The organism is Mesorhizobium sp. BR1-1-2, from assembly GCF_020165435.1.
Classification (GTDB): Bacteria; Pseudomonadota; Alphaproteobacteria; order Rhizobiales; family Rhizobiaceae; genus Mesorhizobium.
Map to the genome: position 1 here is coordinate 1 of NZ_JAIUID010000007.1, position 57,671 is coordinate 57,671.

Below are 57,671 nucleotides of genomic sequence, written 5' to 3' on the forward strand. Positions count from 1 at the left end.
CGGCGGGCAAGCACCGCCTGGACGGGATCGGCGGCATGGCTTGCCGACATGTCGAGCGCGGCGAAGCTGCCCTCGCCTGCCGCCTTGTCGTCCTCGGCATAAGCCGCGGCGGCGCTCGCCGCGCCCTCCGTGCCGACAGGCTGGAGCCCGCCCTCGCCCTGCCCGTCGAGCACGCCCAGGAACCGATCGGCGCTGTCGATGCCGGCAATGATGGCACCCGCCGCGATCTCGCCGGAGAGTGCCTGCAGGGCCAGTGACCCCTGCGCTATTGGCAGGCCCGACAGCGCCCCGACGATGCCACCGAAATTACCGCCGGCTGCAGTGGCATCGAGCACACCGCCGATCGCCCGCTGGTTCGACGTCTGGCCGGCCGAGCGGAAGGCATCTGGCGCCAGGATCAGGGAGAGATAGAGGTTGGTGGGATCGAAGCTGAGCACGGGGCGCAGGAACGCGAAATCGGCGGTCACATCGTTAAATGTGGCAATGCCGCCGGCCGGCGCCGAGGCGATCGTGTACGTCGTGTTAGGCACGTAAATGCCGGGCAACGGGACAACGTCGAGGGTGCCGGCATGTACCGTCGCCTTGTGGCCGGCGCCAACGATGGTGATGCGGTCGCTGGCACTGGGGCTGATTTCAACCTCGAAGGTGCCGCTGTTCCAGGTGAGATTGCCGTCGATCGTGATGTTGCCGATGGAGTTGCCCGGTTCGATCGTGCCGCCGTTGTTTGTAATATTGCCGGTGATGTTGCCGACGCCACTCAGGATACCGCCCTTGTTGAGCGTTACATTGCTGGTCAGGTGAACGTTGACGGCTAAGCCGCCGGTATTGATGGTCGTGCCGCCGCCGACAGTGCTGGTGCCGGTAAGGGTGAGCTTACCGGTGCCGTTCTTGGTGAGCGTGCCGGTGCCGGTCATTGCGCCGGCATAGGTGCCGTTGACGCCCTGGTCGAAGATGACGGCGGCATCGTTCAGGATACGGCCCTGCAGGGTGTTGGCTGCGCCCTGCAGGATGCCGGCCGACACCGTCGTGCCGTCGGTATAAGTGTTGTTGCCGCCCAAGGTCAGCGCGCCGGCGCCGGTCTTGGTCAGGCTGCCGAGGCCGGTGATGTTGCCCGCGAAAGTGCCGTTGGTCGCCTGGTCGAAGGTGATCGACCTGGCGATCGGATTGTTCGCGTTGGGGTCGAAGACGATGTTGCCGCGCAGGCTCGTTGTGTTGCCCTGCACCGCGCCGCCGTTGTTGAAGATGTTGCCGGCGTAGCTGTTGGCACCGGTGATAATAAGCGTGCCGTCGCCGACCTTGGTGAGATTGCCCGAACCGCCGACTATCCCATTCAGGGTCAGGGTCTTGCCGGGGTCGACCAGGAATACGCCACCGGCGCCCTCCAGTAAGACGTTGCGCGTGCTGGTGAAGGTCTCGGATGCGCGCAGGCCGCCGTTGTTTTCCAGCGTGATGCCTGTACCCGTGGCGCCGAGCTTGTCGTCGGAAGTGACCCGTAGCGTTCCGCGCTGCACCAGCGTGCCGCCGGAATAGGTGTTGGTGCCCGTGAGCTCGAACTCGCCGTCGCCGCTCTTGATGAGGCGACCGCCGCCGCTGATGCTGCCGCTCCAGATGAAGGGATGCAGCGCCACGTCGATGCCGCCGTTACCGGCGAGCATGATCTTGCGGTCGATCGAGGTGACCGCAGGGGTGTCCTTTGTGGTTCCGACCGCGCCGCCATTCAACGTGATCGCCGTACCCACCGCGCCCAGGTTGACGTCATTCGTGAAGCGCAGGACGCCGCCGGTCACGGTCGTCCCGCCGCCGTAGGTGTTGGCCCCTGAAAGGATCAGGTCGCCGTCGCCGGACTTGGTCAACTGGCCGCTTCCGCTGATCACGCCGCTCCAGGTGAGTGGAGCCGATGCAACGGAGAAGCCGCCCTTGTCCGTGATCGTGACGGGGCGATTGCTTGTCGGCCCCGGATGGACCGTGGCCACGCTTCCGATCGTGCCGTTGTTCAGGTTGATGCCGATGCCCGCGGCACCCAGGCTGGCGTCGCTGGTGAACAACAGCGCTCCGCCCTTGACGGTCGTGCCGCCAGCGTAGGTGTTGGTGCCTGAGAGCGTGAGATCGCCAGTGCCGGTCTTGGTGAAGCTGCCGCCGCCGGAAATGTTGCCGGTATAGGTCCCGTTGATTGTTTGGGCGAAGACGAGTGAGGCCTTGTTTGTGATATTGCCCGCCAGGCGCAGAGCGTTGATCTCCAGGACGCCTTCATTGACGGAGCCGCCGCCGGAGAGCGAAGTCGCACCGTCGAGAATGGTCGTGCCGGCCCCGTTCTTGACGATAGCCCAATTGCCGCCGCTGCCGGCGCCCCCGGTCTGATCTGCAATGGTGTCGCTTATCAACTGGGTCTGCCCGGCGCCAGGGGCCACGGTGAATGACCCGTTGCCGTGAAAGAGAATGCCCGATCCGATGCCTTGGCCGGCGGTGGCCCTTCCTCCTCCGCCGTTGCCGCCTGCGACGCTGTTTCTAAAAATGTCGAGATGGTCGGCCACAGTGAGCTCGCCGCCATGCTGAACGAAAATCGCGCCGCCCAGGCCGCCGCCGCCACCGCCGGGGCCGCCTTTGGCCCTGGTTCCGTCGTATATGTCGCCGCTTCCGAACATACCGCCGCCGCCGCCGCCGGCGCCTGCAAAGTTGCTGTCAGCCGAAACGCCGGCACCGCCGTCGCCACCCTGCGCCAGGTTGTGCAGCAAGGTGAGGTTGCTCACTGTCACGCGGGCGCCGCTGGCGACGAACAGGGCCCCTCCAAGTCCGGCGCCGCCGCCGCCGCCGCCGGCATCACCCGTGTTGGGGCTCACGCCGTTGCCGCCGTTGCCGCCCTGTGCCTTGGCATTTTCGATGACGAGATCATTGATTGCGACCTTGCCCGACTGGACGAACAAGCCGCGATGCTGCTTGTTGCCGGAGAGCGTATGATTGGCGCCGTTGATGGTCACGTCGCGCTGCACCTGTGGCAGGTTGGCGCTCAAGGCGACGTTCGCGGTGAAGGTGATGGTGTCGCCGTTCTGCGCGCCACCACTCGGATTGAGCGCGGCCTGGAGCTGTGCCTCGCTGCCGACATCGAAGTTCCTGGCGTTTGCCGGAAGTGCTGTCGACAGCAGACCTGCAAGGAGGAAAATGGCCAATGCCAGGCACGAGATCCGCGTCGGCGGCCAAATTTGCCTGAGCCGGCCGGCCGTAAGGCGCGACCGCCTGATGACATCGACTTTTCTACCCACCTGCCTGGCCCCTCGAACTTTCCCGAAATAGGAAATCTTAAAATTAGAATGCACCCATGACTGCCGATTGAGGCAGCAAATCAACAGCATTTCTGCCGCCTGCCGGGTGACGAAGGTTTCACCGCAGACGCTCTAAATCGAAAAGAGATCCTCTCAGATAAACGGGAGCGGTGTTATAGAATTCTTTGCCTTTTCCAGGAAAACTGACCCTGGAAATTCAGGGCGCTTCTGCGGGTGGGTGGGACAACAACAAAGGAGAACGCGTGACGCAGGATATTGGTCAGAAATTGCGGGTGACGATGGCACTCCTCGGCGCCGTGACACGCAAGGACCTCGCGGCGGCGTTCCGTCGTGTCAACCCGGCGACGTCGTTCGATGTCGAGCGCGCGCACAAATGGATGCAGGGTCGTGCCCACCCGCGCGAGCTTCGGCTTTACGAGGACTGGGCGAAGGTTGTGGATGTCGGGCGTCCCGGAGCCTGGATCGCCGACTGCGAGCTCGACGACTTCATCCAGGCTATTTGTACTCGACACAATTGCGAGCGCGACGTGCTGGAGCGGCGAAGCGAACCGTCGCGCCGGTCGGTCGCCGGGCGGCGACAGGATTCAAGCCGGTCGCTCGCCGGCACCTACGCCTGCTACTCCCATGCCTGGTCGCCCTATTTTCGCGCCCAGCTCATCCGGGCAGAACTGTCAATCCAATCGAATGGCCCGCAGGGCGTTCTCGCGCACTATTCGGAGCGGCTGCCGACGAGCCGGTTTCAACTTGAAGGTCCGCTCGCGATGGCGGGGCGGGCCATGCACCTCGACCTGGTCGAACCCGGCGGCGATGGCCGCATGTTCTTCTGCCTTTCCTTGCCGACACCACCGGCTAGCGTCCTTGCGGGCCTGATGTGCGGTGCCACGATCATCGGCCCCGACGCGCAGCCATCGGTGACCCGAATTGTGATGATCCGACTTCCAGCGCCGAGCATGCGGCTGCGCTCCGCGGTTGCGTACCTGCCGTCCGAAACGTCGGTTGCCGGCGACTTGGCCTCGCTGGGTCTGCGGATTCCAGATCCAGCCGCGGTCGACGAAGGCATCGGCGCGTTTCTGACGGGCGGCCACGAAGCGGGACTCGATCAAATTCAATCGCATTGCCACAGGGCGTTGGTCGACCTGTTCGATCCGATCTGGCTTGCTAGCGCAATGGCGCAGCAACGTTTCGGAGAGGCTTAGCTGCTCTGCGGGCGATTAGAATACGATGCTCCGCGTGCCGGGCCACATCGCGCCTACCATAGCCGAGATGTATTTGTCACTAAACCGACGCTGTTAGCATCTTGCGCAAGAAGAACCGACCTGAGCCCCGAGCGTGATCTGGAAGTTGCCCGAACACCTCGTAACCCAAGGTCTGATAGAAAGCTGGCGCCTGGAATCCATAGGTTTCCAGCCAGACCCCCACACACTTCCGCTCCCGAGCGAGCTGTCCAGCGGCATTCATGAGCCGGGTCCCGAGCTTCTGTCGTCTGAGGGGTTCCGGAACAAACAACAGTTCGACGAACAACCAATCGTAAGACACCTTCCCCCACAGGCCGCCGATGGTCTCATCGCGGTCATGATCACGAAGGAGGATGGCAACCGCCTCATAGCCAGAGGGTTCGCCCGCCGCATCATTGTAGCTGACCAAGGCCCTCAAAATCGTTTTATAGTCGGCATCTTCGGGTTTTTCGGATACAATAACGATCGGTCGCATAGATCAGCCTACCCAGGATAGTTGCATCGATGAATTATCGAGCCGCATACATTCAAAAAGCCGAGGAATTTGTCTCAGAAACACTGCGACGGAGATATAGAATTCTTTGCCTTTTCCAGGAAAAACGGTCCTGGAAACCGGACCGGTTCGCGGGCGAGGCAACAAGAGCAAGGGAGCAGGCATCGAGATTCGCGACGGAGTAATCCCGGCACGCGGCGGCGAGCTGAGATTAGCCACACGAGGGTAGCGAGATCAGTCTCGATTCAAGGCGTTGGGCTGTAGCGAAGCAATTTGAAGCAATCCCCGCTTCCCGACGTCAATTGCGTCAGGAAATGCTTCGACCGATCGATCCACTCCTGGTGCGACCTGGCGTCCGCTTCAATCTCATCGACCGGTCTAAGTTTGACGAAGCCGCGCCCGTTGCTGAAAAGCCAGCACGCACGGCCGAGAAGTCTCCTGCTGCGCAGGCGCAACAGGTCGGCATCATAAAAGATATCCAGCACCTCCTGTTTGATCTTCCGCTCCTTTTCAGGATTAGCGATCGCGGCATCAAGTGGCTCACCGCCGATCGCATCGTGCAAATCCGTGTAGTCCAGCGGGAGCTGAGTGGTGGCATATTTGATCTCGCTCTCATCGCTGACGATATTGAACCACAGCGTCGGATCGAGTTCGTTGACGACGAACGACGATTCGAAGTCGCGCGATAAGTTCAGGATCTCGAACGCCTGAACGTCGACGTCGCGCTCGACCAAAAGAAGCTCGGCGACCTGCTTGGCGAGCTCCGCTCCGTGCGCGCCGATGGCGTTGTTCTTTCCACCGAGTTTCGGATCGATGTAGGGCCCGCCTTCATCGAGCAGCGTATCGAATTCACCAAGGGATTCGACGACGGCAGCGCCGCGAGCAATGCGTGCCGCCAGTTTGGCAAGGACCTGCTGGAGTTCGGTTTCGCGTTTGCGCTGGTCCTGGTAATTCTGCTGAAAAAAGAAGATGAACAGGGATACTCCAATTCCGATCAGGATCACCCCCAGCTGCGAAAAGGTGTTGCGATAGTATTCCAACAGCTTTTCACGATGGCGTGCGTCCTGCCGCACACTGTGCGCCACTCCAAGATTGACGATAAGCGAAATGGTCAGGAGTCCGGCGCCAACGAGGATGAGGCCGCCGATGAGGAGGTATCCGTAGCCTGAGAACGTCGTGAAATCCATATCATTTACCGAGTTGCTGAGGCGTTAGACGCAACCTAATACCATGGGGCAACACCTAGATCTTCTTGGCGCGGCAACATCCGCGGGCGGGAAGATTCTCGGGTGCCGGATGATGTGTATAGTCAAAACTCCCGCTCTCTGGATCACGGCTTGCGTAGGTCTCGAAGAAAAGTGCCCTGGCCATGGAGGTTCAAATTCTCGATCGTGACGGCTGTCGTCCGGTCGGCCTCGACAGTGAACGTAACGGCGCTTGGTCCAAAGGCGTTTTCGCCTATCGGTTGGTATGTGAACGTATCGCGGCTGATGTGCTGAAGTTGAAAGGATTCCGTGCGGGGCCCGAGGCTCATGACCAGGCTACCGCTCTTCTCTGTGACCGTCAGTCCGCCATAAAAGTCGTTGCCGTAAGTGCCGACATAGCTCGCTGCAGGCAGGGCCGGCGAAGGCTGCGAACGAGCCCGTGTGGCATCGATGGCGCCGCCATAGTCGGGCTTCATGGCATCCGCCATGAACTGGCCGTAGGCGTCGATCCAGTCTCGTTCAACCTTGCCGGCAAATACGAGATCGAGAAAGCTCTTGCTCGCGGCCTCTGCGAGACCGACAGGATGGCCGTTCGTCACCACGACTATGCCGAGCCGTTCTGCCGGAACGAGATGCACATTCGTGCCGACACCAAGATTGAACGCTCCCGAGTGGCTGAGATGGATGCGACCCTGCGGGTCGAGATCGACGTTCCAGCCGAGTCCGTAAGACGGGGGAAAAGCGCCGGACGGAACCGGCGCGGATCCCCGCGCGATCACTGGTTGGTGGGTCTCGGCAAGAGCAGCCGAGGTGACGATCTCCTTGCCATCGAGCTTGCCGCCGCCAAGCTGGAGCCTCAGCCACTGCGCGAGGTCGCGTGCCGTGGAGCTGACACCGCCAGCCGGAGACTGGGCGTCAGGATCGCGTGGCGGGCCGGGAAGCCATTTGCCGTCAATGCGGACGGAATTCACGGCGCGATTTTCGGCGGCGAGGAAATCGGAATGTCGCGAGCTCGTCCGGGTCATGCCCGCGGGTCGATACAGCCGCTCTTCCGACAGTATTTCCCAAGGCTTCCCGGCAGCCTTGGCTGCGGCGAGCGCCGCTTCCGTCAATCCGAAATTGGTGTAGGCGTAGCTTGCCCGGAAGGGACCGGCCGGGTTGACGTGGCGTAGCCGGAACAGGATTTCTTCGCGGCTGTATCCCAGGTCCTCGAGGAGATCGCCGATATGTCCGGGGAGACCGCTTCGGTGAGAGAACATGTCACGAAGCGTGACCTCGCGCGTGACCCAGGGATCCTTCAGTTCAAATCCGGGGTCGTGCTTTACGATCGGATCGTCCCAAGCCACGAGACCTTCGCCGACGAGAGTGGCGACCACCGTGGACGCAATCGGCTTCGACATCGAGGCGAGCTGAAACGCAGTGTCCGGGTCCACAGGCTCAGGCTTGCCCACCTCGCGAACGCCGTAGCCGCGGAGAAACACGACCGTATCGTCGTGAACGATGGCGATCGCCAAGCCAGGCACCCCGGTTCGCGACATGCCATCACGGATAATGGCATCGAGCTTTGGGAGAACCTCGGTGACATGGTCAGTCGTCACCGGGGCAGTCGTAACGGGCTCGGCGAAGGCCAGTTTCGGCAAGAGGCAGGCAACGATCGCGGCTCCCGCCCAAAAGGCCAATTTCGAATTCATCATCTGCTCCGGCGGTTGGAACGTGCCCCACGGCACCCAATGGGAAATCTCGGGGCCATCAGTTGAGTTCGTACAAAATCGCAGATATCGCTCCCTCGTCTGCGAACACCTTGATGACGTCTGCGATGCTGCCGATTGGCGTGACATTGTTTACGTAGACAACATAGGCGAGCAGTTTTCCTGCCTTCGATCTGATGTATCCCGCAAAGACCTGCGCTTTGAGCGTGCCGTCCGCGATTGTTGTCCCGGTCTTCGCAAACACGTGTCCCACGGCCGGCGCAATGACGGGGTTTGGCGGATCGATGCCGACGGTGGCTAGCGAACCATCGACCCCGAGAGCAGGAAGGGCATCGAAATAAGCTTCCGACGCTTTCGTCTTGCGCATTGCTGCAAGCAGGCCCGTGACGGCACCAGGGGTGGCGCGGCTATCGGGGCTGCCGCTGCCATTTGTCGGAAAATCGAAGCCATCGGGAGAAAGTCCATACTCACCTATCAGCGTATTCCGCTCGGCTGCGAGGGCCGTCTCGACGGTTCTTGCTCCCTGTGTGAGGCCAAATAGGGCAAGGCTCAGATTGGCCCCGAGATTGTGGCTGACCTTGAGGATCAGCTTCGCGTATTCCGCATATGGCGGGGAGACGAGGCGAGCGACTTCCGCAGATTGTAAGTACGAGCTGTTCGAGGGAAGCTTCGCGACTGGGTTCGGGCCTGTCGCCGATGCCGTAACCGAGACTCCCGCCCTGCCCAGCGCCTCGATTAACGCCGTGCGGGCAAAGGAAGACGGCTCGACGATCGGAAACGTTTGGACCAACGTCGCCACGCCGGGCAGGCTCGGCCTGTAGCCAATAGGGATCTGGCCCTTGACGATCCCGACCTTAGGGTCGGCGGGCGATATCTCGAGGGAAATTTCCATCGGTTTGCTGGCGGCCACGGTTTTCACCTGTGAACTGATGGTGAAAGCCGCTGTCTTAGGTCGCCAGTCCACCTCGGCCGGTTGCCCGGCTTCAGCTGGCAGGATGGTCACGTCGATAAGATTGTCGTTCACGATGATCGGTGTGATCAGAACATTCCCGTTTGGCACGCGGAAATGATCGAAAAGGCGATCGTCGATGATGACATCGCCCGTAACGGCCTTGATCCCGGATTGGGCGACCTGCCTCGCAATGGAATTCAGCCCGGACAGCGGATCGGTTTCCGTAAGGATCGCGCTGCCGAGCGAGTTGGCCTCGGTGTGGTCGAAATTGGTGAAAGCGATCTTGCCGCCAGCCGTGGTCCGTCCGCCAAGGGTCAGATCCCCGCTTGCGAGCAAGACAAGATTTCCTTGGAGCGTGCCGTCTGCCCCCACCTCGCCGAGGCGATAGGCCTTCGTCTCGAAGCGATGATCGACACCGAGCGCGTTCAGCGCGAGACCGACCGAGAACAGCTTTCGTACCGAACCCGTGAAGAAAAGCGAGTCCGAGCCGTAAGCCGTCGTCGTGGCTCCCGAGGGGAGATCGACTGCCCGGAGGCCCCAGACCGCCCCGGAATAGCGGGGCGCGTCCATAATCGCGCGGATAGCGGGCGGAAGTTCGGCTGCGGCCGCACCGGTTCCGGCACCCCAAAGTGACGCCACGACGCCCATGGCAACCATCAAGCCGCTTCGCGTGCCCTTGAACAGCGTTCGTTCCATCTCTTCCTCCAATGCGGCTGCGGCTCGACTGCCGCGACGTACCGACGTACCAATGAGAATGCCAATCCGAAGAGAACGCGCATCAAGGCACTGCCCCTGAAGATAGCAGAGCTGGGAGTGCTGTAGTGCGTTGCCATGCCTGCCTCGCAAGCGTCGCGGCCTAGTAGGCCTGCTGAATCGCGGCGGCGATCGCAGCAATATCGTGATCGGCGGCGATGAAATCCTCGACCGAGCCAAAAGGAGCGCTGTTGAGGAAGATCGCAAAAGCAAGCTCGCGGCCGCTTTTCGCCTCGATATAGCCGACTTGGGTCTTGGCGATGATGATGCCTTGATAATCTCCCGGCGCCGAGGTGACCCGTGTACCATCCTTGATGTGAATATGCCCGACCGCCGGGGTTCCAAGGCCGTTTGTAGCTTGTGTTCCATCCACGCCCAGGATGGCCATTCCGTCCCGGATGGCCGATCCCCACGGCTCCTTGACGATCCGCGTGAGCACCGTTGTCTGGTCCGCGGGCGCTGTCTTGGCGTGGTCATCTGAGCCAGCGCCGTCGAAGACGTAAGTGCTTTGCCGCGACACGCCCAGGCGATCGAGAAGTTCAAGCTCCTTGCCGATTCCGGCCTCGCAGTCCCGGCTTCCGCCTTTCACGGCTGCAAGGCACAGCATCAAATGGGCGCCACGGTTGTAGCTGACCTTGAGAACGACCTTGACGAACTCTGAAAGCGGAGGCGAGACGTGCTCGGCCACTTTGTTGCCGGGGGAATAGGCCGCCGCGTCCGGCAGTTCGTCAACTGGATTTGGCCCAAGCGCGTTCGCGTCGACCTTCACTCCGGCGCGCTGCAACGCCTCCATGAACGCTGTTCGAGCGAAGGCGGCCGGGTCGGGCACATGCCAGATGTTCAAGGTGGGCGCGACTCCGGCGGCGATTTCGCCGCTGACCCGTATCTCTCCAGGGGCAGGCGACTCGATCGTGATGGGCTTCGGATTCTCTGCGACGGTCATCACGGCGCCCACCACCTTGACGGACGCGGTCTTGGGTCGCCAATCGATCTTGGCCGGCTGCCCTGCGCTGGCCGCCGTCGTCATGATGTCGATGACGTTTTCGTTCAGCCAGATCGGAGAAATGATCCCGTCCGTGGGGTCGCGATGGGTTTCGAAAAGCCGCGCATCGATGATAACGTCGCCTCCGACCTCGGCAATGCCGGATCCACGAACGGCCTTAGCCAAGCTGTCCAACGCCGCCAGCGGATCGCTGCCCTTCACCAAAGCGCCTCCGGCAAAACCGGTGTCGGCATAATTGTGGTCGATCTCGGGAAAATTGTTGTAGCCGAGAGTGCCGTCAGGCTGCTCTCGCAGGCCGAAGCTGAAATCTCCAGAAGCGACCAGGGTCAGATTGCCGTCGAGCCTGCTTTCCGACACCGACCCAGTCTTGTAGACCGGGGTATGGAACCGGTAGTCCGCCCCATACAGATCGAGCGCAGTGGCCGTGCTGTAGACCTTCATGATCGACCCGGGGGTGAGCGACCGGTCGGCCGCCTGGTCGACAAGCACGGTCCCGGTGTCGCGGTCGACCACGCGCATGCCCCAGCTTGTGTGTGCGTACGCGGCTTTCGATTGGATCTTTGCTATGACAGCAGAAACGCTTGCCGGCATGTCGCCTTCGACCCGGGGAAGGGTGTCGGCGCGCGCCCCCATGCCACATGAGACACCAAGGTTTACTAGCGCCACGAGAGTGGTCATGGACATCGAACGGATCGTGATCATGGGCAATTCCTTTTCATGAGCGTGAGATCCACGCGCCGGGCGAGAGCTGAGCGTAGAGGCCGCATGGTTAGAACCGCACCCCGGCAGCAACGCGGAACAGGGCGCCCTCGACGCCGAGCTTGGCTTCATCTTTATACGGTGTAGCGACGTAGGCCAGGAGGTTGAGGTGGTTTCCAATCCCGGCGCGGATGCCGATACCGACGGAACCGAGCGAAGCGTACTCATAATCCCTGCCCGGCGGGTTCCAGACCGCTCCATAGTCGACGAATCCGAACAGGCTGGGATTGGCCAGCCAGGGTATGCCGGCGTCGATCCCTTTCCGAAGCTCGAACGCGGCCGCGACGCCATCGTCGCCGGTGATCGAGGAGCTGTCGAAGGCTCGGCTATAGGGGTCGCCTCCCAAGTCGAAGCGGACCGCCGAAGGGAGCTCGGTGAAGCCGTACTGGCCGGTGAACTGCAGTTGCGCCGAGAGGGTATTCGTAATGTCGCGCGAGAGCGTGCCCTCACCGAACACGTAACTGAAATCGGCGTTCTCGGTGTTTGAGCCGAGACCGCTCAAACCCTGGCCCACCCCGGCCTCGGCGACCACGGCGACACCGCCTATGGTCGTGTCAAACGTGGCTGCCGCCGTCAGCCACCGATTGCTATTCCGCGCCGCCGGATCGCCGTTGACGTCAACTGCGACATCCTTGGTGTTGATCGCGAATTTGGCGAAGAGGTTGCGGTCGATCGTGCGCACAACCGCATAGTTCAAAAAGGCCTTTCCAAACGTGCTCCCGACGTGAATGTCGTTGTCGTCCAGCGGATTCGACCAGACTTGGCCGAATTCATACCCGGCAACGAACCCGGACGGCCCGAGCGGAAAGGCCTGCCCGAACCGGAGAAACACGAGTTCGTCCGGGTCGGCGGGATTGGTCACCGCGAGCGCCTCGGTGCCCTCGAACAATCCGAGAGCATCGTTCACGCGCGCGATACCGGAAAGCTGCAACGGCCCGGTTGATGGCGTGCCCAGATTGTCGAGGCGGGCATCGAGCCCGCTCCTCTTGAAGTCGACCTTCAACACAAGCCTTCCCGCAGCCGGATCGTCCTCGACCTTGGAAAGCTTGGCCTCCACCGTGAAGCCGGGGATATCGGCGACGAGCAGGGCGTAACGCTCAAGGTGAGAGACGCGGACTGGTCGCTCCGCCACCATGCGGGCAATATAGGGCTTCAGCCGTTCCTCGAGACCGGGCTGATCCGAATCCACGACAACGTCGCGGAGATAGGATTCGTAGACGACGATGCGTATCCGGCCGCTGCTGAAATCCTGCTGCGGGACCAGAGCCGCCGCATAGTAATCGTGTTCACGGTAGATGCGTTCTATTCCGTCGATGACCTCCTTCATATCGAGGAGTGAAATCTCTCGACCAATCAGTTTCTCCCAAAGCGTAGAGAAGATCGCCGGATCGAGCGTCACCGCTCCTTCGAGATCGATTTTGCGGAGCCGGAAGCGGATGCTTTTGAGCTGCTCGGGGGGTAGACCGGCGACCGGCGCGGCGTGGGTAACGGTGATACTCGGAGGCCGCCGAGGCGGCGGCTCGAACTGCTCAATGACAGTTGTCTGATCTCTGATGGCGCGGTCCGCGTCCTGGGCCTCCCCGCGAGAGACCAGCACCGCTAGAAAGCTGGACGCGATCAGCACCAGTCTGGTGGCCAGACAAAGCCGGTCGTGGTGAACCACTCTTTGCTCCAAAACTGCCCACGAAGTTCTCAAGCCGCAGACATTCTAAACCGAGAGGAATTGTCTCAGATAAAAAGAAGTTGTCTCAGATAAATGGCGACGCGTGCATAGAATTCTCTGCCTTTTCCAGGAAAAATGATCCTGGAAATTCGGAGCAGTTCCGCAGCTAGGCAACAAGAACAAGGGAGAAGTGATGGCGCGGGAGATTGATGAGAACTGCAGCGCCTTATGGACGACAAGGATGCGGCAGAGGCGAAGAGGAAAAAAGAGCGACCAGAATGGTGGGAGCGCTATGAAAGACAAGAGGATGGCCTCACGATCCTGCAGGGCCTTTGACAGTTCCGACAACTGATCGAGCACGCTCCCCAGCCGCATTCCGGCGACCCCTTCTTCGAGCTAGGTGCCCCTGAGCGTTTCCCTGACCTCGGCATGCCATGCGCCCTCTCGGCGCTCGGCAATTTCAACAGCGAGCCGCCTGGCGGCCAGCTCCTCTTCCTTCGCCGCGACACTCTTCAGCGTTTCCGCGCGTTCCGCGTCGACCTTCGCCTGCCTATCGAGAAAGCGGTCGGCGGCGACCACCATTGCCTCCAGGGTCTCACCAGCTCCGGCTGAATTCCAACGCTTTGAAGAGCCGAGGCCAATCCGAGATGGATCCGCTCGCCTTCGGTTCTTGCGCGTTCAATCCTTGCGCGTGCGAGCCGCATCTCGTCCCAAGCGGCAAGTGCGTCAGCGTGCGCAGAGAGGCGCTCCTGGAGAAGTCGATCAGCATATCTAGCGACTGAGCCTGGCAATCCTCAAGCAAGGCGCTGGGCTATTGCGGAAGCTACCGTGAGGCGTCAGCTTCAGGGATCCGCCGAACGTGAGCGGCCAGACCGCGGGATGAAGGTCTTGGTCGAGGTACCAAATGTCACGACCGCCAGGCTAGGGGGCTGTTCCCCAGATTCTAAACGTTCAGCAGGCGACCCCCAACTCGGCGTTAAGCGTTGGGATCGCTCCGCCCGCATAGAGGATGGTGTACCCGCACAAGCCAATGCGTTTGCGGTAGCACTAAGGAGTTAAGCCTGAATCGCAAAAAGGGCTTTCCAACTGGGCTACATCCAATTTGCTAATCGCGCCCTTCAGGTCTACTCTACGATATATCGGCCGCCAGTGTTTCGGATGCAGCAGACAGTGAGAGGTACGTGCTCTTGCCCGTCAGGGAGCGCGCCGTGCCCCAATCCCTTCTTCGCAATCATGTATTGAAAGCCCTCTCGCCTGAGGATTTCGCGCTGCTGCAGCCGTCAATGCATCACGTCGAACTGGGCCTCAAAGCCCGGCTCGAGAGTTCGTATCAGCCAATTGAGCATGTGTATTTTCCAGAGGCGGGTATCGCTTCGGTGGTCGCCACCATGACCGGAGGGCGGCAAAGCGAAGTCGGCATCATCGGCCATGACGGCATGACAGGGGTGGCGGTTATTCTCGGTCAGGACAGTTCCCCCAACGAAACCTACATCCAGGTCGCCGGCAATGGTTGGCTGCTCCCGGTTGAAAGCCTTCGCCCTGCGATTGAAGAAAGCCAGCCCCTTCGCGAGTCGTTGCTTCGCTATGCGCACGCGTTCCTTGTCCAGTCGTCCCGTACGGCACTGGTCAACGGTCATTCCAAAATCGAGGAGCGGCTGGCCCGGTGGTTGCTTATGGTCGATGATCGTATGGAGGGCAACAGAATCTACCTGACGCACGAGTTTCTGGCCACCATGCTTGGCGCCCGGCGCCCTGGCGTCACCATAGCCCTGCAAATGCTTGAATATCGGGGGCTGATCCACGCCGAACGCGGTGAGATCACCATTGTAGACCGGCCCGGAATGATAAAGCTGACGCACGGCGCCTATGGCGACGAAGAGCAACGTCACTTCGGCAGTGCGTCCGGCTGAATGTCCGGAATCGGACACACCCTTACGGGGATACCGAATTGCTGCCAAAAATCGTGTTGGTTTGGGTTCAGGAGGAACTCACATGACCAACAGTTTTCACACCGTCACAGTTGAAAGGGCGGCCGAAGCCTATGTCCGTTCCAGAGGGCAGGCCCGCTTCCTTTCCATCGCACAGGCAATACGTGCCATTCGAACACTGCTTCCGGCGTGTAAGGCCACTGACCGCGAATTGGAAGAGATATTGGCTGCGGCATGCATCCTCCACAGCATTCCTGTAGCTTTCGACGCAATAACTGCCGATCGCTCTGAAAAACGGCTTCATTCGTAGGCCGTGCAATGGCAGACCTCGTCTCGACTTACTTCACCGGACGTTCGCCAAACGATTGTCCGTCACCTGCTTGATCATGTCGAAAGTCCTAGCGTTTCGATAGCGAGGTCATCCACGCCGTCAGAAAACGGATCCCGCTGTGCGAATTGACGGATTGGGAACGTGGCGATTACATAGCGCGAAGCGCGATCGACGCAGGTTTTGCTGTGGAGTTCGACGCGGAGGTTACCTGATCGCTATTATTTAACGACAGCAGCTCTCTACCGGCGCCCTAGCCTGGCGAACTTTCCGAACCGAACTTCGGTCCCACATTCCCGGTTCACAGGTATTGCGGAGGCGCGGCGATCGGCTAGGAACCACCGGCATGCGGAATAGGTCATAGGCGGCTGCCTGCATCTACAAGCCGCTGCTTCCCAATTGCCGGGCTAGGTCTGCTGTGTAGTGAAGCCAACGGCTACCCAAACGTCTGGCTTGAAGCGCGTAGCCGACAGGCACCTTTGGGGCCGGTTCCGGACAGTCTGGTCATGGAGAAATCCGGCTGTAAGCGGCCATTCTCCATCCGACCCCATGGCGGCCATTCATCTACCAATGGCCCTCTCGCCAAAAGCGGCCATCGGATCTCAAGCAAGCTACCGGTCACGACGGTCCTTTTGACGCCCCGATCTTCCGTTCAATTTGCAGCTTAAGCTCCAATCGAGAACGCTCCGCGTGCTTTTGGCTTGCCTCCAATGCTGCTTCAAGGTCGTCGATGGCATCATCGTCAAGGAGTGCTCGACGGATATCAAAGCGCAGCTCAAGAAATTCGCTTCGGAAGCGCTCGGCCCTCAGTTTGCGGAGGGCTCGTTCAATCCAATCCTTGGCTTCTACCGCATCACCTTGGGCCAGGCGCGATCGGGCCATCAGGCGTTCCAGCCATTCGTTGTCCAAGGGGGTAAGCTCACGAAGAATGACCTCTGCTTCGTCAGGTCGCTCCATGTCAATTAGGAGCTCCGCGTGGCGCTGGTGATGAAATGTCATCGGCTTTACTATCGCTCGATAGTGCGCCAGGGCCTTTCCCCGGAGTTTGCTGGCAACACCAGGAGAAAGTCGTGCTGCCTCGCTATAGATTTCAGCTCGTGCCGCACGTTCTCTGTCTGATTGTATGCTATCAAGCTCGACGTCCGGCAAACCGTCGAAGATTGACTGGAACATACCCGGCCGCTCTATCGAAATGTATCGACCAAGAGATGCGAACGCATCGAATGCATGTTTCGCTCCGGCATTTGCAGCCGAGACGATGGTGTTCTCGATCGAGGCGGCGTGGCGATCAATCAGACTAGATCGCCATTCGCCGGATCCAGATGGCAGACGCTCAATAACTCCGAGCAAAACCGAATAGGTCAGCCCGTCTGTCTCGGCACCAGGTCCTAGCATCTCGTTGACGAGTTGGGTTGCCCGCGCTTCCTTCTCCTGATTGGCGCGATAGATATCCACAAGCTGCAGTCGCACCTCGTGCAGGGGAAATGGACCCGCTAGGACTTGCTCGAAAAGCTCTGCCGCCGCCTGCCTCTCATTCAGACGCTTCAAAGCTTTCCCTTTGTGGTGAAGGAGCTCCGCAGTTTCCTTTATGGTGAGCTCTGGCAACAACAACATCTCGTCGAAGGCGACAAGACGAGCCCTTAGACGGTCTTGTGCCGCCGGATCGTGCCGCTCCTTGTCGTAAAGGAAGAGTTGTTCGATCGCCTCAATCACCGCATTAACTTCGAGGGGCTTAGGCTTCCGCCTAGCCATTCCCTTGACCGCATCCAGTGGCTCGCCCACGAGGTCCGGCTTGGTCTCTAGGGCATCCCAGGTGGTCAGCAGTGCAAAAAGAAATGAGGGCGGGGCGTCACCTTGCCCAACCAGTGCCTCGAGCTTTGGCAGTAGAATTCGCGCATTGCGCCATAGATCGAGACCTTCCCCTCCTGATGCCTCAATAATATAGTCCTCCAAGAGCCGATCAAGCTCGGCACTCCGCTCGGACGTGCACCAGCTCTCATCGAGCGCTGCGTGAACAACATCATGCAACCTGATGGCTCTGTCCCGGTCAGGCGCGGTTAGGCTGTTGGCTTTCAGTTTTCGAATGCCTAGCGGTTTGATTGCAAAACTGAGGAAGTCCTCATCGCAGACTGACAATCTCGACCACGCAAACACGGAAAGCTCTCGAACGAGCGACGGACGCAAGCGCTCTAGCATGATATCGGTAAGGCGACGTCCGCCGGTCGCCATTTCACCAATGGCCTAGCAGTCTTGGACAATGTCCTGCCAAGAGGCTCCTTGGTTCACCGCGGCAAGTATCAGCGAAAGGCTGAGCGGGTGGCCATGGATTGTCGCCCAAATCGTATCAAAGACCTCGTCTGGGCATGGCGCACCAGCCTGTGCCAGCAAGGCCTGAGATTGAGGACGATCCAACATCGGCAAGCTGTAGGATGTTGACGACGTCGATCGTTGAGTCAGGATTATGTGAGAGCCGGCACCACAAATCTTCTCAAGCCTGCGCAGATCCATATCGGCAGGCGCGTCATCAATGACGAGCAGACATGGGAGGGTCTGCATTAGGCCGACAATATTGCGGCTCTCCCCAGCACGAAGAAGGGGTAGCGCCTGCAAATCCTCCACACGGCGTACTTCGTCTCCATCCAGCCAAATGCGCACATGATAGTCACTCTGATGAACATCGGCGAACGCCCGCGCCATGGCCGTCTTGCCAAGCCCGCCCACGCCACTGAGCGCGACCACCGAGCTTCGGCTCAGTCGATCTACGATCTCGCTATCAACATCAGGCCTTTGCAGCCAAGTGTCCTCCGGCTCGGGCACCGCCCGGCTAGCGGCCTCTTCCTGCCGAATGCGTTCAAGCTCCGGCAAATAGGGGGCCAACTTCCGGACGACCGCGTCGCTGACAATGAGATGGTCGACGAGCTGCGTTGCAATTTCTACCGCACCCCATAGGTGCAGTGACCTCCCCTGCATTTCAGGCAGCGCGAGAGCCTCGCGTACGAATTCCTGCGTGGCCTGTGGTTTGATTCTCTGCCCAGAGAGAAGAAAAACTTTCTCTGCGTTGGGAGCGCCGGCTAGGGCATGGGCCAAGTCGCCACGAGCCTTGTCCATGTCACCGCCGAAATAGTCTTTACGATCTGAATACTCGACCACGACCTTGCCATCGGCGCTCGTGGTATCGACGACGCCCGCTACCGGATAACCGAGCAGGTTCACGCCACGGTGATCTAACGGGAGTTCGATAATGGCCTGGACGAAGAACCCGCCGAACTTCTCAAAGTCCGTAGATATATAGCCGATGCCATTTGCCAGACGATCGATGAGAGCGGTGCGCCGCTTCGGATTCATAATGTCCTCGATAGTGGCCACTAGCCATTTGTGGTTTTTATATCGGAACAATAATGATGTGCTGAAAAATTCGTAACTCTCGCTTGGATAAGAAGGCCCATGTGCAGAATTGAGTAGCTTTAAACCCAGCTTATTTGAGATCAATCGATGCAGGCCTTCTTGGCCCCCAGGGTCGCGGACGAACATCCAGTTTTCGATAAAGGTGGATGTGAGCGGCGAAGGGCTGCAGGTGACGGGAATGCATGAGTGCTGTCTAAAAGCGGACTGTCAGTTACCCACCCCAGGACAGACAAAGCAGCCACGTATACCGCAATCCGAAGCGGTCATCCGGAATGCATCGGGTGCCTCATAGCGCCTTTGCCGGCAGGTAGTTCATGTCACCAGTGACTGGCACAAAAAAGGACTCATGAATGGACTTTGTTTGATTCCCGGTTTCCGGACGCAAAACTTCACTGTCACTTTCGTCTCATTCGCTCTGACCCAAACTATGCTGATGTTTTGCCTGTTATTCAGAATTGGGCGAGTGGCCTGCTGGATCGAACGGGCGAGCGCCAGAAATTCATCAAGGAATTTCAATCCACGTTCAATTCCTCCATGTGGGAGCTATACCTCAACAGGGCTTTGGTCGATCTAGGGTGCAGTGTCGACTATTCAAAATCTGCCCCCGATTTCTTTGTCAAAGGTCCCGGAGAATACGAGTTCAACATTGAAGCCGTAGTTTCCGATCAAGCGCTGACCGCCGAACAAAAGAATACCTTCAGTGAGCAAGATTTCAAAAAGCGCGGCGCGCTGAAGATCGTTGGAAAGATCAGAGACAAGTTGAACATCTATCGCGGATGCAATGGGAAGAAGCACCCATACTCTTCTCTGAGCCACGTGCGCGATCGACCATTTGTCATTGCCATTGCGCCCTTTGATAGCGATCTATCGCTTACCCAAAACAACGAGCTCATCAACATGGTCCTGTTTGGGCTGGCACCGCCGGTGCTCGAAGGCCCGGACCGCGGACGGCAGGGTAAAGTAACCTCTCTATCGAAGCCTTCGGGCGCATCGGTCGAAATGGGAATTTTCAAGAACGATTCTTTCAAAGAGATCAGCGCCGTATTCTTCTCGACGGTCGGGACCTTTGGAAAAGCCGTTGTTGAAAGTAAGATTGAAAGGCTCGTCCGGGCAACGCGCTACAGAGTGATCGACAAGGACAAGGTCGAGTCCGGGTCGAAACTCTGGCAGCTCGGAACACATCATTTCCGACTCGATACGCTGAACTACCTAAAGACGCTTCGATGGGAAAGCGGTAGCCAGATTGTCGGCGCCGACATGTCTATCCAGCATTCGTCGCTTCATCGTGAGATCCATTTGGACGGACTTCAGGTGTATTTTAACCCGTATGCGGAGATTCCTTTTCGCTCAAATTTTGCTTGGCCAGCGGAAGTCGCTCTCAACTATTTTGATGTGGAAAGCGGCGAGCATATCCAGGCGCATCCTGACGGTGCGCTGGTATCAAGGCAGGTATTTGAGGCCTCTCCTTTTTTCGTTCGACACTTGCTCACGACAAACGGATTTTCCAGAGGATGAGGTAACCCGACAGACAATCTCGGAATTGTAATTCTGAGGCTTGCCGTCGCGAAGTGTATCCGGGGGCATTGCGCACGTCTCCGAACTGAAGCGAGCGGACGTCACAACCAAGAGTCTGAGCAAGTTCGCAGGCGCGTTTGCTTTAGGAGGCGACAAGGCTCGATTTTTCGACCCTCGTTTGGCGCGTTGACGCCGAAGCTCGTTAACTAGATGAGGGCAGCTTTCCAGCGTAGTCGCGAGAAACCTGCCATTCCGCTTCCCACCCTAAAAACGAATTGGGTAGGGGACCGATATCGACCTGTGAGTTCCAGCTGAAGTGCGACAAGCAGCGCGTCAGGTTAGCGCGTTCACCGATTGGCCAACAGTATCTTCTGACGGAAGACTTCGGCCGGTGTTCTGAAGCCGAGGCATTTGCGGGGCGTCGAGTTGAGATGGGCGCACACCTGGTGCAGGTCTCGATGCTCTATCGACAACGGATCGATGTCTCGCGGAAGCCATTTGCGAGCGCGGCGGTTGGTGTTTTCCACCGTGCGTTTTTGCCAATTCGAACATCGACGCCGGGTCAGATAACTGGTAGCGTTCGAATAAATGCACGGGTAGGGTTAGGGCCAATACATAAGAATAAGGTAGAGAACACAAAAACGGAGGAATACAAGTTATGAGCAGTAGAGAACGAGTTCATATTAGTAACCTCATAAACGTTACTGGCAAGCTCGGTGGAAGCATCAATGGAGTTGCCACCAATGGAACAGTTACGGGTTCAGCCGATAGAAGCACAGGGCATGTCACGAATGTCTATCACGGCATAGACCGTGCTATTGGCCCGGAGCTAAGTGTAATGCACCAAGGGCTAACGATCGTGTGCGCTCATATGGCGGTCGAAGCGGGGGCAGCGAAAAATCTCAACTCGATGGCCCCAATGCAAACGCTTCAGCGCCTCGTGACCTTCACTCTGCCGTCTCATTCTATGCAGTGCCTGCAGACGGTGGCGTGGACGGAGCCAAACGTGGCAGTGGTCACGATGGAATTCTCTGGCACTCTCCCCTCATGCTCCGGAGAGTCGCTACCGATACCCGATGTGCTGTCCGAATTTCGGCAGACCGGTCCTGAGACGATCCAGCAACGCGCCACGACCCAAGCTACATTTTTTGACGGCGACCCACAGCCTCTTTCGGTCGATATAAAGTATTCGATCGATGGGCGCATTCCTGGGTCAATCTCGGCGTTGCAGTTCTTGGAAAACGCGAACAACACATCGTCTTACGACGAGACGACGCAGAAGATTACTTACAATACCGATGTGCGCATGCTGGAGTCGCAATGATGATTGCTCCAGCGTCGTTGGTGTCATTTCCTTAAAATCTCGCGAAAGCCCATCCGAGTTTCGTAATTGGATGGTCGAATACAAGGCGGCCCTGCCAACCCGGTAAGGCGGTGAACTCGAATTGGAAAGGGTTCTGTTGAAGCGACTAAGATGCTCGATGCGTTGCCAACTGGCCAACAGCAGCTCTCGATCGTCCTCAAATAAAAGCTGCCTGTCCCCTTCCCACCCCAGGACAGCCCGTATGGCAATGTATCCCGGAGGCTGAAGCGGTCATCCGTGGTGCATCGGGTAACCGCCCAGATGTCAAATTTCCGTTCGCTCTGCTAAGAGCAGCGCGTCTTCGACATCGACACCAAGGTATCGAACGGTGTTCTCGATCTTGGAATGGCCAAGCAGGATTTGGAAGGCCCGGAGATTTCCTGTCGCCTTGTAGATCATCGATGCCTTCGTGCGACGAAGCGAGTGAGTGCCGTATTCCTCCGGACGCAGCCCAATCGCGATCACCCATTCGTCGATCAGGCGGGCGTACTGTCTAGTGCTCATGTGGCGGGTATGATCGATCCGGCTCGGGAATGCATAGTCGTCGACCGTGCCCCCACGCCTTTCGAGCCAGGCCAGAAGACTGGCTCTTACGTCGCCGGTTATCTCGAACTGGACTGGCCTGCCTGTCTTCTGCTGAACGACGATCGCGCGGGATCTGATTTCCGGTCCGGCGACCAGATCGCGGATCCTGATCTTGACCAGATCGCAACCGCGAAGCTTGCTGTCGATTGCCAGATTGAACAAGGCACGGTCACGAATGCGTCTCCCCCGATCGAGGAAGAAGCGAACGGCCCAAATCTGTTTCTGCGTGAGTGGGCGCTTGGTTCCCACCTTCTTTCCTGCGTTCCAAGCGGCGCGCTCACGGCTAGCATCATCGTAATGAGAATGGCCCATGTGAGTTCTCCTTGGCCTTGATTGGCCGATAGAGAAACGGCATCGCCGGCGCTACCGCTCGGGGGCAGCAAACGGACTGTCGGTTTTCGGGATCACAAGGCCAGAAAACGGACGAAGTGGTGCGGATCGCCTTGCGTCACGCAGTGACGGAATCCTGACCAGTTACAGCCGCCGCGTCGCGGAGCCGGGTCGTACGCAGGTGTTCTAGTCAGCGGTGTCGCCGGCGGCGCGACTTCGTTATTTCCCGCAGTGATCTGCTACCAGGTCATAGTCATCCGATGTGATGAGACTGATGTTGAATCACTCGCTGTCGCCGCCAATTCCGCCGTCCTGCTTCTCGCGGACGAACTCTGAGACACGCCGACCTACCGCTAGAATATGATGCTCCACAGCCTTGCCAAGCGCGCCTGGTCGCGGAGAACGTATCGTCTCGACGATTTCCAGATGCTCCTGGAAAGCCAGTTTGGTGTGGCCGACGCGCCTTCCAAAGAAATTCATGACTCGTCGCAACTGCATTTCGAGTCTGGACAGTTGCGCGATCATCAGGGGATTGCCGCAGCGGCCAATGAACAGCTGGTGGAATTCGAAATCGGCGTCGTTGAACGGCTGCACATTGTTTTCGTCGAGCTGGGCCGCGATGTAGTCGAACCTGGACGTCACCCGTTCGAGCTCCATGCGCGAAATCAGCCCCTCCGATTTGTCCGCAGCATGTTTTTCGAGCACGCAGCGCAGTTCATAGAGCTGCAGCACCTTGCCGGCGGTGATCGGCGCCACCCGGCGACGACCGTCCACGGTCTCGATGAAGCCCTCCTCTTCCAGCCGCCTGACCGCCTCGCGCAGCGGCGAACGGCTGATGCCCAGCCGGCGCGCAATGTCCGCCTCGACAAAGGGAAGACCGGGCTGGAGCTGGCAGTTGATGATCAGCTGCCGGATGTTCTCGTAGGTCTGTTCCGATATCAGTTCGGGACGCTCGATGCGCTGGATCGAGTTCTCGTTCATCAATCGCGGACCGTTGCCTGTTTTCATTCTCATCAACCCGAAGTCGCTGCGCGGCGTCCTGGCGCGAGCCCTGCCCGCTAGACCTCTAGCGCACTTTGATATCCGGTCCGACCCTTTTCTCGCCTGGCGGGAAACCGGTCCCTGCCAGTCCGGCGAGTTCGACCGTCCTTGCCTGCGCCAGCGATCGAAATTAGCAGATACATCAAAAGCTGTCGACAGCCGACCGAGTGTGTTTTGCCGGAATGCAACCGAGTAGCGTTTCGAGATAAAATCATTTGATCACAGGTATTTATTGCGATCTTTGCATGCCGAACGGGTGTGCGCGACCGCTAAAATGGCCGCTGTCCGTGGACAAAAACAAAACTTTCGACTCTATCTTGTCGACAGGCGACACATGTGCAATAGATCGCCGCGTTGGTCTCTCGAGAGGAGCGGTGGACTGCATGACAACGAACGCAAAGGCTGACGTCCCGCACGGGGCCGCCGCCCCCTTCGACATTAATCTCCTGGATCGGCTGATGGACGAAGCCGGGATCGACGTGCTCCTGGCAACGTCGAAGCATGCCGTGCAATACCTGCTGGGCGGGCACCGCTTCTTTTTCTTCGACTATATGGACGCCATCGGAACCGACCGGTATCTGCCGATCGTCGCCTACTTCAAGGGTCATCCCGAGATGACGGCCTATGTCGGCAACGAGATGGAGAACTACGTCAACGAGATCAGCCCCTTCTGGCCAGCCGAACTGAGGCTCAAGGCATGGGGAGTGGGCGATGCCATCGCGCTTGCGGCGGCTCATATCAGGAAGGCAGGACTGCCGGCAGCTCGCATAGGCGTCGAGGCCTCCTTCATGCCCGGCTCCGGCTTCACCGCCATCCAGAGCCAGTTGCCCGGCGCCGCGATCGTCGATGCCCTGCTTGTCCTCGAGCGGCTGCGCGCCCGCAAGAGCGACGCCGAGCTCGACGATCTCCGGGTCGCCTCCGACAAGGTCGTCGACGCCATGCTGTCGGTGCTGCCGCATCTGCGCGAGGGCTCGAGCAAGAACGACATCACCCAGCTCATCAAGGAGGCCGAGGTCTCGCGTGGGCTCAATTTCGAATATTGCCTGATCGCCATGGGGTCGTCGCTGAACCGGTCGCCGTCGCCGCAGTCCTGGCGCCGGGGCGAACCGCTATCGCTGGATTCGGGCGGCAATTTCGGCGGCTATATCGGCGATGTGGCGCGGATGGCCGTCCTTGGCGAGCCCGATGCCGAACTTGTCGACCTGCTCGGCGAGATCGAAGCCATCCAGCAGAAGGCCCGGTCCGTGGTGGCGCCCGGCACGATCGGCAAGGCGATCTACGACGCCGTCGACAGCGACCTGAAGAACTCGCCCAACAGCAAGCACCTGCGCTTCTGCGCCCACGGCATGGGCCTGATCACGCATGAGGCGCCGCGCCTTACCAGCACCGGGCCGGTTCCCTATGAGGCGACGGATGCTCTGCTGCCGCTGGAGACGGGCATGGTCATTTCCATCGAGACGACCCTACTCCACCCACGGCGCGGCTTCATCAAGCTCGAGGACACGATCGCTGTGATGCCGCATGGGTACGAGGCCTTCGGCGACCAGGGCCGGGGCTGGAACGTCGTCGCTTAGGCATCTTCAGGACAGCAGTTTCTTTTGGCATTCGAGGCCGTGATTGACGAGGCAGGTTTATGAACACATCGCGCATCAGGAGAAGCGCTCTTGACTGCCTCGCGCGGTTCGACACCGCAACGCTGTGCAACGCGCTGGAGGTTCTGCGGCCGTCCTGCCGCGACAATGGCTTCACGCGGCGCCCGCTGATCGCGGCGCGACCCGGCCTGCCCCCGGTCGTCGGCATCGCGCGGGTCGGCACGATCCGCGCTGAAGCGCCGGCAAAGGCTCCGGTGCAGGATCGCATCAGCTGGTATGAATACGTCGCCGCCGCCGACCTGCCGACCATGGTCGTGATCGAGGACCGCGACCCCAGCCCCGGCACTGGCGCGTTCTGGGGCGAGGTCAACAGTCTCGTCCACCAGACGCTCGGATCCGTCGGCTGCGTGACCAACGGGTCGTTCCGCGACGTGACCGCGCTTGCCGAAGGCTTCCAGATCCTGGGCGGTCATGTCGGACCGAGCCACGCCCATGTCCACATCGCCGGCTTCGGCGAGCCGGTGGAGGTCAACGGCATGCTGGTGAGCGACGGAGACATCGTCCACGCCGACTACCAGGGCGCTGTAGTGGTCCCGGCCGAACTGGTCGACGACGTGGCCGAGGCGGTGGCCCTGGTGACGCGCCGCGAGAAGCTGATCCTCGACGCCTGCCGGGACAAATCCTTCACCATCGCAACGTTGCGGGCCGCGATGGCCCGTTCGAAAGACATACACTGACCGCTGCAGGCTCGACACCGTCGCCCCGCAGCGCTCATGCAAGCACAAAGGGAGGTCACATGAAGGAACTCAACGTTGGCATTCTGGGAGCCGGTTTCATCGGCACCTTCCATTCCTATGCGCTGCGGCTGCAGCAGCTGATCAAGGAAGCGCCGAAGGCGAACCTCAACCTCCGCATCGTCGCCGACCGCGACCAGAAGGCGCGCGACACGCTGGTCAAGCGTTTCGGCTGGGAAAAGGGCGTGGACGACTGGCGCGCCGTGCTCGATGCCAACATCGACATCTTCGTCAATGCCGGACCCAATGTCCTGCACGCCGAGCCCTCGATTGCGGCGCTGAAAGCCGGCAAGGCGGTGTTCTGCGAAAAGCCGCTCGCCATGGACGCCGCCGAAGCCTTCGAAATGTGGAAGGCGGCCGCCGACGCCAAGGCCGTGCATCAGGCAGCCTTCGTCTACCGCTTCGTGCCGGCGCTGCGCTATGCCCGCGAACTGATCCAGTCCGGCGCCATCGGTGAAGTCACCCATTTCCGCTCCGAATATCTGATGTCGAACTACCTGCAGCCGGGCCTCGATTTCAGCTGGCGGCTGGACAAGAAGATCGCCGGCACCGGCACGTTCGGCGATCTCGGCGCCCACCACATCGATCTCGCCCGCTTCCTCGTCGGCGAAATCAGCGAAGTCGCCGCCATCGGCCGCACTGTGGTGCCGCAGGTGGCCGGCAAGAAGGTCGAAGTCGACGACGCGTTCGTCTCGATCCTGCAGTTCGAGAGCGGTCCGATCGGCGTCATCCAGGCGTCCCGCGTGGCTGCCGGCCATGGCCATACCTCGGCCATCCAGGTCGACGGCACCAAGGGCTCGCTCCGCTACGACGTCGCGCGGCTCAACGAGATCGAGATCGCCGACGGGCTGGCCTCCGGCTTCCGCGCCGTCCAGGTCATCAAGGAAGAGCACCCCTTCTCCGACTTCTGGTGGGAGGGCGGCGTCCAGGGCAGCCACCCGATCGGCTGGGTCGAATGCTTCGTCCAGCAGATGAACCATTTCGTCGAGGCGGTTCTCGGCAACCGTCAGGTGTCGCCGCTGGCGGCCACCTTCGAGGACGGCTACCGCGCCGTCGAGATCGCCGACTCGATGATCCGCTCCTGGCAGAGCGCCCGGCGCGAACCGATCAAATTCCGTTCACTTTAGACCATCGACCACGCAACAAGGGAGGAAGACGTGACTGTGAGAAAGCTTGACGATCTGACACGCCGTCAGATCATGCAGGGGATGGTGGCCATGGCCGCCTTTGCGGTGGCCGGCTCGCGCGGCGCGTTGGCACAGAGCGGCAATGTGACGTTGCCGGTCATCTCGAACAAGAAGTTCGAAGGTGCCAAGGTCATCGTCGAAAGCCAGTCCGGGCCGGTGATCAGCGGACCGATCCAGATATTCGGCCCGATCTGGGAAAAGGCCACCGGCGCGACCATCGAACTGGTCACCTATCCGTTCGGCCAGATGTTCGAAAAACTGCGCACCGAACTAAGTTCGGGAGCCTATACGTCCGACCTGATCAACTATCAGACCACCTGGGGCGGAGACTTCATGGGCGGCGGACTGATGGAGGAAGTCCCCGAGGATGTGCTGAAGCTCGTCCAGGCCGACGACATCTACCCGATCTTCCGCAAGGCGATGAGCTTCGACGGCAAGACCTACGGCCTTGCCTATGACGGCAACGCCCACAACCTCTTCTACCGCCGCGATCTCTTCGAAAACGCCGACTACAAGAAGAAGTTCTCCGACCAGCACGGCTACGACCTGGCGCCCCCGGACACCTGGGAGCAGTTCTACGACGTCGCCAAGTTCTTCTCGTCCTTCGACTGGTCCGGCACCGGCAAGAGCTATGGCTTCGTCGAACCGATGGGACGCGGCACCGGCGGCGTGTACTTCCTCGTCGGCCGCGGCGTCAGCTATTCCAAGAAGGCCGGCGACCCCTACGTCTTCTTCAATCCCGACGACATGTCGCCCCGCATCGCCGAGCCGGGCTGGATCCAGGCTCTGGAGGACTGGAAGAAGGACCTCGACGCCGGCCCGCCCGGACTGGCGCAGTACGGCTTCTCCGAGTCCCGCCCGACATTCGTCAGCGGTCAGTCGGCGATGATCACCGACTGGGGCGACATCGGCACGCTGTCCTACTCGGAAGGATCGAAGGTCAAGGGCAAGACCGGAACCGCGCTGACGCCCGGCGCCAGCAAGGTCTATGACCGCACCGCCAAGGACTGGATCAAGCCGGAAGGCGGCTCCAACCATGCGCCTTACCTTGGCGTCACCGCCTGGCTGTTCGGCGTGCCCGTCACCGCCGAGAACAAGGAAGCCGCCTGGGATCTCGCGGCCTTCTTCTGCAACCCGGAAGCCTCGACCAAGCTCGTCGCCTTCCCCGACAGCGGCATCCAGCCGTCGCGCGCCAAGACCATTCAGGACCCGCAGCCGCTGATCGATGCCGGCATGGACCCGGCCGACGCCAAGCAGTATCTGGAAGCGATCGGCAAGGCCGTCGGCCATCCCAACGCGGTGCTCGACCTCTCGATTCCCGGCAGCGGCGAGTATTACAACTCGCTCGACGTCGAGGCATCGCGCTTCATGGCCGGCGAGATCAGCGCTGAACAGGCAATGAAGAATGCGAGCGACGCCTGGAACCAGACCACGGACAGGCTGGGCCGCGACAACCAGTCCAAACTGTACAAGGCCGCGCTGGCAGGCTGATAATCAGGGGCGTCGCGGCCTGCCGCGGCGCCCCATTCCCCGGGAGGAATGCACGTGGAGCGTCAGGGAAAGAAACGCAGCCTTATTCCGGTGCTGTTCGTTGCGCCCGCGTTGCTGCTGGTCGTCGTGCTGACCATCGTCCCACTTCTGTCCTCGCTGGCGCTGTCGTTCCTCAACTGGGACTTCGGCAACCGCATGGCGCCGGTGCGCTGGGCGGGCCTGAGCCACTGGGCGCGTCTGTTTTCCGACACGCATTTTCACTACGTGCTGTTCACCACCCTGCTCTATTTCGTTGTCGGCATTCCCATCCAGTTTTTCATCGGCCTCGGCCTGGCGCGTTCGCTCGACCGCGCCCGGCGCCAGCAGAACTGGCTCAGGATCATATTCCTGATCCCGATGATGCTGAGCCCGGTGGTCGTCGCCTTCGTCGTCGGCCGCGTCATGTTCAACGAGGCCGTCGGCCCCGTGAACGCCGGGCTGATGGCGGCGGGCCTGCCGCCGGTGCCCTGGCTCACCAACAGCATCGGCGCTTTCGTCACCGTCCTCATCGTCGACACCTGGCAATGGGTGCCCTTCTTCATGCTGGTGCTGCTCGCCGGGCTTTCGGCGCTCTCCAATGAAGTCGAGGACGCCGCCCGCCTCGACACGACATCGGACATCCAGGCGTTCTGGCGCGTCACCTTTCCCATGCTCCTGCCATGGTCGGTCACCGCCATCCTGATCCGCTCGATCGAGATGCTGAAGATCGCCGATGTCATCGTGGTGCTGACCAATGGCGGGCCCGGCATCGCCACCGAATCGCTGACCCTCTATGCCTATCGGGTCGGCGTCGTGAACTTCGACCTCGGTTACGCCGCCACGCTCGCCTTTTCGCTGGCCATCGTCGCCACCATCGTCGCGACCGTCATCCTGGCCGCGACCCGCCGTCTCGTGGAGCGTCTGACATGAGCAGGATGAGACGCAGGATTCCGGTCTGGCGCATTGCGCTGCAGGTCGTCTGGTTCATCATCGTCGTCTTCCCGCTCTACTGGATGACGATCACAGCGTTCAAGGAGCGGGCCGACGTCTTTCCGTTGCCGACCTTCATTCCCTGGGTTGATTTCGAGCCGACGCTCTCGGCCTTCCAGACGGTGTTCGGCCAGTATCGCTCGCAGCTGTTCAACGCGCTGGCCAACTCGGCCGTCGCCTCCCTCGTCGGCGCGTTCGTCGCCACCTTTGCCGGCGCTCTGGCCGGCTACGGTCTCGCCCGCTTCGACTACAGCAAGTTCGGCTGGAAGAACGACAACATGGCGTTCTTCTTCATCTCGCAGCGCATGATGCCGCCAGTGGCGGTCGTGTTCCCTTTCCTGCTGATGTACCGCTATGCCGGCGTTCTCGACCGGGCTTGGTCGCTCGGCGTCGCCTACGCGCTGTTCAACCTGCCGCTGGCGATCTGGATCACCCGTGACGCCTTCCGCGCCGTGCCGGTCGAGGTCGAGGAAAGCGGCCTGGTCGATGGCTGCACCCGGCTCGGCGTGTTCTTCAAGATTTCCCTGCCGATCGCGTTCCCCGGCTTGGTGACGGCGTTCTTCGTCTCGATCATCTTCGCCTGGAACGAGTTCCTGTTCGCCCTGATCCTCACCTTCCGCCGTTCGCAGACGCTGCCTGTGCTGATTTCGGGCCAGGCGAATGAACTGGGCGCCTATTGGTGGATCATGTCGGCGCTGGGGCTGATCGGGATCATCCCCATGGTCGCGCTCGGATTGTACGCACAAAAATGGTTGGTGCGCGGCCTGTCGGCCGGCGCTGTGAAAGGTTGAAGACAGATGTCACGCGTCCTTTTTGATCACGTCTGGAAAAGCTACGCCAGCGTCGAGGTGGTGCGCGATCTCAACCTGTCGGTCGAGGAAGGCGAGTTCCTGGTCCTGGTCGGCCCCTCGGGCTGCGGCAAGTCGACGACGCTGCGCATGCTGGCGGGGCTGGAGGAGGTCACCAAAGGCGACATCCATATCGGCGAGCGCAACGTCACCTTCGCCGAACCCCGCGACCGCGACATCGCCATGGTGTTCCAGTCCTACGCGCTCTACCCGCACATGTCGGTCGAGGAAAACATCGGCTTCGGCCTGCGCAACCGGGGCGTGGCGGCCGCCGAAATCGCCAAGCGCGTCAAGAACGTGTCGGCCATGCTGGAGATCGGCCATCTGCTCGACCGCCGGCCGCGCAACCTGTCGGGTGGCCAGCGCCAGCGTGTCGCGCTCGGCCGCGCAATCGTGCGCGAAGCCGGCGTCTTCCTCATGGACGAGCCGCTCTCCAACCTCGACGCCCAGCTTCGCGTGAGCATGCGCAGCGAGATCATCAAGCTCCACCAGCGCATCCGCTCGACCACCGTCTATGTCACCCACGACCAGGTCGAGGCGCTGACCATGGGCTCGCGCATCGCCGTGCTGAAGGACGGCCGGCTCATGCAGGTCGACACCGCCGAGAACCTTTACGAGCGTCCCGGCAGCGTCTTCGTCGCGACCTTCATCGGCAGCCCGGCGATGAACATCCTGACCGGGACCGTCGAGGGCGGCGATGGCGGTCCGGGCATCCGCTCGCGTCAGTTCAAATGGCCGATCGACCCCGGCGCGCCGCTGAAGCCCGGCGCCTCGGTGATCTTCGGCGTGCGGCCGGAGCATCTGGTCGTCCGCGCCGAGGGCGAGGCGGGCAATCCGGCGACGGTGACATTGATCGAATCCACCGGCAACGAGGCCGTCGTGCTGCTCGACCTGGGCGGCGACGTGCTGAAGGCGAAGGTGCCCGGGCGCGTCAGGCTGAAGGTGGGCCAGACCGTGTCGGTCAGCGCCGAACGCAAGGAGCTGCATTTTTTCGACGCGACCACCGAAGCACGAATCGACGCCTGACGGCGTCCATCACCGTTCGACCGCCCGGCCGTGCCGGCGGGCGCAATCCGCAACCGGAGTACAGTGTCATGAAGCCAGTCAACGTAGCCATTCTGGGCGCCTGCGGATGGATGGGAAAGTGCCATTCCATGGGCTATCGCAATGCACCGCTGATGTTTCCCGAACTCGGTTCCATTGCCAGGATCGCCTGGCTGGTGGACGACGCAGCCGAAAGGCTGGAACAGATCAAGGGTGCCTATGGCGACGTCAAGACCTCGACCAACTGGCATGACGTGCTGAGCGATCCCGAGGTCAATCTGGTCGACATCTGCCTGCCGGACCATCTGCATTTCGAGGCGTCGAAGGCGGCCCTGCTGGCGGGCAAGAATGTCTATTGCGAGAAGCCCTTCACGGCGACCGCCGAGGAGGCGCGCGAACTGGCGGACCTCGCCCGCGAGAAGGGACTGGTGACCCGCGTCGGCCATAATTTCCCGAAGAACCCGGCGCACGACCTGACCAAGGAACTCATCGACAATGGCGAGATCGGCGAGATCGTCTTCTTCCGCGCCTCCATGCATGTCGACGTGCTGGCCGATCCACGCACGCCCTTCATGTGGCGCTGCGACGGCAATCTGGCGCCGACCGGCGTCGTCGGTGATGTCGCCTCGCACCTGTTTTCCTTCATCCACCGCCTCATCGGCCCGGTCGACGAGCTGATCGCCGATGTCGCCACCGTCACCCCCGAGCGCACCTACAGCGAAGGCTTCGGCTATGGTGTCCAGACCAAGGCGCAGGAAGGCGGCGTCAAGCGCTCGGTGACCAATTCGGACATGGTCAACCTGATGTGCAAATTCGCCAATGGCGGCCGCGGCGTCATCGATGTCAGCCGCGTCGCCTCCGGCCGGCGCTTCCTGCAGAAATACGAGATCTATGGCACGAAGGGCGGCATCGAGTTCAACTATGACGAGGTCAACCGCCTGCGCTTCTTCTCGATGGAGGATGCGCCGAACCGCCAGGGTTACCGGCTGATCGACGTCGGTCCGGAAAACCGGAACTTCGCATCCCTCCTGCCGGTCGCCAATTTCGGCCTCGGGTACAATGAATACAAGGCCATCGAGGTCTCGGAAGTCATTCGTTCGGTTTCCACGGGCAAATCGGCTTGGCCCACCTTTAGTGATGGCTACGAGATCATGCAAATCGTCGACGCATGCTTTTCGTCGTCAGCCACACGGCGATGGACAACGGTGTAGCAATTTTCAATATGGGAAAGACACTGGTCGGACGCATCGAGCGAGTGCTGTGCGCTCTGCCATTGGAGACACGATCTAGCGCACCGTTGGCCACCTCTCGCTGCGTACCAAGGGGGCCGCACTGGTAACGTCTGTTTATCGGGAGCGCCGAAAACCCATAAATGGCTGCAATTGGGCGCATTGCGGTCCGGCAGCCTTGGGGCCGGAAACAGACGGTCCGGTTCTGGAAGCCAGAAAGGCGCCATTCCGCTGGCGACCTCCATCTTGGCCGCAACGACTCTGCTAGCCTTTACTCGACTGCGGCACCGCGTTGGCCGTTTGCTCCAGGAGGCGACATTCCGGTCTTACCAGAACGGTCGTGATACAGTGCCAACCTACCGAAAATCGCGCGCTTCATCGAATCTGCGGCTGGGGTTGGGGAAGGAGAGCGTCATGGTTGGCCCGCCGCTGCCTCATGTGGGACAATCGGCGGCGCCGCAACCCGCGCCGTCGGGCGCTCGGCATGCGCTGATTAAGGGACAACATGCTGCGCGTCGCATCCGACCGGCTGAGGCCGGTCATGGCACCACCGTCGACCAGCGCCGGAATTCCGCTGAAGACATGATAGACGGTCCAGGACCGATCCGCCTCGACGCGGCGGCCATATTGACGGTCCGCGAAGTCGCGTCCCGATGTCCCACCCTCATTTTCCCAGACGGCAAGCCCGGCGGCGTTGCGCTGCCGATCGGTTTCGTTGCTACGGGCGCTCATGGCGTTGGCCGGCCTCATTGATCGCTTCCGTCGCCAGAACGCCGGAATAGATCGTTGCGCCCTTCGCGTCGGCGATCGTCATGGCGTCCGGCCGCTGCGGCATGTTCAGGGTTTTGGCCAAAAGCCTGGCGATCTCGATCGCATGGTTGAGGTTGGCCGCTTGCGCCGTCTCGCGCCCGATCACGGCATGCGCATCGTCCGAGGTTCGGGTGCGATAGAATTCGATCACGATCTTCATCGTCATCCGTGCCCGTGTCGCGACGTCAGTTCTTGCCCTTGCCGCGCCGGGCATTGATATCGGCGGCAAGTCTGGTCTGGGCGCCGAATACGCTTTCAGGGTTGGGCGGGACTTTCTCCTGCTTCGGCTTCCTGATCTCCCGGCTAGAGCGTTTCTGTCCCTTTGACATGTTCGAAGATCCTTTCGATGAGCGCTATGCTGTCACCGGGCGAAGTGTCGACCGGTTCGAGACTGTCCTGCGTCGCCACCCGTTCATGAAGTTCGACGTCGCTGCGGATGCGGTACTGCGGCGAATTTCCGCTCGGCGGGAGCGTTGCCGTGACGCGGTAGATTTCCGCGGCCTTTGGAAACGTGCCGATGCCGCTCTTCAGCCGGACAGCCTGTCCGACGGCGAAGAGATGCGTTACGGCTTCGCGGCGGACCGGGCGTGCGTTGCGTTGCATCAGGGTTGTGGTTCGCATGATTGTCTCTCGTCCAGCTCCAGCGAGGCTTGAAGCAATGCCGGTTCGATCGGCACCATCTGCTGCGTGGCACCGCTCGCGGTGATCGCCGGCAGGTGAATGAAGGTGGCCACGCGGCGCCATGCGATCTGGGAAGTCCCTTCGAGGGCCTCCTCGTCATGGTCGACCCGATACTCTCCGGGCGGTTGCGGTTGATCAAAGCCGGGCAGCGAAAACGCCGACTTGAAGCGAACGACTGTATTTGTGGTGCGGCTGGTCATGATTGCGGCTTTCCGCGGAAACGGGCGGCTGCGCCTTTCCGTATCATTCCCACTCGAACCGCCGGGACGATGCCCGACGCTGCCGGTACATCCGTGGTCAGCGTCGGTTTCATTCCAGGGTCCGAACGGAACGAAATGTGCGCCGGACCGGCGCATGCACTCGTTTTCGAGAATTCGGTGGTGAATGGCGGGGCTCTGAAACAAAGCCAACTCAACCAAATCAACGAGTTTTATATATGCGCCTCAATTGAGTTCCAAACAAGGGTCGCGACGCCTTTTATTTCTCCTTTGAAATAACAAATACGCATCCGCGAAATTCAAGCTCACAGAAAGTTTTCCTCCCATCCGAACGAATTTCTGCGCGTCTCGAATTATATCATTGGATTTCTTGGCCGTTGGCGAGAAATAGTTCTGGCACTCCTATCTATCGAGTGCCAAACCGCCTATATAAATGCTGCGGCCGCCTATGCCGGCCCCAGAAAGAAGTTCTCATGAAATTTCGGCCACTCTACGACCGCGTCGTCATCCGGCGCGCCGAAGGCGATATCAAATCCAAGGGCGGCATCATCATTCCCGACAATGCCAAGGAAAAGCCGCAGGAAGGCGAAGTGATCGCGGTTGGTCCCGGCGCCCGCGACGAAAACGGCGCGCTTGTTCCGCTCGACGTCAAGGCCGGCGACTTGATCCTGTTCGGCAAATGGTCGGGCACGGAGGTCAAGATCGACGGCGAGGACCTCCTGATCATGAAGGAAGCCGACATTATGGGCGTCATCGAAGAGAGCGCCGAAGCCAAGAAGGCCGCCTGACTGAAGCACCGCGCCTCTGCGCGGTGACTGCTCACCCCAAATGCGAACTGGATAAAATCATGTCTGCCAAGGAAATCAAATTCTCCACCGATGCGCGCGACCGCATGCTGCGCGGCGTCGAGATCCTCACCAATGCGGTGAAGGTCACGCTCGGCCCCAAGGGTCGCAACGTCATCATCGACAAGGCCTATGGCGCGCCGCGCATCACCAAGGACGGCGTCACCGTCGCCAAGGAAATCGAGCTTGCCGACAAGTTCGAGAACATGGGCGCGCAGATGGTGCGCGAAGTGGCCTCGAAGACCAATGACCTCGCCGGCGACGGCACCACCACCGCGACGGTGCTGGCCGCCTCGATCCTGCGCGAAGGCGCCAAGCTGGTGGCCGCCGGCATGAACCCGATGGACCTCAAGCGCGGCATCGACCAGGCCGTCGCGGCCGTCGTCGTGGAAATCAAGGCGAAGGCCAAGAAGGTCAAGTCGTCGGCCGAGATCGCGCAGGTCGGCACAATCGCCGCCAATGGCGATGCCAGCGTCGGTGAGATGATTGCCAAGGCGATGGAGAAGGTCGGCAATGACGGCGTCATCACCGTCGAGGAAGCCAAGACCGCTGACACCGAGCTCGACGTCGTCGAGGGCATGCAGTTCGACCGCGGCTATCTCTCGCCCTATTTCGTCACCAATGCCGACAAGATGCGCGCGGAGCTGGAAGAGCCCTATATTCTCATCCACGAGAAGAAACTCGGCAATCTGCAGGCGATGCTGCCGATCCTCGAAGCGGTGGTGCAGAGCGGCAGGCCGCTGCTGATCATCTCCGAGGACGTCGAAGGCGAGGCTCTGGCGACGCTGGTGGTCAACAAGCTGCGCGGCGGCCTCAAGGTCGCGGCCGTCAAGGCGCCGGGCTTCGGCGACCGCCGCAAGGCGATGCTGGAAGATATCGCGGTGCTCGCATCCGGCCAGATGATCTCCGAGGATCTCGGCATCAAGCTGGAGAACGTCACCATCGAGATGCTCGGCCGCGCCAAGCGGGTGCTGATCGAAAAGGACACCACCACGATCATCGACGGCGCCGGCACCAAGGCGACCATCCAGGCGCGCGTCGCCCAGATCAAGAACCAGATCGAGGAGACAACCTCCGACTATGACAAGGAGAAGCTGCAGGAGCGGCTGGCCAAGCTCTCCGGCGGCGTCGCGGTCATCCGCGTCGGCGGCGCCACCGAGTCGGAAGTCAAGGAAAAGAAGGACCGCATCGATGATGCGCTGAACGCCACGCGCGCGGCGGTGGAGGAAGGCATCGTGCCAGGCGGCGGCGTGGCCCTGCTGCGCGCCAGGACGGCGCTTGCCGGCCTGAACGGCGCCAACGCCGATGTCACCGCCGGCATCTCGATCGTGCTCAGGGCGCTCGAAGCGCCGCTCCGCCAGATCGCCGAGAATTCCGGCGTCGAGGGCTCCATCGTCGTCGGCAAGCTCGCCGACAGCAAGGACCACAATCAGGGTTTCGATGCCCAGAACGAGGCGTATGTCGACATGATCAGGGCGGGCATCGTCGATCCGGCGAAAGTGGTGCGCACCGCGCTACAGGATGCCGGCTCGATCGCCGCGCTTTTGATCACCGCCGAAGCGATGATCTCCGACATTCCGGCCAAGGATGCCGCGCCTGCGGGCGGCGGCGGCGGCATGGGCGGGATGGGGTACTGAGATACTGGGTTCAGGAGAACCCGTGCGTGAACCGACACTGCCTCGGGCATGCGGCAGGTTTGGGTCAAGCCTGCCGCGGTGTGGTGACGCCCGCCAGGGCCGGCGGCATGACGAACGTGGCGGGCATGCGCGGGCTCTCCTCACGGCGGCCTGTTTCTGAAGCTGGGCATTCTGCGGACTTGAACCGATCGACATCGTCGGTAGCGGGCGAATAACGAAAAAGCATGCGGGATATGGCAGACCGCTATGCCTCGCATGAACCACCCGGACAGTTGGCCCGTCTTCGACGTCTTCACCGGCCAGCCCGTCGAGTCCAACAATAGGTCATGGTCGGCATCATGCGGCGATGCCGACAAGATGGCCGATCGGCTGAACAGCCAAGACACCAAGGCGGGGAGAGGGCGGCGTGACTTGTGCCGATGCACCAACGGATAAATCTGCCGGAATGATTCGCTATCCACCTGTCGGGGGCGTACAGTCCGTTGTCGCCGGCCACAGAACAATGGGCGCCGGCGCTTGAGAGCGTCCATCGTACTCCCGCCCCCTCGATGGGAGCCGCGCTATGGACAACGATCAATCGGCCGACGTGATTTCGATTTTTGACTGCAATATCCTGCGCGACGCGTTTCGGTCATTGAAAAGCAGACCCCCGAGGATCAGTGGCAGGCATACGCCGCGCTTTTGATCCGCGACTATACCGGCAACTCCGATTTTGATCCGGCGTTGCTGGCCTGGATCGTGCGACCGTAACTTGATCGCCGTGCAAGGTGCCGGGGCGGACAGCCGCTCCGCGCTCTCTTTCGTTTTTGCCAAAAAGGACAACAAGCATGAGGTACATGAAAACCCCGGAGAATCCAGCCATACCGGTCAAGCCGATCGTCGAAGCCGCAAAAGTCCTGTCGAAGCGGCTGACGATCAGAAGCGACGAAGCAACAAAACGAAAGTTCGCCGACACCGACGGCACAGTGCGGCGGGCGCGTCAAATTGCGGAAAGCAACCGCCTGATTTGATGCCCCTACGTCCCCTTTGGGCAACCCCGGACATCATGCAGCCCAAGCCGATCGTCTGCTTTTAGGAAGTCGCAAAACTGATCTTCTACGGCCGACATTTAGGCGCATGCCAGACATTCGGCATCTGCTCCCCTCGCGTCGCTCGTCTCATGCCTTCCACGTCGTCGATCGGAGAACAGCCTGCATATGCTCTGCGAGGTCGAGTTCACCGCGCGCCTCGATTTCTAAAAAATATCGGGCCTTGGCCAGGCGATCCCCTGCCCCAACGGCGGCATAACTGCAGATGGCGACCAGCGCCCTCTCCTCCTCCCGGCTAGCTCGCCTGGGTCTTGGAAAGGATGCGCCGCCCGGCCGCCTGCGGAAGCTTCGATTTGGGCGCGGGCTTGTCGCGACCGGGCGCTTCCATTGGGGCGGTGAGGCCAATGTATCCGCCGTGCGGAGGATGGCGCCAGCCGACAAGCCTGCGCTCGGCCGCCATCCTACGCCGGCGCTGGCGACGCCAGTCTCTGACCACGCCATCCTTTCCCGCCCCGAGACCCGCAAGGGCCAGTCGGGCTGCCGCACATCGCACTAACCTACGGACGAAGAACCAAAAATCGACGATCTTGGGAGGTGCAGGCAAAGCCCGGCCCCTAGTTGCCTGGCCCATTCCGATCCCGCGTTTCTACCGACCCTGCGGCTCAGGCTGCCTTTCTGACAGCCGCCCTGAGAGGACGGTCGATATTGAATGCATCTGGGCGGATACGTCCCTCAACTTGGCTCCAGGTCACCGGACGGGCGATTGGGAAGCCGGGCCGCGCTCGTGGGGAGAAGGCCCCGACGGCGGTGTTGCCGCGTCCGTTGCGAAGGTAATCAATAAAGATGCGACCCCTTCGGGCCGATGGCGCGGAGGTCAGCAGATAACGGTCTGGATGAGCTTCAGCGAGCCGATTTGCGAACGACCGGGCAAGGAGCCGGGCGTTGTCGTGCGTGATCTTCGTCTCAAGCGGCGCCATCAAGTGAATGCCCTTGCCGCCGGTCACCTTCGGCCAGCTCTCCAGGCCTTCCGTCTCCAGGAGGTCCCGAAGCGCCAGGGTGGTCTCAATGACTTCGTCCCACTCGACGCCCTCGCCGGGGTCCAGGTCCAGCACGATGCGGTCGGCATGTTCGATGTCGTCAACAGTGGCATTCCACGGATGCAGCTCTACAGCGTCCATCTCGACCAGGCCCAGCAAGCCAGCAAGGTCGTCCACCCATACGCGCACACCTTCGCCTCCTTCGCGCTTCTGGACGCGCAACTGATGTACGGATGCGGGGACCTTCGGCAGCGTGCCCTTGTGGTAGAAGGTTGCGCCGAGTGCGTGGCGGACCAGCTTCAGAGGTCTGTGGCCGAGATGGACCAAGGCTTGATCCGCAACTCTCTCCCAATAGCGCGCAAGCTCGTCCTTAGAGGGCGAAACTGCATCGGGCAGTAGTTGCAGGATGTTCTCGCTGGGAACGCCATGTTCCCGGACTGGCCCACGCCGCTTCGATGGGGCTGGACGCTTGGCCGGGATCGGCACGAGGTCTTCTCGCAGACCTTTGAACACCGCCTCGCGCAGCACGCCGCGATCCGTCACGCCGCTGAATTGCACCTCGGCCAGCACCTCCGGTATGACCCAAGTCGCCTTGGGCTTCACAATGGGCTCTGACAGAGGCGACTTGCTGGTGATCAGCGGGTCAAGCCGCTCTCGAACCAATTGCGCGGCGCTCAAGGTGTAGCCGCTGCGGGCCTTCCCGGCATAGAGCAGTCGGTCGCCTCGCCGCGTCCGATGTAGAGCAATGCGATGCGGCGGGGGTGAGCGCCGAGTTTCTCGACAAATGCAACGATGGGAAAGGTGTCGCTCTTGACGCACTTTACCTTGAGCCAACTGGTCTGGACCCCCGAGCGATATGTCGCATCGGTGCGTTTGGAAACGATCCCCTCCAGTCCCATCCGGCAGGCATGCTCAAAGACATCCGTCCCGCTCACCTCCAGATGCTCGGCGTAGGTCAGTGTCGGGGCCGTGTCCTTCAGCAGCTTCTCAAGGGCTGCCTTTCGCTTCACCAGCGGCTGCTGCCGAAGATCGCGCCCGTTGAGGTGCAGCAGGTCGAAGGCATAGAAGATGAGCTTCGCCGAGTTTGGATTGCCCAGCTCCCGTTCCAAGGCTTGGTAATCCGGCAGGCCGGTGTCGCCAAGAACGACAGCCTCGCCATCGATGATCGCTGCCTTTACCGGCAAACCCGCCGCTGCTTGAACAATCCTGCGGTATCGATGTGACCAGTCGTACCCACGGCGCGTGAAGGCCCTGGCTTTCCCGCTCTCAATGATCAACTCGGTGCGGTAGCCATCGTACTTAATCTCGTGAAGCCATTCGCTGCCCTCGGGCGCGTTCTCGACCAGCGTGGGCGATTGGAACTCGACGAAAGAGAGCTGGCCATCCTTGATTCCTGAACTCATGGCACACTCCTAAGCCTCGACACAAACAGTGTGGCCACCGAATAGGTTCCGCAACAGAGCTGGCCGGAAGAATCTCCGTAATCAGCCGCGCCAAAGGCCTTGATATATGCCCGGCGTGACCCACGAGATGGCCGCTGGGTTTCTGCCTCGGGAGGAGGCGATGAGACTGCAAGCGGTCTACAAGCCTACGGCTGCCGAGAGGATCGATGCGGTTATCCATCCCATCCCGGTTGGCAGCATCGTGTCAGTCCGCGACACCATCGCCGCAGTTCGCAAAGACGACCCCTTCCTACAAGAGACCGACTGTGAATTGGTCGAGATCATCGTGGACGAAGCCAGGTTTCGCGGCCAGTTCGTCCTGTTCGACATCAGAGAGTCCTGATGAGCCTCCATTGGTTCAACCCTCCGGTCTCTGTAAGGACCGGCAAGCCGGGCTTCACGTATAGCTGCAACAACGTCGAGGGTGCAGCTCGGGAACTCATGGGGTGGAACAATCGTGGTCCCAAATGGGACCTTGCGGTGCGCGCCTGCATGTCCTGTTTGGCTGGCGATATGACACCTGAGGATGTCCGCAAGGCGTTCATTGCCGCTGCTGAGGAGGAGGGGCAAGCTGCTCGCCAGCGGTTGAGCCTCTGGCTCACTCCATGTCCGGCACGCCGCCCCCGACAAAGAGCGTCGTTGGCTCGCCGTATTCGCCAAGCGCCGGGTTGGCTTCACGCGACCACGCGGTGACACCGGCATGTTTCCCCGCCAAAGCCCTCGCGGGCGCCGCGGAGGCACAAGGTAATGCCTCGATCGTGATGGCTCGGTTTGGTTTTTCCTAGTGACGGGAACAGACGCCGCAGGGCGGCGTTTAGCGAGCCACGACGGCTAAAAGGCCAGCCACTCGATCGGCGGGCGCGCAATCATCAGCCAGAAGATGGCGAGCACAGCCGCAAAGGCTGGAAAGCCGAAGGCGAACCAGAGCCTGAACAACTGATTGTAACGCTCAGGCGGGGGTTGGTTGGACGCCGCGGCCATTATGGCGAGATTGCGCATCTTGATCTGCATCCATACCACAGGCAGCCAGAACAGGCCGGTGGCAATGTAGAGCAGGATCGAAAGAACGATCCATCCTTCAGCAAGCGAATAGCCCGCGTACTGGGCGAGAGCGATTCCGGTCACAGGTTGCGCAACAACGGCCGTAGCCGTGAACAGAAAGTCGGCGAGGACGACGATGCGGGCGACAGCCGCGATGGTGGCGGCATTTCCGGTTCGGTGTGCCAGAAGCATGAAGAAGGCGATGCCGGCGCCAGTTCCCAACAGCACAGCCGCACCGATGACATGCAGATATTTGAGCACGAAATAGATCATCAGCGTTCCTCCAGCACCGCCAGAGCGACAAAATGCAGCACCAGGATCGGCAGGATTTTGATCAGCGGGCCGAGCGGCTCGTTCCAGAGCTCCGGCCGCAGAATGCTCCCAGCGATCGCATAGAAAAGCGACAGCACGATTGCGCCGAAGAGACCAAGCCGGCCGGTCGGGCGCCAGGCGATCAGCGCACCGACGATCATGTCGGCCAGCGCGCCGGCGACGACGGCCGGCCCGGCCAGCGCGCCGACCGCGGTGTCGATGAGCAACTCAACTCCGCTGCGCCAGCCGGTGGTGAGGGAAATAACGCCGGTCATGATCCAGAAGAAGGGTAGCACAACGAAGATGGCAGGCTTGACAACGTAGAGACCAGCGAACCATCGTTCCTGCACCGTGGCAGGGTTAAGGCTGAGTGCGGTTGCAAGAGTTGACGGTTGAATGCCGGTCTCCGCTATCCATGGCTGGGGATCACCGACCGCGCCCCGCTCGATCTCCTTTGCGGCATTGCTGCGCATCGGCGGACGCCAGCCGAGCTGAGCCGCCGCATCCCCAACCCGGTATAGGATTGCTGCGGCCCAATTGGGCAGGATGAATTCCTGGGCGCTGTTCCATCCGAACCAGTGGCGGTAGCAGGCAACGACCTTGTTCATGGAAAGGGCTTCAGGCCCAGCCAGCTCCAGCGCGAGGCGCGATGGGCTGTCGGGCCTAAGAAAGAAGAGAACGGTGGAGATCACGTCGTCGAGCTGTACGACCTGAAGACGACCGGTGTCGGGCATCACAGGCAACAGTGGCAAAGCAGCGAGGCCACGAAAAAGCGCGCTTGCGCCGAACGCCGGCCTCCCCAGCACAACCGAGGGGCGCAGGATCACCCAGTTGAGATCGCGCGCCATCAATGCCTCATCGCCAGCAAGCTTGCTGGCGGAGAAAGCGGACGGCTGCTGGCGATCGACGCCGATAGCCGAGAAGTGGATGACCTTTTTCACATTTGCCTGTTCACACGCGGCAAAGAGTGCCGCGGCGCCGCCTGTATGGACGTGCTGGGTATTCTCGCGAACGCTGTCCTGCAGAACGCCGGCGCAGTTCACAACGGCATCGGCACCGGCAAGATGAGGGATCCAGTCCTGCGCCCGCAGCGCATTTGCCATGTCGAGCAAGATGGGAGTAGGCCCGGTGAACGGGGCAACACTGGGGCGATGGAGCACACGAACGACGTCATGTCCCCCGGCCGCCAGCCGCGCGCAAAGCGCGGCCCCGATCAGACCCGACGCGCCGGTGACGAGAACTCTCATTTCGCGTGCCCGGCATCCGGCGACACTCGCGGCTCGAGCGGTCTCGTCGCGGGGCCGGAAAGAACCTCACCAGCTTCATCGAAACGGGATCCATGGCATGAGCAGTCCCACGTCCGGTCGACCGGATTCCATCCAACAACGCAGCCGAGATGGGTGCAAATCGCGGAGCGGGCGGTTACCGTACCGTCCTGCGCCTTCGTGATAGCCAGTTGCTCTCCGTCGTGCTCGGTCACACCCCCTTCTCCTGGGGGGATCTTGCTGATATCCATAGTTCTTGAACCCAGGAGCCGTTCGGCCACCAAATGTGTAGCCGTCTTGACGTTCTCGGATATGAACGTCGGGCCGCCTGCGAGCGGCTTGATACGAGTCGCGTCGAAGATCTCCGCCGCAGGATGGGATTTGCCGAGAAGCTGCGACGCGAGGATTTCTCCTGCAACGGCACCTTGTGTGATGCCCCATGCGTCGAAACCGGTAGCAACAAGAAGGTCTGGTTTGGAAGAACTCGCCAAGCCGACAAAGGCCATTCCGTCCATTGATCGGAAATCTTCGTTTATCCAAAGGTGCGACGGTTGCCTCATAGCGAAGTTGGTCTCAAGGAAGGCCAGCATGTCGGCGACGGCGCAATCCGCAGCCTCGCGGTCTCCGGTTTTGAATTCGCCACCTGCGGCCACCAGAAAGCGCTTGCCGTCACGGTTCGTCGTGCGAAAGGAATGAGACGGCCTTCCGGCACTGATGAACATGCCGTCCACTCTTGCTTGTTCCGGCACTGGCGCTGCCGCGACTGGATGCGCGAATGGGAAGGCCTTGCCGAAGAAGAGTCCGTCTCCGATTATAGGCATCTGCGTGGCGACGACGACCTTACCGGCGGTCACGATGCCGCCAGCCAGAGTCAACTGATAAGGCCCCTCGCCTGCTATCTCAAGAACGCGGCTGTTTTCGAAAACGGAGATGGTGCTCTCGCTCACCAGACGGGCCAGCCCGCAAAGATAAAGATACGGATCGAACTGGTACTGGCCGGAAAAGCGGAGCGCCGCGGTCGCCGTAACGGGCAGCTCCGGATCGGACAGGAATTCGGCGGGCAATTCGAGCGATGCGGCGGCGTCGGCCTCACGGCGTAACGTGTCGGCCTGTTGTTCGTCTTCAGCATGGATGAAGGCAGGTTTGGCTTCCAGCTTGGCCTTATCCACCATAAGTGAGCACAGCGCAGCGATCTCATCCTTCGCCTTTTCATTCGCGTCCGCGTAAAGCTTCGCGCCTTCGCGGCCGAAATTGCGAATGAGGGAAGCGAATTTGAGCCCATGCTGGGATGTGACCTTGGCGGTGGAGCGGCCGGTGGCCTGCTGGCCGATCTGACGTGCCTCGAGGAGCGCGACCCTCAGACCCGAGCCCCGCAGCAGACAGGCAGCCTGCAGTCCCACGATACCCGCGCCGACGATCGCGACTTCGAAGTTGTGATCGCCCTGCAAGGCACCAAATGAAATCTCCGGCTCTCGATCTAGCCAAAACGGGATCGACTTCATCGGTCAGACCCTCTCTCTCGCCTTTCCAAGACTGACTGTTTGGCGTCCACAGGCCTGCCGAACGCCTCCGATTCCGCGGCCTCCAGGTCGCTGAGCGATTTCGCGAGCACGATACCCCACACCATGTGCACGGCGATCATCAGCAGATTCCTCTCTGCAGGATGGCGCCATGCGGGGGCAAGAATTCGCGCTGCAGGAATCCAACCCAGATAACTGGCCGCCCACACACCGAGGCCGTAGAGTGTGCCGCTGCCGCGACGGCGTGGCAAAAGGGCGAACGCTGCACCGCTCATCGCGCCGAAGCCGAAGTGGGCCAACAGAGTATTCGTTCGCGCCTGCCTTTCATCGCCCCCGATGTTCAGGCGCTCAACAATTTCACGGGGCGGCAATGGGTAGCGACTCGTGTCGTTCAGCACCCCATGAAACCGCCTCATGGCGCTGGTCATCGCCATCGTCGCCGCAAGGCCGGCCAGAGCTCCCAACATCATATGTCGCACAGCATTCTCCTGACGCGATCGTGCCCAACGGGGTTGCGGGTTGATTGTTCCTTGAGGTGCATCTCGATCGCATTGCAAGGTTGCTGCACGTCATCGAGGCGACGAGCAGGGTCTCAAGGCTGATGGTCAACGAAATGATCGTCAACACGTTTCCGAGCCGGACTGACAACCAAATCCACGCTCTTGTCGACGCCCAAGGCAGGCCGCTCAGGCCAGGCGAGCGACATCGCCTCCGCAGCGGACTTGTCTTATCCCCAGGCTCAATGCTGCTCGCCGACAGGGCTACGATGCCGACGCATTGCTAGGGCCAATATCCCTCGCCCCAACTGTAGCCCAGATCAGAACTCCAGCTACGCCGTCGCTCGCTACGAAAGCCCGCTTGAGACCGTGAAGGCGCTCATGGCCTACAACTGCGAGCTTGAGACCCAATCCTCGCTCTCGCCCACAGATACCCTGGCTTCGTGGCGATCAGCTACGATCCCACGCCGCCTGTGCTGGCATGACTTAGGCGGCTCTCGATGCACGACTTTATCGCTTTCATTGGCGATAACGCCGAGCTGGTCATCGCCCACCCGACAGCCTTCGCCACATTTGCCGTGCTGTTCGGAGGCGGTGGATTTGCAGTTGGGCGCTAGTTCTTGGCAGAGCGCATCGCCAATCTGGAAAGCCGAATTGCCAGACGAGATGACGAAATCGTTGAGCTGAGAGCGTTACCTAAATAGCCCCGTATTCGGCTGTAGTGGCTATCCCGGATGCGTTTGGAGGCGCCGCTCGAACTTTCTGCAGAGTCGAGTACACGACTATCATAGTTAATTGTGGCTGCCGGTGACCTTGCGTAGTCAAAAGCTCACGGTAGCTTTTCCAGGGAGGACGGTATGTTATATCCAGGCCGGTTTTTGGAGCCGAGCGATATTATGGTGCTTGCCCACGTTTGTAGGACGGTCTGCAAAGAGCGCGGTATACGTGTCGCTTCGCAGGACGGAGAGCGCATAGCTGCACACGTACTCAGACTGTTTATGAACGGCTTGACTGGAGAGAATGAACTGCTCGATGCTGAGCGGAATTGGGCTCGACAGAGTGACCTGTCGTCCCAGGAGCTTCCCGTCAACGACGCAGAAATGAGAGATGCCGCCTGATCAAGTTTGATTGTTGCGCCGAAGACCACCTCACCTGCGATATGCCGGGTGATCGAGAACAAAACTTACCTTTGATTTTTTGCCGTGAAGAGTGCGATCTCGACGGCTGTTTTGGCTGGCCGGGCGCCACAGATCAACAGGACGGATTTGGCCATGAAAGGAAGCCGACCGGGTATTTCGCTGTTGGATTTCGACATACTCTCCCGGACCCTTACGTCAGCCATAAGGGACAGCCCGGTGTGCGATCGGAAAGTCCAGGCGCACGAGCTTGTGGCGCGTAGACACCGGCAAAAAGTGAGCCGACGAGAATTTGGTCGCAGCCTTGCTTCATGCCAGTGGCGCCCAGTTCGACTTGGAAGGATCCTATGCCAGTGGCCCGGCAAGTTGACTGAATACCTGCGCAGTTCGGCGTGCTCTCTCACCGAGTTCGAGGGTCCAGATTCATAGATGGGATGTTACGGCTGGGAATGATCTTGCGATCCGGACTCAGGCAGTTTTGCACTGAGGACAGTTACCGATGTTTCCTTCAACCGGACTCGTCGGAATGTATGCAAGCGCCGGGTACGTCATTTGTAAGGAAATTTTGTGCACTGCGCGCCGAAGAGCCAAGCAAAGCAGATCGACCCCAAGCGCCGCCGAAAACTCTTCACCGCGGCAATCTGAAGATTCCCCCTTGCAGCAATCTCTCAGTCACTCGCAGCCAGCGGAACGGCGAATGATGCCCAACGTTATATCATAAATACCGGCCCCGGCTTAACCTGTGATAAGTGTGGCACTGCTCCGCTGACGGATCTCGCCAATTCCAGGGCTTCGGTGGTCGACCAGTGCAGCGATGCACTTGAAGGGTGGCCTGGCTTGGCTCTCGGAACCAACAGGAGATCGCCATCGGTGCACGTCGCCTTCGTCTGCAGAGCGGAGTCTGAGGAGGTTCGCTCCGCAACTCCAGAGCTTCGACCTTCGATCGTCTGGAGCCTCTCCCGGCCCTGAACCTTTCAGCCTGGCACACGGGCATTAGGGGGGCAGAAGTGGGCTTTTTCGGGAAATACTCATCGGGTCTGCTAGACAGGAAGCCTACCCGAAGTACAGTGGCGACCGGCGCCAAGGACCGGGCTGCCGCGGCCAAAGTCGAAATGCTGGTTACCATGACCGCAAACGTATCAGGCGCGAGTTGATCACGACGCACGGAAACAGCCGCAACACGCCGATCTACAGAGTTTTTATGGGCGCCTGTTTCGAACGGGGCTGGATTGCTCGGGCGTCGAATCTATGAGAATCGTTAACTTCGGTTCTTGGGTCAGACTGCCAGCCGCTTGGTGCCTTGTTCCGCTGTCGCTAGTGGCGTGAAATCAGTGTCAGGCCGGATTCGGCGACAAAACTCGCAGACCAATTCGATGGTGGCTTGAATGTCATCGAGACACAGCACTTCCGACGGCGTGTGCATATAGCGAAGTGGCACGGAGATGACCCCTGTCGCGACACCGCCTCGGCTTTCCTGCACGACACGAGCATCAGTGGGACTCTTCCCACCCGTGGCCTGCTGCTGAAACGGAATCTGCCTATCTCTAGCGGCTGACGTCAAGATCCCGAGAACAACAGGATTCGTATTGGCACCTTGGGAAATTCCCGGGCCTTTGCCTAGATCGAGCCTGCCTTGCTCCTCCGGTCTGGCACGGGGATAATCCATGGCGACACCCATATCCACCGCGAGCGCTGTTTGCGGAGCGATGTTGAACGCCGCGGTCTGGGCGCCGCGCGACCCGATCTCCTCCTGCACTGTACCGAGGACGTAGATTCCCACGTCTGGGTGGAGGCCGCCATTTTGTGCCAGGGAACGCACCACCTCGGCTCCGATCAGCAAGCCAACCTTGTTATCGAAGGCTCGGCCGACAACATAGTTGCCGCGAAGGACCGCCAAGGCGGACTCTATGGTTACAGGGTTGCCAACCTGAACAACCGTTTCAGCTTCCTCGCGCGAGGTCGCTCCGATGTCGATCCACAAATCCTTCAAGGAAGGTGTTTGAGTGCTATCAGACAACTGGAAGGTTTGAATCGCCTTCCGTCCGACAACTCCGAGCACGTGTTCTTTTCCATGCACCCGAACCCGCTGCCCTATCTCGGTGGCCACGTCGGTCCCGCCGATAGTGCTGAAGAATAAAAAGCCGTTCTCGTCGATATGGTGGACTATGAAGCCCACCTCGTCCATGTGACCAGCGTACATAATTCGCATAGAAGCGCCGGGATTAATCACGGAAATGACATTGCCCATCACATCGGTGGTCACCTTGTCTGCGAATGGCTCGACGTATTCGCGGTACAGCTTCGCGACGGGTTGCTCGAACCCGCTAGGAGATGGAGTGGCGACGATCATCTTCAAGAAATTGAATGCCTCGTGCCGCATCGGGGGTATCCTGCAACATTTCTAGTTTATGAATTACAAGCAATGTTCCTGCCGGTCTGTAGGCTGCAACGGCGCTCTCGGGAGAGGACTTTACGCACATTCGGCCGCTACGGCGATGAAAGCTGCCATGCGGCCCGGATTCAATCCGACGCATCCACTCAAGGCGAGCTGTCCGCAGAAACTGGTCGAGCTCTCCCATGCATTTTGCCAACCAGAGTATTTGCCAGCTCATCGCAGCAGTGGCTCTGCGGCAAGTGCCATTACCCATTGGGCTAAGATCGCTTGCTGCGCTTCTTGGCCGCGGATTCTGCCATGGCGGGTGCTTCTTGGATTTTAGCCGCACCACCCATATCGCCATTCTTGGTGCGTCCGGCGCCGGGGCCCGCGCCAAGATCTGCGCCGGTCATAGGATCGGCTGCCGGGTCCGAGAGTGTCCGCTCGGCCATTTTGACCACAACTTTCATGTCCTTGGCCCTGAGCTCGACGGTCGCAGTTCCATCTCCGCCATCAGCTGGCATGACCTCTTCGAGATTGTCGATACGGTCCCATTCGTCCCCAGAGTTCCACGGGCCGTCAGCGTCGCCCTCCCCTTGCGAGGTGTTCACATACATGCTGGCATATTTCTCGACCCCAGGGAGCTTGCCCGACGGGAAGTTGTTCTCGATGGCGTAAAGCGCTTTTTCGAACGACTTCTGGTGGGCGACTTCGCGTGTCATGAGGAAGCCGAGCGCGTCCTTGATACCTGGATCGTCGGTAACGTTGATTAGCCGCTCGTAGACAATCTTGGCGCGCGCTTCGGCCGCTATATTCGATCGCAAATCGACGGTCGGCTCGCCGCGCGAATCTACGTAGGAGGCGGTCCAAGGAACCCCGGCCGAGTCGCACAGTGCCGGCGCGCCGCCAAACAGGATCGACTCCTTGACCGATGTTCCGCTGCTCCCGATCATCAGATAAAGATCAGCTTCTTTCATCTGGCCTTCGGCAAGTTGCGCCTTAAGACCTTTATTGAGCATGGCGATGATCGAGCCGACCACTTCGAGGTGGCTGAGTTCTTCGGTGGCGATGTCCAGCAGCATGTCTTTACGGCCAAGGTCGTCTTCGCCCAGCCCCTGAGTGAAATAGCGCATGGCTGCTGCAAGCTCGCCATCGGCGCCACCGAACTGCTCCATGATCATACACGCCAGGCGAGGGTTCGGTTCAGAGACACGTACCGTATATTGCAGTCGCTTGTTGTGCATGAACATCAATGAATCCTCCGAGATTTATCTGCCTGAACATTCTGGTTGGAGGAATGTTCCTCCTCGCTTTGATTTTGGCGTTTTCGAAACGGCATCGCTCAAAAACGCTGCTTCGGGTGTGTCTAGCCGTTCCCGCCGTGGCTGGCCCGCAAGAGCCTGCTGGCTCTCACTGAACTTTGATGCCGATTCCCTGGGAACTCCCAAGATAAACAAATGTTATTTCGAACTTTTGTTTCGATCTTCTGCAAAAATAAATTCATCCAATAAGCCGGAACTTACCGATCCTACGCTGGTTGCGGGGTTGGTTGATTGGAGACATCGATGTTAGCTAACGAACTGTCGCAGGACGCTATGCAGCGCACGATACGCGTGCTTGACGTCCGTGTATTCCGCGGGCCGCACCTCTACAGCTTGACTCCGATGGTGCAAATTCAGATTGATCTAGGAGCGCTGGAAGGCTTCCCGACAGACAAACTGCCTGGATTTACCGAAAATCTTGGTCGCCTGTTACCTGGGCTCGCAGCTCATGGGTGCAGCTATGGCGCCGCCGGGGGCTTCCTACGACGCATGGAAGAAGGCACGTGGCTCGGCCACGTTGTGGAGCACGTTGCTCTGGAGCTACAGACCGTCGTTGGTCATCAGGTAACGCGTGGCAAGACGCGGTCGGTCAAAGGCAGCCCGGGCACCTACAACGTGATGTTCGCATATCAGGACGAGGCCGTCGCGCTGCTGGCCGGCCGCATTGCCCTTGAGCTGGTGGACAGTCTGTTGCCCGCTAACCTGCAGGGTGCCGAGTATCTGCGCGAAGTTGCCGAAGCGGAGGGACCCTTTGAACTCGCCGCCAGACTGCAACTGCTGAGGGTCCTTGCCGATGAGCGTGCCCTCGGGCCAACCACCGCCTCCCTTGTAAGAGAGGCCGAGAGACGAGGCATCCCCGCAATCCGGATCGATGAGAGCAGCCTCGTGCTCCTTGGCCAGGGCAGGCACCAGAAGCGGATCCGCGCGAGTTGCAGCGATTTCACTTCCGAGATCGCCACCGAGATTGCCTCCGACAAAGATCTCACCAAGTTGCTGTTGCGCCAGGCCGGGCTGCCAGTGCCAAAGGGGGAGCTGGTCCGGTCAGAGCCTGAAGCTGTCGCTGGTGCGGTCCGGCTCGGCTACCCCGTGGTTACCAAACCGCTGGACGGCAATCATGGACGGGGCGTCAATATTGCGCTCGCGACCGAGGAAGAGGTTCGCTGGGGTTTCGAACAGGCGCGCGAACATAGTCGCACCGTGATCATTGAACAGCACTTTGTCGGCTCGGACCACAGGATCCTGGTTGTCGAAGGAAGAGTGGTTGCGGTCGCCGAAAGGATTCCGGCGCATGTCATCGGTAACGGACGGGACTCTATTTCTGAGCTTGTGGAAGAGACGAACCGTGATCCCAGGAGAGGAGAAGGCCACGCCTCGGTGCTCACCCGGATTGAAATTGATGAATGCGTCGAGCACTTTCTCTCGAAATCGCAGCTTGCGCTGTCGAGCGTTCCTGCTCGGGGCGAAAGGGTCTTCTTGCGGCCTACTGCCAATCTTTCCACCGGCGGAACGGCGATAGACCGGACAGACGAGATCCATCCGGAAAACGCATTGATCGCAAGGCGAGCGGCGCAGATCATCGGACTTGATATCGCTGGCGTTGATTTTGTCTGCAGCGACATCTCGCGACGGGTGAGCGAAACCGGCGGCGGAATTATCGAAGTCAATGCCGGCCCCGGCTTTCGCATGCATCTGGAACCATCCCAGGGACGTGCTCGCAATGTTGCGCGGCCGGTGCTTGATCTTCTGTTTCCTGGCGGTAAGAACGGGCGAATTCCAATTTTCGCGATAACAGGAACCAACGGTAAGTCGACTACCGCTCGCATGCTCGCGCATGTCCTGCAGGCGAATGGCTCGAATGTGGGGCTTACGTCGACCACTGGCATCTATCTGAACGGCGAACGGATCATGACGGGGGACTGCTCGGGTCCGAAGAGCGCCAGGATCGTGCTGCGCGAGCCGGGCATTGACATTGCGGTGCTGGAGTGTGCCCGCGGCGGGATCCTCCGCGAAGGGCTGGCTTTCGATGAGTGCGATGTCGGCGCGGTTCTCAACGTCCATGGTGATCATCTTGGCCTCAAAGGCATCGATACGATCGAAGATTTGGCGCAGGTGAAGTCCGTTGTCGTGGAGTCGGTGCGCCGGGGCGGGTGGAGCATCCTCAACGCGGATGATGTCCATACGTCAGCAATGTCGCGCGAAGCAGGGGGCAGCGTTTGCTATTTTTCGCTGGCGGACAGGACTGAGTGGCCCGATACGTTGAGGGACCACGTGGCTGAAGGCGGACGTGCGTTGACGCGCGAGCGCAGCGGGGATGGGTGGGACATCTTCATTCATGAAGATGGTCAATCCCTCTTCCTTATGTGCGTCGATGAAATCCCTGCAACATTCGAAGGCGCGGCTGAGTTCAACGTCGCCAACAGCTTGGCGGCCATTGCGATGGCGTACTGCCATGGCGTCCCACTAACCACGATCCGCGGTGCACTGGCTGAGTTCACCACGTCGTTCCAGCATTCCCCTGGCCGCCTCAACGTCTTTGACGGGAATGGTTTTCGCACCATAGTCGACTACGCCCACAATCCTGAGGGGCTGACAGCGCTCGGAAAGCTGGTCTCTCATATGCGGCGCGGCCATCAGCGCACGATTGGGCTGGTCGCCATACCCGGTGACCGCCGGGATTGCGACATTCGCAATATGGGAGCTGTGGCATCGAAGGTATTTGACGTCATCGTCTTCAAGGAAGACGAGAACGAATTGCGCGGCCGAGCCCCAGGCTCGATAGCTGGGCTGCTGCGGGAAGGTGCCTTGCAGGCCGGCTGCGCTCCCGCCCGAATGCACGTCTCGTATCCCGAGAGGGAGGCTGTTCGCTTTTGCCTTGAGCTTGCCCGGGAGCGTGATCTGGTTGTGCTGACCGTCGATGACGTCGAAGCTGTCTGGCGACAAGTTACAGGTTTCGAACCCGCGGCGGTTATCAGGAGAGGTCGTGACAAGCACGATGTGCACCATCTGAGGGCCAGCTGATGTGGTCGCTCATCGTGCACGGCGGCGCCAAGGAAATAAACCCCGAAGAGGAAGAGGCAAATCGGAGGGGATGCATCAACGCCCTGGAGGCAGGCCGCACAATCCTGGCAAGTGGCGGAACGGCGGTCGATGCGGTCGAAGCAGCGGTCCGCGTCCTGGAATCGGATCCGACGTTCAACGCAGGTTACGGTAGCGCTTTGAACGGAGACGGCGAGATCGAGATGTGCGCCTCACTGATGGAGGGGAAGAATGTCAACGTCGGTGCTGTTACTGTCATCAACGGCGTGCGGCATCCTATCAGTCTCGCGAAGGCTATGCTGTTTGAAGAGCCGATCCTTCTGGCGTCGGATGGCGCCAGGCGCTTTGCCGAGCGAAAACAGATGGAGCTTTGCGATCCGGCGGATCTGGTAAGCCCAGAGCAGCGCGAACTATCGCGAACTGACAAGCACGATACGGTCGGCTGCATAGCCTTCGATCAGCACGGTAACTTGGCAGTCGGCACGTCGACCGGTGGACTGGACGGCAGTCATCCGGGCCGCGTCGGCGACTCTCCCCTGCCCGGCTGCGGCTACTATGCCGACAATCATTTGGGAGCAGTGGCGTTCTCCGGGGATGGCGAGCATATCGCGCGAAAAACCCTCGCGGCGCGGGTTATGCATGCACTTGCCGACGGACCTGAGCAAGCTCTCAAGGCTTCAATCAAGGAGCTCGAAACAATCGGTGGCGAAGCGGGCGGCATAGTGCTTACTGCCGCCGGACTATCTGGCTGGGCTCACAACAGCCGCGAGTTCGCAGTTGCGTTCATGACCAGTGACGACAAGCATGCTCATGTCTTCCTGCGCAAGGAGGACAAAGAAATTGAGCACTAACAAGAAGAGGTCCCTGTCAAAAGCGAAAACCGGAACCCTGGTAATAATCGGTGGCCATGAGGACCACGACGGCGATCGCGTCATCCTGAAGGAGGTCGCGAATCTTATCCCGGACGGGCGCCTAGTCCTTGCGACCATCGCGTCGCATGAGCCGGAAGGCTATTTGGAAAAATATCAGCGCTCCTTTGGGGAACTCGGGATCGACGATGTTATCGAACTTTACGTCAACGACCGCATTGAGGCAGCGCACGACGAGAAAATAAAGGCGCTGGAGAACGTGAGCGCCGTTTTTTTTTCAGGTGGCGACCAACTCCGGATTACCAGTCAGATCGGTGACACGCCCATCGATGATCGGGTGCATGAAATTTTCGAAGGCGGGGGCATTATCGCCGGCACCTCCGCAGGTGCATCCATGATGAGCGACACGATGATGGTGAAAGGACCAAACGCGGCGTCCTTTCGCATAGGCCATATCCGAATGGCTCCCGGGTTGGGCCTCCTGCCGAACGTAATTATCGATCAGCATTTTGCAGAACGGGGCCGGATTGGCAGGCTCATTGGAGCGGTGTCGCTGAATCCGCGGGTCCTCGGCATAGGCATCGATGAAGATACGGCAATCGTCGTGCAGGGCGATACATTCAAGGTCATCGGCAGCGGCGCTGTCTACCTGGTTGACGCGACGGGCGTTACTCACTCGAACATTGCTGAAGGTCAACCTGATGCTGCTCTTTCAATCTATGACCTCAAGATTCACGTGCTGAGTTCGGGCGATGCGTTCGACCTCAAGACACGCCGTCCAAGGGAGAGCCCGGAACAGCGGGACGAAAACCGGTGAAGTCCGACGCCGAGCTCCTTACCTAATGAGCTTCCCCCAAGAGGGAGTCCGACGCAGATCGATACCCCCACAAACAAAATTGCGCTGTGCGAGCGTTGCTGAACGCCACTCCACAATTGCAGCCGACAAGGCGCACCGCGGGAACATTGTGCTTCGCCGTCATCGAGGCTCCACCACGTACCCGCCAGCCCAGAGGAGCCGGCGCTTGCAGTACTCCCGAGCCGTCTGCCGTTCGAACCGAAGTAGCGGCCGCGGCGACACTGGCTGTGAACGAAACGGCTGTTGCGGCATTAACAGAGGCCATCGTCATGTGCCCGGAAACATTCCAGCAGGTGCTTCTGCCGCAACTAATAGGCTCATTGCGCGGATAGTTTCGGGTCCAGGCGGCCGAACAGCGTCAAGGCTGTCATCCTCCGCACCGGCGGCGGGCTATTCGCCGGCAGCGTCTTCGTCCACGGCGACGCTTCAGCGGGAGCACCAGCGTGTCCGCCGGCGAACCATGGGCGGGATATCTCGCGGGAGACCGGAGTACCACATCTGAACGCGTTCACCATAACCATGCCCTGTGACGTGACATGCCGCAACAAGAACTCTTCCGGTTCGGGACCCTTGAAGTCGTCAAGAACCTCGGCATCAAAGCCGCCTCTTTTGGGCCGGCGCTTCAAGTGCGATCAAGTGGGTGGTTGCCAACTGCTCCTCGCGCGCTAACTGCTTCGCCCAAGCCGGGCGCGAAGGGTGGGAGCGTGCCTTCGGCGATCAAACAAATTCCTTGCTCGCGACGGAGTGAAGGTTGATCGCTCAATTCACCACAGCGGGCGACGGACTTGCCTACGATATCTGCATTGTCGGAGGTGGCACTGTCGGCCTGGCCATTGCCGCGGCTCTGGAAAATGCAAAGCTACGCGTCTGCGTTCTGGAAGCGGGCGGCAGGTGGCAGACCAAGAGGTCTCAGGAGCTCTACCACGGCATTGTCGCGGATCCCCTCGTCCACGCGTCGCTCCAGAATTTCCGGATACGAGCGCTGGGAGGATCGAGCCGAGCATGGGGTGGCCGCTGCGTGCCGTTCGATAGCATCGACTTCCAGAAGCGCGAATGGGTGTGCAATTCGGGCTGGCCGATCACCTATGAAACACTGCTGCCCTATTACCGTCGGTCGCACGAGGTGATCGAGGCTGGGTCCTACGACTACGATCCAACAAGCGCGTTGCCTGGTTCTCCCGCTGAACTCGTAGAGGGCGTCGACGACAATTTGTTCAGGACCCGCCTGGAGCGGTTTAGTCCACCTACCAACGTGTGGAAGCGGTTTTCCGGGTTGCTGCGGTCTTCGCGCCATGTCCACATCTGGTTAAACGCTGCGGCGACGGGAATTCGCCTGGCGCCAAATGGGCGATGTGTTCACCACATCGACAGTGTTGACCTGAAGGGCACTAAGCGTGAGGTCACGGCTTGCCACTACATAGTAGCCGCCGGCGGCTTTGAGACCACACGATTGCTACTTGCCTCGAATGATGTGATGCCGGCTGGTATCGGCAACGCCCGAGATCAGCTTGGTCGTTTCTATATGGCCCATCTGGGAGCCAGAGTCGGAGCACTAAAGTTGCCGAACGCCCAGCAGGCGGTTGCTTTTGGCTACGAGCGGGACGCGGCCGGCATCTACTGCCGAAGGCGGCTAGCGCTCACGGAGCAAGCTCAGCGAGAGCATGGCTTGCTCAACCAGATCTTCCGCACCCATCTGCCAAATCCAGCCGATCCCAGTCACAACGACCCGATCCTCTCGGCGATGTATCTCGTCAAAAGGACATTACTCCCGAAACACCTCAGAGGTCGGCAGCAACATTCAGTGACGCTGGACCAAAAGGTCGCGCACGTTCAGAACGTTCTATCGTCGCCATTGCGCCTCGGGCGTTTCGGTGTGGGCTGGATGGCGAACAGAACTTTCGCACGGCGAAAGCTGCCCTCCATCGTGTGCGAGCCGTGCGCCAATGTGGTCAATCTTGAGTTTCATTCGGAACAGGAGCCGAACCCCGCAAGCAGGCTGACGTTGGTGACCGAACGCGACCGATTGGGAATGCCGAAGCTGCGCGTCGATTGGAAAATCACGAACAACGATCTCCAGAGCATCGCGCGCGCGTATCGGCTGCTCGGCTGGGAGTTAGAGAAGATCGGAGCTACCGTTTCAGGATTCGAACCTGACCACGTGATCGAAACGGCAAGCAAATCAGGCGCCATGGATGGTCATCATCTCGGTACCACGCGGATGTCTGCGAGCCCGGCGGACGGGGTTGTTGACGCTGAATGCCGAGTTCATGGACTGATGAACCTGCACATCGCAGGTGGCTCGGTTCTGGCCACCTCCAGCCAGGCGAATCCCACCTTGACGATCTTGGCTCTTGGGCTCCGTCTCGCCGACAGGCTTCGCCGGTGATCATCACACCGGCAGCTGCTGAGTGACTGTCGCCAAATGCCCGCCTGAAGTCGGGTACCGGGCGGAATCTGGGGTCCGGGGCCAGAACCCTTTGCCCGATTTGGCTCGCCAATTCTATGGAACCAGGTCCCATTCGGGAGTCGGCTTCCCGTGTCGGGGGCCAAGTGAGCACTTATCGCGGCGGGGTCTCTTAGTTCCATGCGATGTGGGCAAGCTCGCAAGCGGATCCAAGTGCAGTCGGACCTTGCAGAGGGCGGAGAGGAGGTATCTCAGCTGGAGGACGCCCGCATTCTCGATATCTCGCGCAGTAGATTCTTTCGGAATTTCAGAAAATGACAGAGCCAACCCCGGCCTCGACTTACCCCTGCAAGGTGGATTCTCGGCCGGAGGCCGTTCGAGGCAACTATTTGCCTGACCGTGCGGCCGTTTCAATCAAGTGCCAGCCTTTCGCAGATTCGCCAGGAATCTGGCAGGGGCATCGTTGCAGCTGATAGATGACTGCTCGGCCCATGCTCAGCGAGCACCCAAGCCGCGTTTCGGCAATCAAGGTCTCGTAACCATCAATGGGCGCCGAAACAAGGTGTCCATCTTTGCCCATGGCTATTGCAACAGTACCGTTCA

At 60.3% G+C, this 57,671-nt stretch carries 45 protein-coding genes and 2 pseudogenes; 22 read left to right on the forward strand and 25 right to left on the reverse strand.

Annotation, left to right across the window (positions count from 1 at the left end; genetic code table 11):
* Positions 1-3,164 (reverse strand): autotransporter-associated beta strand repeat-containing protein (locus LB551_RS17640; protein WP_224660006.1); only part of this gene is annotated, 3,164 nt, incomplete at its 3' end.
* 356 nt (positions 3,165-3,520) lie between these two features.
* Between LB551_RS17640 and LB551_RS17645 the strand changes: the two genes are divergently transcribed.
* Positions 3,521-4,474: a hypothetical protein gene (locus tag LB551_RS17645; RefSeq protein WP_224629773.1), complete on the forward strand. Its 954-nt coding sequence runs from the start codon at positions 3,521-3,523 to the stop codon at positions 4,472-4,474.
* 79 nt (positions 4,475-4,553) lie between these two features.
* On the opposite strand, the gene LB551_RS17650 is transcribed toward LB551_RS17645, so the two are convergent.
* The 7 genes from LB551_RS17650 to LB551_RS17680 all read right to left on the reverse strand — a co-directional run bounded on the left by LB551_RS17650 (position 4,554) and on the right by LB551_RS17680 (position 13,629).
* The gene (locus LB551_RS17650) at positions 4,554-4,988 is read right to left on the reverse strand and encodes a GNAT family N-acetyltransferase (RefSeq protein WP_140552514.1); all 435 of its coding nucleotides are present in this window, start codon (positions 4,986-4,988) and stop codon (positions 4,554-4,556) included.
* A gap of 263 nt (positions 4,989-5,251) precedes the next feature.
* Positions 5,252-6,193, reverse strand: coding sequence for a hypothetical protein (locus LB551_RS17655; RefSeq protein WP_140552515.1), 942 nt, complete (start codon positions 6,191-6,193; stop codon positions 5,252-5,254).
* 143 nt (positions 6,194-6,336) lie between these two features.
* Positions 6,337-7,851: a serine hydrolase gene (locus LB551_RS17660; RefSeq protein WP_224660007.1), complete on the reverse strand. Its 1,515-nt coding sequence runs from the start codon at positions 7,849-7,851 to the stop codon at positions 6,337-6,339.
* 109 nt (positions 7,852-7,960) lie between these two features.
* The gene (locus tag LB551_RS17665; RefSeq protein WP_140552516.1) at positions 7,961-9,568 is read right to left on the reverse strand and encodes a D-alanyl-D-alanine carboxypeptidase/D-alanyl-D-alanine-endopeptidase; all 1,608 of its coding nucleotides are present in this window, start codon (positions 9,566-9,568) and stop codon (positions 7,961-7,963) included.
* Positions 9,569-9,728: 160 nt separating this feature from the next.
* Positions 9,729-11,330, reverse strand: a complete 1,602-nt coding sequence (dacB, locus tag LB551_RS17670) for a D-alanyl-D-alanine carboxypeptidase/D-alanyl-D-alanine-endopeptidase (RefSeq protein ID WP_224660008.1) — start codon at positions 11,328-11,330, stop codon at positions 9,729-9,731.
* Positions 11,331-11,397: 67 nt separating this feature from the next.
* The gene (locus tag LB551_RS17675; RefSeq protein ID WP_224660009.1) at positions 11,398-13,050 is read right to left on the reverse strand and encodes a ShlB/FhaC/HecB family hemolysin secretion/activation protein; all 1,653 of its coding nucleotides are present in this window, start codon (positions 13,048-13,050) and stop codon (positions 11,398-11,400) included.
* A 396-nt stretch (positions 13,051-13,446) separates the two neighbouring features.
* Positions 13,447-13,629, reverse strand: coding sequence for a hypothetical protein (locus LB551_RS17680; protein ID WP_224660010.1), 183 nt, complete (start codon positions 13,627-13,629; stop codon positions 13,447-13,449).
* A gap of 629 nt (positions 13,630-14,258) precedes the next feature.
* Here LB551_RS17680 and LB551_RS17685 point away from each other — a divergent pair.
* Together LB551_RS17685 and LB551_RS17690 are read left to right on the forward strand one after the other, a co-directional pair.
* Positions 14,259-14,960, forward strand: a complete 702-nt coding sequence (locus LB551_RS17685; RefSeq protein WP_140552519.1) for a Crp/Fnr family transcriptional regulator — start codon at positions 14,259-14,261, stop codon at positions 14,958-14,960.
* Between the two features lie 82 nt (positions 14,961-15,042).
* Positions 15,043-15,288 carry a hypothetical protein gene (locus tag LB551_RS17690; protein ID WP_140552520.1) on the forward strand — a complete coding sequence of 82 codons (246 nt, stop codon included), beginning with the start codon at positions 15,043-15,045 and terminating at the stop codon, positions 15,286-15,288.
* A gap of 636 nt (positions 15,289-15,924) precedes the next feature.
* Here the strand turns inward: LB551_RS17690 and LB551_RS17695 are convergent.
* Positions 15,925-17,535, reverse strand: coding sequence for a hypothetical protein (locus LB551_RS17695; protein WP_224660011.1), 1,611 nt, complete (start codon positions 17,533-17,535; stop codon positions 15,925-15,927).
* Between the two features lie 12 nt (positions 17,536-17,547).
* Positions 17,548-18,837: a hypothetical protein gene (locus LB551_RS17700; RefSeq protein WP_224660012.1), complete on the reverse strand. Its 1,290-nt coding sequence runs from the start codon at positions 18,835-18,837 to the stop codon at positions 17,548-17,550.
* 231 nt (positions 18,838-19,068) lie between these two features.
* Here LB551_RS17700 and LB551_RS17705 point away from each other — a divergent pair, with 231 nt between their 5' ends.
* Positions 19,069-20,226 (forward strand): hypothetical protein, encoded by a 1,158-nt coding sequence (locus tag LB551_RS17705; protein ID WP_140552523.1) that lies wholly within the window; start codon positions 19,069-19,071, stop codon positions 20,224-20,226.
* A 347-nt stretch (positions 20,227-20,573) separates the two neighbouring features.
* Here the strand turns inward: LB551_RS17705 and LB551_RS17710 are convergent.
* Positions 20,574-20,774 (reverse strand): annotated as a pseudogene (locus LB551_RS17710) (IS30 family transposase); the annotation flags it as partial.
* A gap of 110 nt (positions 20,775-20,884) precedes the next feature.
* On the opposite strand from LB551_RS17710, the gene LB551_RS17715 reads away from it, so the two are divergent.
* A complete protein-coding gene (locus LB551_RS17715) occupies positions 20,885-21,550 on the forward strand; it encodes a hypothetical protein (protein WP_140552524.1) in 666 nt (221 codons plus the stop codon).
* A gap of 303 nt (positions 21,551-21,853) precedes the next feature.
* On the opposite strand, the gene LB551_RS17720 is transcribed toward LB551_RS17715, so the two are convergent.
* On the reverse strand, positions 21,854-22,486 hold the full coding sequence (locus LB551_RS17720) for a tyrosine-type recombinase/integrase (RefSeq protein ID WP_224660013.1): 633 nt from the start codon (positions 22,484-22,486) through the stop codon (positions 21,854-21,856).
* A gap of 300 nt (positions 22,487-22,786) precedes the next feature.
* A complete protein-coding gene (locus LB551_RS17725) occupies positions 22,787-23,512 on the reverse strand; it encodes a GntR family transcriptional regulator (protein WP_224660014.1) in 726 nt (241 codons plus the stop codon).
* Positions 23,513-23,928: 416 nt separating this feature from the next.
* Between LB551_RS17725 and LB551_RS17730 the strand changes: the two genes are divergently transcribed.
* From LB551_RS17730 to LB551_RS17765, 8 genes are all read left to right on the forward strand, one after another.
* Positions 23,929-25,119, forward strand: coding sequence for a M24 family metallopeptidase (locus LB551_RS17730; RefSeq protein ID WP_224660015.1), 1,191 nt, complete (start codon positions 23,929-23,931; stop codon positions 25,117-25,119).
* A gap of 59 nt (positions 25,120-25,178) precedes the next feature.
* Positions 25,179-25,874 (forward strand): RraA family protein, encoded by a 696-nt coding sequence (locus LB551_RS17735; RefSeq protein WP_224660016.1) that lies wholly within the window; start codon positions 25,179-25,181, stop codon positions 25,872-25,874.
* 59 nt (positions 25,875-25,933) lie between these two features.
* Entirely contained in the window at positions 25,934-27,058 is a 1,125-nt protein-coding gene (locus tag LB551_RS17740) for a Gfo/Idh/MocA family protein (protein ID WP_224660017.1), read from the forward strand.
* A 30-nt stretch (positions 27,059-27,088) separates the two neighbouring features.
* The gene (locus LB551_RS17745) at positions 27,089-28,609 is read left to right on the forward strand and encodes an extracellular solute-binding protein (RefSeq protein ID WP_224660018.1); all 1,521 of its coding nucleotides are present in this window, start codon (positions 27,089-27,091) and stop codon (positions 28,607-28,609) included.
* 54 nt (positions 28,610-28,663) lie between these two features.
* Positions 28,664-29,557, forward strand: a complete 894-nt coding sequence (locus tag LB551_RS17750) for a carbohydrate ABC transporter permease (protein ID WP_181172586.1) — start codon at positions 28,664-28,666, stop codon at positions 29,555-29,557.
* The gene (locus tag LB551_RS17755; RefSeq protein ID WP_140552532.1) at positions 29,554-30,408 is read left to right on the forward strand and encodes a carbohydrate ABC transporter permease; all 855 of its coding nucleotides are present in this window, start codon (positions 29,554-29,556) and stop codon (positions 30,406-30,408) included. Before LB551_RS17750 ends, LB551_RS17755 begins: the two co-directional genes overlap by 4 nt.
* Before the next feature lie 6 nt (positions 30,409-30,414).
* Positions 30,415-31,491: an ABC transporter ATP-binding protein gene (locus LB551_RS17760; RefSeq protein WP_224660019.1), complete on the forward strand. Its 1,077-nt coding sequence runs from the start codon at positions 30,415-30,417 to the stop codon at positions 31,489-31,491.
* A gap of 68 nt (positions 31,492-31,559) precedes the next feature.
* Positions 31,560-32,720: a Gfo/Idh/MocA family protein gene (locus tag LB551_RS17765; protein ID WP_140552534.1), complete on the forward strand. Its 1,161-nt coding sequence runs from the start codon at positions 31,560-31,562 to the stop codon at positions 32,718-32,720.
* Positions 32,721-33,113: 393 nt separating this feature from the next.
* Here the strand turns inward: LB551_RS17765 and LB551_RS17770 are convergent, their stop codons facing one another.
* The 5 genes from LB551_RS17770 to LB551_RS17790 are packed head-to-tail and all read right to left on the reverse strand — an operon-like array spanning position 33,114 to position 34,429.
* Entirely contained in the window at positions 33,114-33,488 is a 375-nt protein-coding gene (locus tag LB551_RS17770) for a hypothetical protein (RefSeq protein WP_224660020.1), read from the reverse strand.
* Positions 33,457-33,708 carry a hypothetical protein gene (locus LB551_RS17775; RefSeq protein ID WP_140552631.1) on the reverse strand — a complete coding sequence of 84 codons (252 nt, stop codon included), beginning with the start codon at positions 33,706-33,708 and terminating at the stop codon, positions 33,457-33,459. Before LB551_RS17775 ends, LB551_RS17770 begins: the two co-directional genes overlap by 32 nt.
* Positions 33,709-33,733: 25 nt before the next feature.
* Positions 33,734-33,877 carry a hypothetical protein gene (locus LB551_RS17780; protein ID WP_181172587.1) on the reverse strand — a complete coding sequence of 48 codons (144 nt, stop codon included), beginning with the start codon at positions 33,875-33,877 and terminating at the stop codon, positions 33,734-33,736.
* On the reverse strand, positions 33,852-34,169 hold the full coding sequence (locus LB551_RS17785) for a hypothetical protein (protein ID WP_140552536.1): 318 nt from the start codon (positions 34,167-34,169) through the stop codon (positions 33,852-33,854). Before LB551_RS17785 ends, LB551_RS17780 begins: the two co-directional genes overlap by 26 nt.
* Positions 34,151-34,429, reverse strand: coding sequence for a hypothetical protein (locus tag LB551_RS17790; protein ID WP_140552537.1), 279 nt, complete (start codon positions 34,427-34,429; stop codon positions 34,151-34,153). Before LB551_RS17790 ends, LB551_RS17785 begins: the two co-directional genes overlap by 19 nt.
* A gap of 491 nt (positions 34,430-34,920) precedes the next feature.
* Between LB551_RS17790 and groES the strand changes: the two genes are divergently transcribed.
* The 3 genes from groES (at position 34,921) to LB551_RS17805 (ending at position 37,939) form a co-directional block, all read left to right on the forward strand.
* Positions 34,921-35,235, forward strand: a complete 315-nt coding sequence (gene groES / locus LB551_RS17795) for a co-chaperone GroES (RefSeq protein WP_140552538.1) — start codon at positions 34,921-34,923, stop codon at positions 35,233-35,235.
* 59 nt (positions 35,236-35,294) lie between these two features.
* A complete protein-coding gene (gene groL, locus LB551_RS17800; protein ID WP_224660021.1) occupies positions 35,295-36,929 on the forward strand; it encodes a chaperonin GroEL in 1,635 nt (544 codons plus the stop codon).
* An 827-nt stretch (positions 36,930-37,756) separates the two neighbouring features.
* Positions 37,757-37,939, forward strand: coding sequence for a hypothetical protein (locus LB551_RS17805; protein ID WP_140552540.1), 183 nt, complete (start codon positions 37,757-37,759; stop codon positions 37,937-37,939).
* A gap of 680 nt (positions 37,940-38,619) precedes the next feature.
* Here LB551_RS17805 and ligD read toward each other — a convergent pair.
* Positions 38,620-40,397: pseudogene (gene ligD, locus LB551_RS17810) on the reverse strand (DNA ligase D).
* A gap of 160 nt (positions 40,398-40,557) precedes the next feature.
* Here ligD and LB551_RS17815 point away from each other — a divergent pair.
* Entirely contained in the window at positions 40,558-40,779 is a 222-nt protein-coding gene (locus LB551_RS17815; protein WP_224660022.1) for a hypothetical protein, read from the forward strand.
* Positions 40,779-41,129 carry a DUF982 domain-containing protein gene (locus LB551_RS30105; RefSeq protein ID WP_411970950.1) on the forward strand — a complete coding sequence of 117 codons (351 nt, stop codon included), beginning with the start codon at positions 40,779-40,781 and terminating at the stop codon, positions 41,127-41,129. Before LB551_RS17815 ends, LB551_RS30105 begins: the two co-directional genes overlap by 1 nt.
* A gap of 138 nt (positions 41,130-41,267) precedes the next feature.
* Here the strand turns inward: LB551_RS30105 and LB551_RS17825 are convergent, their stop codons facing one another.
* The 6 genes from LB551_RS17825 to LB551_RS17850 form a co-directional block, all read right to left on the reverse strand.
* Complete coding sequence (locus tag LB551_RS17825; RefSeq protein ID WP_140552544.1) at positions 41,268-41,750, reverse strand: DUF2269 family protein; 483 nt, start codon at positions 41,748-41,750, stop codon at positions 41,268-41,270.
* Positions 41,750-43,036, reverse strand: a complete 1,287-nt coding sequence (locus tag LB551_RS17830) for an SDR family oxidoreductase (RefSeq protein ID WP_224660023.1) — start codon at positions 43,034-43,036, stop codon at positions 41,750-41,752. Before LB551_RS17830 ends, LB551_RS17825 begins: the two co-directional genes overlap by 1 nt.
* Positions 43,033-44,556 carry an FAD-dependent oxidoreductase gene (locus LB551_RS17835; protein ID WP_224660024.1) on the reverse strand — a complete coding sequence of 508 codons (1,524 nt, stop codon included), beginning with the start codon at positions 44,554-44,556 and terminating at the stop codon, positions 43,033-43,035. The genes LB551_RS17830 and LB551_RS17835 overlap by 4 nt, the downstream gene beginning before the upstream one ends.
* On the reverse strand, positions 44,553-45,044 hold the full coding sequence (locus LB551_RS17840; RefSeq protein WP_181172588.1) for a hypothetical protein: 492 nt from the start codon (positions 45,042-45,044) through the stop codon (positions 44,553-44,555). The genes LB551_RS17835 and LB551_RS17840 overlap by 4 nt, the downstream gene beginning before the upstream one ends.
* 2,439 nt (positions 45,045-47,483) lie before the next feature.
* On the reverse strand, positions 47,484-48,587 hold the full coding sequence (locus LB551_RS17845) for a M20/M25/M40 family metallo-hydrolase (RefSeq protein ID WP_224660025.1): 1,104 nt from the start codon (positions 48,585-48,587) through the stop codon (positions 47,484-47,486).
* 272 nt (positions 48,588-48,859) lie between these two features.
* Positions 48,860-49,831 carry a manganese catalase family protein gene (locus LB551_RS17850; RefSeq protein ID WP_224660026.1) on the reverse strand — a complete coding sequence of 324 codons (972 nt, stop codon included), beginning with the start codon at positions 49,829-49,831 and terminating at the stop codon, positions 48,860-48,862.
* A gap of 315 nt (positions 49,832-50,146) precedes the next feature.
* On the opposite strand from LB551_RS17850, the gene cphA reads away from it, so the two are divergent.
* The 4 genes from cphA to LB551_RS17870 all read left to right on the forward strand — a co-directional run bounded on the left by cphA (position 50,147) and on the right by LB551_RS17870 (position 57,050).
* The gene (cphA, locus tag LB551_RS17855) at positions 50,147-52,921 is read left to right on the forward strand and encodes a cyanophycin synthetase (protein ID WP_224660027.1); all 2,775 of its coding nucleotides are present in this window, start codon (positions 50,147-50,149) and stop codon (positions 52,919-52,921) included.
* A complete protein-coding gene (locus LB551_RS17860) occupies positions 52,921-53,790 on the forward strand; it encodes an isoaspartyl peptidase/L-asparaginase family protein (protein WP_224660028.1) in 870 nt (289 codons plus the stop codon). The genes cphA and LB551_RS17860 overlap by 1 nt, the downstream gene beginning before the upstream one ends.
* Positions 53,780-54,625, forward strand: a complete 846-nt coding sequence (locus LB551_RS17865) for a cyanophycinase (protein WP_224660029.1) — start codon at positions 53,780-53,782, stop codon at positions 54,623-54,625. Before LB551_RS17860 ends, LB551_RS17865 begins: the two co-directional genes overlap by 11 nt.
* 790 nt (positions 54,626-55,415) lie before the next feature.
* Positions 55,416-57,050 carry an FAD-dependent oxidoreductase gene (locus tag LB551_RS17870; protein ID WP_140552554.1) on the forward strand — a complete coding sequence of 545 codons (1,635 nt, stop codon included), beginning with the start codon at positions 55,416-55,418 and terminating at the stop codon, positions 57,048-57,050.
* The last annotated feature ends 621 nt before the right edge of the window (positions 57,051-57,671 follow it).

Coding starts and splice junctions, on each gene's coding strand:
- LB551_RS17700 (WP_224660012.1), bottom strand. CDS start 18,837: ATGTTCGTCCGCGACCCTGGGGGCCAAGAAGGCCTGCATCGATTGATC.
- LB551_RS17850 (WP_224660026.1), bottom strand. CDS start 49,831: ATGTTCATGCACAACAAGCGACTGCAATATACGGTACGTGTCTCTGAA.
- LB551_RS17735 (WP_224660016.1), top strand. CDS start 25,179: ATGAACACATCGCGCATCAGGAGAAGCGCTCTTGACTGCCTCGCGCGG.
- LB551_RS17825 (WP_140552544.1), bottom strand. CDS start 41,750: ATGATCTATTTCGTGCTCAAATATCTGCATGTCATCGGTGCGGCTGTG.
- LB551_RS17740 (WP_224660017.1), top strand. CDS start 25,934: ATGAAGGAACTCAACGTTGGCATTCTGGGAGCCGGTTTCATCGGCACC.
- LB551_RS17695 (WP_224660011.1), bottom strand. CDS start 17,535: ATGGCGACCGGCGGACGTCGCCTTACCGATATCATGCTAGAGCGCTTG.
- dacB (WP_224660008.1), bottom strand. CDS start 11,330: ATGATCACGATCCGTTCGATGTCCATGACCACTCTCGTGGCGCTAGTA.
- LB551_RS17790 (WP_140552537.1), bottom strand. CDS start 34,429: ATGACCAGCCGCACCACAAATACAGTCGTTCGCTTCAAGTCGGCGTTT.
- LB551_RS17860 (WP_224660028.1), top strand. CDS start 52,921: ATGTGGTCGCTCATCGTGCACGGCGGCGCCAAGGAAATAAACCCCGAA.
- LB551_RS30105 (WP_411970950.1), top strand. CDS start 40,779: ATGAGCCTCCATTGGTTCAACCCTCCGGTCTCTGTAAGGACCGGCAAG.
- LB551_RS17650 (WP_140552514.1), bottom strand. CDS start 4,988: ATGCGACCGATCGTTATTGTATCCGAAAAACCCGAAGATGCCGACTAT.
- LB551_RS17760 (WP_224660019.1), top strand. CDS start 30,415: ATGTCACGCGTCCTTTTTGATCACGTCTGGAAAAGCTACGCCAGCGTC.
- LB551_RS17775 (WP_140552631.1), bottom strand. CDS start 33,708: ATGAAGATCGTGATCGAATTCTATCGCACCCGAACCTCGGACGATGCG.
- LB551_RS17830 (WP_224660023.1), bottom strand. CDS start 43,036: ATGAGAGTTCTCGTCACCGGCGCGTCGGGTCTGATCGGGGCCGCGCTT.
- LB551_RS17840 (WP_181172588.1), bottom strand. CDS start 45,044: ATGATGTTGGGAGCTCTGGCCGGCCTTGCGGCGACGATGGCGATGACC.
- LB551_RS17770 (WP_224660020.1), bottom strand. CDS start 33,488: ATGAGGCCGGCCAACGCCATGAGCGCCCGTAGCAACGAAACCGATCGG.
- LB551_RS17665 (WP_140552516.1), bottom strand. CDS start 9,568: ATGGAACGAACGCTGTTCAAGGGCACGCGAAGCGGCTTGATGGTTGCC.
- groES (WP_140552538.1), top strand. CDS start 34,921: ATGAAATTTCGGCCACTCTACGACCGCGTCGTCATCCGGCGCGCCGAA.
- cphA (WP_224660027.1), top strand. CDS start 50,147: ATGTTAGCTAACGAACTGTCGCAGGACGCTATGCAGCGCACGATACGC.
- LB551_RS17715 (WP_140552524.1), top strand. CDS start 20,885: ATGAGCAGTAGAGAACGAGTTCATATTAGTAACCTCATAAACGTTACT.
- LB551_RS17725 (WP_224660014.1), bottom strand. CDS start 23,512: ATGAAAACAGGCAACGGTCCGCGATTGATGAACGAGAACTCGATCCAG.
- LB551_RS17720 (WP_224660013.1), bottom strand. CDS start 22,486: ATGGGCCATTCTCATTACGATGATGCTAGCCGTGAGCGCGCCGCTTGG.
- LB551_RS17785 (WP_140552536.1), bottom strand. CDS start 34,169: ATGCGAACCACAACCCTGATGCAACGCAACGCACGCCCGGTCCGCCGC.
- LB551_RS17845 (WP_224660025.1), bottom strand. CDS start 48,587: ATGCGGCACGAGGCATTCAATTTCTTGAAGATGATCGTCGCCACTCCA.
- LB551_RS17655 (WP_140552515.1), bottom strand. CDS start 6,193: ATGGATTTCACGACGTTCTCAGGCTACGGATACCTCCTCATCGGCGGC.
- LB551_RS17835 (WP_224660024.1), bottom strand. CDS start 44,556: ATGAAGTCGATCCCGTTTTGGCTAGATCGAGAGCCGGAGATTTCATTT.
- LB551_RS17815 (WP_224660022.1), top strand. CDS start 40,558: ATGAGACTGCAAGCGGTCTACAAGCCTACGGCTGCCGAGAGGATCGAT.
- groL (WP_224660021.1), top strand. CDS start 35,295: ATGTCTGCCAAGGAAATCAAATTCTCCACCGATGCGCGCGACCGCATG.
- LB551_RS17780 (WP_181172587.1), bottom strand. CDS start 33,877: ATGTCAAAGGGACAGAAACGCTCTAGCCGGGAGATCAGGAAGCCGAAG.
- LB551_RS17730 (WP_224660015.1), top strand. CDS start 23,929: ATGACAACGAACGCAAAGGCTGACGTCCCGCACGGGGCCGCCGCCCCC.
- LB551_RS17805 (WP_140552540.1), top strand. CDS start 37,757: ATGAGGTACATGAAAACCCCGGAGAATCCAGCCATACCGGTCAAGCCG.
- LB551_RS17765 (WP_140552534.1), top strand. CDS start 31,560: ATGAAGCCAGTCAACGTAGCCATTCTGGGCGCCTGCGGATGGATGGGA.
- LB551_RS17755 (WP_140552532.1), top strand. CDS start 29,554: ATGAGCAGGATGAGACGCAGGATTCCGGTCTGGCGCATTGCGCTGCAG.
- LB551_RS17690 (WP_140552520.1), top strand. CDS start 15,043: ATGACCAACAGTTTTCACACCGTCACAGTTGAAAGGGCGGCCGAAGCC.